Source organism: Sphingomonas oligoaromativorans (assembly GCF_011762195.1).
Taxonomy (GTDB): Bacteria; Pseudomonadota; Alphaproteobacteria; order Sphingomonadales; family Sphingomonadaceae; genus Solisphingomonas; species Solisphingomonas oligoaromativorans.
In genome coordinates this window covers 54,304-108,497 of the sequence record NZ_JAASQK010000007.1, presented here as the reverse complement: position 1 = coordinate 108,497, position 54,194 = coordinate 54,304, and the positions used below count along the sequence as shown (strand labels likewise).

Annotated in this window: 57 protein-coding genes, 2 tRNA genes and 1 riboswitch (1 of these 60 running past the window's edge); of the genes, 30 read left to right on the top strand and 29 right to left on the bottom strand. The window is 68.6% G+C overall.

The features are described 5' to 3' along the window. Positions 1-1,408, bottom strand: the 5' portion of a protein-coding gene (locus FHS98_RS14380) for an ABCB family ABC transporter ATP-binding protein/permease (RefSeq protein ID WP_167106434.1). Its footprint begins 419 nt before the window's first position; only the first 1,408 of its 1,827 coding nucleotides appear in the window; it begins with the start codon at positions 1,406-1,408; the stop codon falls past the left edge of the window. Positions 1,409-1,654: 246 nt separating this feature from the next. On the opposite strand from FHS98_RS14380, the gene FHS98_RS19000 reads away from it, so the two are divergent. Genes FHS98_RS19000 through FHS98_RS14355 form a run of 6 tightly spaced genes read left to right on the top strand, consistent with a single transcriptional unit; the run spans position 1,655 to position 5,701 of the window. Then, positions 1,655-1,789, top strand: coding sequence for a hypothetical protein (locus FHS98_RS19000; protein ID WP_279588274.1), 135 nt, complete (start codon positions 1,655-1,657; stop codon positions 1,787-1,789). A 23-nt stretch (positions 1,790-1,812) separates the two neighbouring features. Continuing rightward, positions 1,813-2,001 carry a PspC domain-containing protein gene (locus tag FHS98_RS14375; protein ID WP_167106431.1) on the top strand — a complete coding sequence of 63 codons (189 nt, stop codon included), beginning with the start codon at positions 1,813-1,815 and terminating at the stop codon, positions 1,999-2,001. A gap of 55 nt (positions 2,002-2,056) precedes the next feature. Further along, positions 2,057-2,488, top strand: a complete 432-nt coding sequence (locus FHS98_RS14370) for a cupin domain-containing protein (protein ID WP_167106428.1) — start codon at positions 2,057-2,059, stop codon at positions 2,486-2,488. Continuing rightward, complete coding sequence (locus FHS98_RS14365; RefSeq protein ID WP_167106425.1) at positions 2,485-2,853, top strand: ribose-phosphate pyrophosphokinase; 369 nt, start codon at positions 2,485-2,487, stop codon at positions 2,851-2,853. Before FHS98_RS14370 ends, FHS98_RS14365 begins: the two co-directional genes overlap by 4 nt. Positions 2,854-2,910: 57 nt before the next feature. Further along, positions 2,911-4,098: an SRPBCC family protein gene (locus FHS98_RS14360; RefSeq protein ID WP_167106422.1), complete on the top strand. Its 1,188-nt coding sequence runs from the start codon at positions 2,911-2,913 to the stop codon at positions 4,096-4,098. Continuing rightward, on the top strand, positions 4,091-5,701 hold the full coding sequence (locus tag FHS98_RS14355) for a phytoene desaturase family protein (protein WP_167106419.1): 1,611 nt from the start codon (positions 4,091-4,093) through the stop codon (positions 5,699-5,701). Before FHS98_RS14360 ends, FHS98_RS14355 begins: the two co-directional genes overlap by 8 nt. Before the next feature lie 7 nt (positions 5,702-5,708). On the opposite strand, the gene FHS98_RS14350 is transcribed toward FHS98_RS14355, so the two are convergent. After that, complete coding sequence (locus tag FHS98_RS14350) at positions 5,709-6,260, bottom strand: 2'-5' RNA ligase family protein (RefSeq protein ID WP_167106416.1); 552 nt, start codon at positions 6,258-6,260, stop codon at positions 5,709-5,711. Between the two features lie 103 nt (positions 6,261-6,363). Here FHS98_RS14350 and FHS98_RS14345 point away from each other — a divergent pair, with 103 nt between their 5' ends. From FHS98_RS14345 to ung, 3 genes are all read left to right on the top strand, one after another. Beyond that, complete coding sequence (locus FHS98_RS14345) at positions 6,364-6,582, top strand: hypothetical protein (protein ID WP_167106413.1); 219 nt, start codon at positions 6,364-6,366, stop codon at positions 6,580-6,582. 66 nt (positions 6,583-6,648) lie between these two features. After that, complete coding sequence (locus tag FHS98_RS14340; RefSeq protein ID WP_167106411.1) at positions 6,649-7,074, top strand: hypothetical protein; 426 nt, start codon at positions 6,649-6,651, stop codon at positions 7,072-7,074. Between the two features lie 67 nt (positions 7,075-7,141). After that, positions 7,142-7,849, top strand: coding sequence for a uracil-DNA glycosylase (ung, locus tag FHS98_RS14335; RefSeq protein WP_167106408.1), 708 nt, complete (start codon positions 7,142-7,144; stop codon positions 7,847-7,849). A gap of 22 nt (positions 7,850-7,871) precedes the next feature. Here the strand turns inward: ung and FHS98_RS14330 are convergent, their stop codons facing one another. The 3 genes from FHS98_RS14330 to FHS98_RS14320 all read right to left on the bottom strand — a co-directional run bounded on the left by FHS98_RS14330 (position 7,872) and on the right by FHS98_RS14320 (position 10,560). Next, positions 7,872-8,198 (bottom strand): hypothetical protein, encoded by a 327-nt coding sequence (locus tag FHS98_RS14330; protein WP_208402276.1) that lies wholly within the window; start codon positions 8,196-8,198, stop codon positions 7,872-7,874. 71 nt (positions 8,199-8,269) lie between these two features. Beyond that, positions 8,270-10,135 carry a phosphomethylpyrimidine synthase ThiC gene (gene thiC, locus FHS98_RS14325; RefSeq protein ID WP_167106402.1) on the bottom strand — a complete coding sequence of 622 codons (1,866 nt, stop codon included), beginning with the start codon at positions 10,133-10,135 and terminating at the stop codon, positions 8,270-8,272. Positions 10,136-10,149: 14 nt separating this feature from the next. Continuing rightward, positions 10,150-10,560, bottom strand: a complete 411-nt coding sequence (locus FHS98_RS14320) for a DUF2065 domain-containing protein (RefSeq protein ID WP_167106399.1) — start codon at positions 10,558-10,560, stop codon at positions 10,150-10,152. A gap of 27 nt (positions 10,561-10,587) precedes the next feature. Further along, a riboswitch (TPP riboswitch) is annotated at positions 10,588-10,699 on the bottom strand. Positions 10,700-10,836: 137 nt separating this feature from the next. On the opposite strand from FHS98_RS14320, the gene FHS98_RS14315 reads away from it, so the two are divergent. From FHS98_RS14315 to FHS98_RS14275, 9 genes are all read left to right on the top strand, one after another. Continuing rightward, positions 10,837-11,274, top strand: a complete 438-nt coding sequence (locus FHS98_RS14315; protein ID WP_167106800.1) for a hypothetical protein — start codon at positions 10,837-10,839, stop codon at positions 11,272-11,274. Between the two features lie 147 nt (positions 11,275-11,421). Then, positions 11,422-11,497, top strand: a tRNA-Lys gene (locus tag FHS98_RS14310). Positions 11,498-11,716: 219 nt separating this feature from the next. Continuing rightward, positions 11,717-13,201: a phytoene desaturase gene (locus FHS98_RS14305; RefSeq protein ID WP_167106797.1), complete on the top strand. Its 1,485-nt coding sequence runs from the start codon at positions 11,717-11,719 to the stop codon at positions 13,199-13,201. A 14-nt stretch (positions 13,202-13,215) separates the two neighbouring features. Beyond that, positions 13,216-13,797: an LOG family protein gene (locus FHS98_RS14300; protein ID WP_167106396.1), complete on the top strand. Its 582-nt coding sequence runs from the start codon at positions 13,216-13,218 to the stop codon at positions 13,795-13,797. Further along, the gene (locus FHS98_RS14295) at positions 13,794-14,333 is read left to right on the top strand and encodes a GNAT family N-acetyltransferase (protein WP_167106393.1); all 540 of its coding nucleotides are present in this window, start codon (positions 13,794-13,796) and stop codon (positions 14,331-14,333) included. Before FHS98_RS14300 ends, FHS98_RS14295 begins: the two co-directional genes overlap by 4 nt. 62 nt (positions 14,334-14,395) lie before the next feature. After that, positions 14,396-14,725, top strand: coding sequence for a hypothetical protein (locus FHS98_RS14290; protein ID WP_243848039.1), 330 nt, complete (start codon positions 14,396-14,398; stop codon positions 14,723-14,725). An 88-nt stretch (positions 14,726-14,813) separates the two neighbouring features. Continuing rightward, positions 14,814-16,013 carry an ADP-forming succinate--CoA ligase subunit beta gene (gene sucC, locus FHS98_RS14285; protein ID WP_167106388.1) on the top strand — a complete coding sequence of 400 codons (1,200 nt, stop codon included), beginning with the start codon at positions 14,814-14,816 and terminating at the stop codon, positions 16,011-16,013. Positions 16,014-16,059: 46 nt separating this feature from the next. Next, entirely contained in the window at positions 16,060-16,809 is a 750-nt protein-coding gene (locus FHS98_RS14280) for an electron transfer flavoprotein subunit beta/FixA family protein (protein ID WP_167106385.1), read from the top strand. After that, positions 16,806-17,735 carry an electron transfer flavoprotein subunit alpha/FixB family protein gene (locus FHS98_RS14275; protein ID WP_167106382.1) on the top strand — a complete coding sequence of 310 codons (930 nt, stop codon included), beginning with the start codon at positions 16,806-16,808 and terminating at the stop codon, positions 17,733-17,735. The genes FHS98_RS14280 and FHS98_RS14275 overlap by 4 nt, the downstream gene beginning before the upstream one ends. A 55-nt stretch (positions 17,736-17,790) precedes the next feature. Here the strand turns inward: FHS98_RS14275 and nhaA are convergent, their stop codons facing one another. From nhaA to hutI, 6 genes are all read right to left on the bottom strand, one after another. Then, positions 17,791-18,918, bottom strand: coding sequence for a Na+/H+ antiporter NhaA (gene nhaA, locus FHS98_RS14270; RefSeq protein WP_167106379.1), 1,128 nt, complete (start codon positions 18,916-18,918; stop codon positions 17,791-17,793). Positions 18,919-19,041: 123 nt separating this feature from the next. Further along, positions 19,042-19,842: a DUF72 domain-containing protein gene (locus tag FHS98_RS14265; RefSeq protein WP_167106376.1), complete on the bottom strand. Its 801-nt coding sequence runs from the start codon at positions 19,840-19,842 to the stop codon at positions 19,042-19,044. Positions 19,843-19,854: 12 nt separating this feature from the next. Beyond that, the gene (gene hutU / locus FHS98_RS14260; RefSeq protein WP_167106373.1) at positions 19,855-21,510 is read right to left on the bottom strand and encodes a urocanate hydratase; all 1,656 of its coding nucleotides are present in this window, start codon (positions 21,508-21,510) and stop codon (positions 19,855-19,857) included. Next, on the bottom strand, positions 21,507-22,304 hold the full coding sequence (gene hutG, locus FHS98_RS14255; RefSeq protein ID WP_167106370.1) for an N-formylglutamate deformylase: 798 nt from the start codon (positions 22,302-22,304) through the stop codon (positions 21,507-21,509). The genes hutU and hutG overlap by 4 nt, the downstream gene beginning before the upstream one ends. Next, the gene (hutH, locus tag FHS98_RS14250) at positions 22,301-23,821 is read right to left on the bottom strand and encodes a histidine ammonia-lyase (RefSeq protein ID WP_167106367.1); all 1,521 of its coding nucleotides are present in this window, start codon (positions 23,819-23,821) and stop codon (positions 22,301-22,303) included. Before hutH ends, hutG begins: the two co-directional genes overlap by 4 nt. After that, positions 23,812-25,023: an imidazolonepropionase gene (gene hutI, locus FHS98_RS14245; RefSeq protein WP_167106364.1), complete on the bottom strand. Its 1,212-nt coding sequence runs from the start codon at positions 25,021-25,023 to the stop codon at positions 23,812-23,814. Before hutI ends, hutH begins: the two co-directional genes overlap by 10 nt. Before the next feature lie 57 nt (positions 25,024-25,080). Here hutI and FHS98_RS14240 point away from each other — a divergent pair, with 57 nt between their 5' ends. Continuing rightward, the gene (locus tag FHS98_RS14240; protein WP_167106361.1) at positions 25,081-26,412 is read left to right on the top strand and encodes a formimidoylglutamate deiminase; all 1,332 of its coding nucleotides are present in this window, start codon (positions 25,081-25,083) and stop codon (positions 26,410-26,412) included. A 1-nt stretch (position 26,413) separates the two neighbouring features. Here the strand turns inward: FHS98_RS14240 and FHS98_RS14235 are convergent, their stop codons facing one another. From FHS98_RS14235 to infA, 9 genes are all read right to left on the bottom strand, one after another. Next, positions 26,414-27,151 (bottom strand): UTRA domain-containing protein, encoded by a 738-nt coding sequence (locus FHS98_RS14235; RefSeq protein WP_167106358.1) that lies wholly within the window; start codon positions 27,149-27,151, stop codon positions 26,414-26,416. Further along, a complete protein-coding gene (locus FHS98_RS14230; RefSeq protein WP_167106355.1) occupies positions 27,148-27,873 on the bottom strand; it encodes an AAA family ATPase in 726 nt (241 codons plus the stop codon). The genes FHS98_RS14235 and FHS98_RS14230 overlap by 4 nt, the downstream gene beginning before the upstream one ends. Before the next feature lie 35 nt (positions 27,874-27,908). Beyond that, complete coding sequence (locus FHS98_RS14225; protein WP_167106352.1) at positions 27,909-29,228, bottom strand: methyl-accepting chemotaxis protein; 1,320 nt, start codon at positions 29,226-29,228, stop codon at positions 27,909-27,911. 117 nt (positions 29,229-29,345) lie between these two features. Beyond that, positions 29,346-31,712, bottom strand: coding sequence for a TonB-dependent receptor (locus FHS98_RS14220; protein ID WP_167106337.1), 2,367 nt, complete (start codon positions 31,710-31,712; stop codon positions 29,346-29,348). Positions 31,713-31,868: 156 nt separating this feature from the next. Next, positions 31,869-31,944: transfer RNA gene (locus FHS98_RS14215), tRNA-Phe, on the bottom strand. A 54-nt stretch (positions 31,945-31,998) separates the two neighbouring features. After that, the gene (locus FHS98_RS14210) at positions 31,999-32,181 is read right to left on the bottom strand and encodes a DNA gyrase inhibitor YacG (protein WP_167106334.1); all 183 of its coding nucleotides are present in this window, start codon (positions 32,179-32,181) and stop codon (positions 31,999-32,001) included. Next, a complete protein-coding gene (locus tag FHS98_RS14205; protein ID WP_167106331.1) occupies positions 32,168-33,136 on the bottom strand; it encodes a ribonuclease in 969 nt (322 codons plus the stop codon). The genes FHS98_RS14210 and FHS98_RS14205 overlap by 14 nt, the downstream gene beginning before the upstream one ends. Then, complete coding sequence (locus tag FHS98_RS14200; protein WP_167106328.1) at positions 33,129-33,701, bottom strand: Maf family protein; 573 nt, start codon at positions 33,699-33,701, stop codon at positions 33,129-33,131. Before FHS98_RS14200 ends, FHS98_RS14205 begins: the two co-directional genes overlap by 8 nt. A gap of 40 nt (positions 33,702-33,741) precedes the next feature. Next, positions 33,742-33,960 (bottom strand): translation initiation factor IF-1, encoded by a 219-nt coding sequence (infA, locus tag FHS98_RS14195; RefSeq protein WP_003049127.1) that lies wholly within the window; start codon positions 33,958-33,960, stop codon positions 33,742-33,744. A gap of 160 nt (positions 33,961-34,120) precedes the next feature. Between infA and FHS98_RS14190 the strand changes: the two genes are divergently transcribed. The 6 genes from FHS98_RS14190 (at position 34,121) to FHS98_RS14165 (ending at position 39,657) form a co-directional block, all read left to right on the top strand. Continuing rightward, complete coding sequence (locus FHS98_RS14190) at positions 34,121-34,549, top strand: RrF2 family transcriptional regulator (protein WP_167106796.1); 429 nt, start codon at positions 34,121-34,123, stop codon at positions 34,547-34,549. Between the two features lie 102 nt (positions 34,550-34,651). Next, positions 34,652-35,674 carry a sulfate ABC transporter substrate-binding protein gene (locus FHS98_RS14185; RefSeq protein WP_167106325.1) on the top strand — a complete coding sequence of 341 codons (1,023 nt, stop codon included), beginning with the start codon at positions 34,652-34,654 and terminating at the stop codon, positions 35,672-35,674. A gap of 75 nt (positions 35,675-35,749) precedes the next feature. Continuing rightward, positions 35,750-37,225, top strand: coding sequence for a porin (locus FHS98_RS14180; protein ID WP_167106321.1), 1,476 nt, complete (start codon positions 35,750-35,752; stop codon positions 37,223-37,225). Next, positions 37,225-38,106, top strand: coding sequence for a sulfate ABC transporter permease subunit CysT (gene cysT, locus FHS98_RS14175; protein WP_167106318.1), 882 nt, complete (start codon positions 37,225-37,227; stop codon positions 38,104-38,106). The genes FHS98_RS14180 and cysT overlap by 1 nt, the downstream gene beginning before the upstream one ends. Then, on the top strand, positions 38,103-38,939 hold the full coding sequence (gene cysW / locus FHS98_RS14170) for a sulfate ABC transporter permease subunit CysW (protein WP_167106315.1): 837 nt from the start codon (positions 38,103-38,105) through the stop codon (positions 38,937-38,939). The genes cysT and cysW overlap by 4 nt, the downstream gene beginning before the upstream one ends. A gap of 1 nt (position 38,940) precedes the next feature. Further along, positions 38,941-39,657, top strand: coding sequence for a sulfate/molybdate ABC transporter ATP-binding protein (locus tag FHS98_RS14165; protein WP_167106312.1), 717 nt, complete (start codon positions 38,941-38,943; stop codon positions 39,655-39,657). A gap of 1 nt (position 39,658) precedes the next feature. Here FHS98_RS14165 and FHS98_RS14160 read toward each other — a convergent pair whose 3' ends face one another. After that, positions 39,659-41,698, bottom strand: coding sequence for a TonB-dependent receptor (locus tag FHS98_RS14160; RefSeq protein ID WP_167106309.1), 2,040 nt, complete (start codon positions 41,696-41,698; stop codon positions 39,659-39,661). 74 nt (positions 41,699-41,772) lie between these two features. Here FHS98_RS14160 and FHS98_RS14155 point away from each other — a divergent pair, with 74 nt between their 5' ends. Next, positions 41,773-42,363, top strand: coding sequence for a phosphatase PAP2 family protein (locus FHS98_RS14155; RefSeq protein WP_243848038.1), 591 nt, complete (start codon positions 41,773-41,775; stop codon positions 42,361-42,363). Here the strand turns inward: FHS98_RS14155 and maiA are convergent. The 7 genes from maiA to FHS98_RS14120 form a co-directional block, all read right to left on the bottom strand. Continuing rightward, positions 42,336-42,974 carry a maleylacetoacetate isomerase gene (gene maiA / locus FHS98_RS14150; protein WP_167106304.1) on the bottom strand — a complete coding sequence of 213 codons (639 nt, stop codon included), beginning with the start codon at positions 42,972-42,974 and terminating at the stop codon, positions 42,336-42,338. The two genes, FHS98_RS14155 and maiA, sit on opposite strands and share 28 nt — an antisense overlap. 27 nt (positions 42,975-43,001) lie before the next feature. Beyond that, positions 43,002-45,131: a sodium-translocating pyrophosphatase gene (locus FHS98_RS14145; RefSeq protein ID WP_167106302.1), complete on the bottom strand. Its 2,130-nt coding sequence runs from the start codon at positions 45,129-45,131 to the stop codon at positions 43,002-43,004. A 113-nt stretch (positions 45,132-45,244) separates the two neighbouring features. Continuing rightward, positions 45,245-46,174 (bottom strand): thiamine-phosphate kinase, encoded by a 930-nt coding sequence (thiL, locus tag FHS98_RS14140; protein ID WP_167106299.1) that lies wholly within the window; start codon positions 46,172-46,174, stop codon positions 45,245-45,247. A 107-nt stretch (positions 46,175-46,281) separates the two neighbouring features. Continuing rightward, entirely contained in the window at positions 46,282-46,737 is a 456-nt protein-coding gene (gene nusB / locus FHS98_RS14135; protein ID WP_167106295.1) for a transcription antitermination factor NusB, read from the bottom strand. A 6-nt stretch (positions 46,738-46,743) separates the two neighbouring features. Continuing rightward, positions 46,744-48,036, bottom strand: a complete 1,293-nt coding sequence (gene hisD / locus FHS98_RS14130) for a histidinol dehydrogenase (RefSeq protein WP_167106292.1) — start codon at positions 48,034-48,036, stop codon at positions 46,744-46,746. Continuing rightward, positions 48,026-48,694: an ATP phosphoribosyltransferase gene (hisG, locus tag FHS98_RS14125; protein ID WP_167106289.1), complete on the bottom strand. Its 669-nt coding sequence runs from the start codon at positions 48,692-48,694 to the stop codon at positions 48,026-48,028. The genes hisD and hisG overlap by 11 nt, the downstream gene beginning before the upstream one ends. A gap of 46 nt (positions 48,695-48,740) precedes the next feature. Beyond that, on the bottom strand, positions 48,741-49,028 hold the full coding sequence (locus tag FHS98_RS14120; RefSeq protein ID WP_167106286.1) for a BolA family protein: 288 nt from the start codon (positions 49,026-49,028) through the stop codon (positions 48,741-48,743). Between the two features lie 105 nt (positions 49,029-49,133). On the opposite strand from FHS98_RS14120, the gene FHS98_RS14115 reads away from it, so the two are divergent. From FHS98_RS14115 to cobT, 3 genes are read left to right on the top strand one after another with little or no spacing between them, the layout of a single operon-like run. Then, positions 49,134-49,682 (top strand): J domain-containing protein, encoded by a 549-nt coding sequence (locus FHS98_RS14115; protein WP_243848042.1) that lies wholly within the window; start codon positions 49,134-49,136, stop codon positions 49,680-49,682. Positions 49,683-49,706: 24 nt separating this feature from the next. Beyond that, positions 49,707-50,711 (top strand): cobaltochelatase subunit CobS, encoded by a 1,005-nt coding sequence (cobS, locus tag FHS98_RS14110; protein ID WP_167106283.1) that lies wholly within the window; start codon positions 49,707-49,709, stop codon positions 50,709-50,711. A gap of 9 nt (positions 50,712-50,720) precedes the next feature. Next, positions 50,721-52,559: a cobaltochelatase subunit CobT gene (gene cobT, locus FHS98_RS14105; protein WP_167106280.1), complete on the top strand. Its 1,839-nt coding sequence runs from the start codon at positions 50,721-50,723 to the stop codon at positions 52,557-52,559. A gap of 99 nt (positions 52,560-52,658) precedes the next feature. Here the strand turns inward: cobT and FHS98_RS14100 are convergent, their stop codons facing one another. Beyond that, positions 52,659-53,006 (bottom strand): glycine zipper 2TM domain-containing protein, encoded by a 348-nt coding sequence (locus FHS98_RS14100; RefSeq protein WP_243848037.1) that lies wholly within the window; start codon positions 53,004-53,006, stop codon positions 52,659-52,661. 208 nt (positions 53,007-53,214) lie between these two features. Between FHS98_RS14100 and FHS98_RS14095 the strand changes: the two genes are divergently transcribed. After that, a complete protein-coding gene (locus FHS98_RS14095; protein WP_167106274.1) occupies positions 53,215-54,180 on the top strand; it encodes an esterase-like activity of phytase family protein in 966 nt (321 codons plus the stop codon). Positions 54,181-54,194: the final 14 nt, after the last annotated feature.

Below are 54,194 nucleotides of genomic sequence, written 5' to 3'. Positions count from 1 at the left end.
CGGCCATGCGGATGTCGGCGTCGGTGGCGCCGGCGCGGCCATAGGCGATGTTGTAGCCGATCGTGTCGTTGAACAGCACCGTGTCCTGCGGGACGATGCCGATCGCGGCGCGCAGCGAGGCCTGCTCGACCTCGGCGATGTCCTGCCCGTCGATGGTGATGCGGCCGGAGCTGAGGTTGTAGAAGCGATACAGCAGCCGCGCGATCGTCGACTTGCCCGCGCCAGACGGCCCGACGATGGCGAGCGTGCTGCCCGCCGGCACGTCGATGTCGATGCCCTTGAGGATCGCGCGCTCGCCCTCATAGCCGAAATGCACGTCCTCGAAGCGGACGTGCCCGCGCCCGACCAGCAGCGGCGGCGCTTCGGCCATGTCGACCACCTCGGCCGGCGTATCGAGCAGCTCGAACATCGCCGCCATGTCGAGCAGCCCCTGCCGCACCGTGCGATAGACCATGCCGAGCAGGTCGAGCGGGCGGAAGAGCTGGGCGAGCAGCGTGCTCACCAGCACCGTGTCGCCGGGCGTGAACTGCCCGCGCGCCCAGCCGGTGACGACCAGCCCCATGCCGCCCGCCATCATCAGATTGGTGATGAGGCTCTGGCCGATGTTGAGCCAGGCCAGCGACGTCTCGTTCTTCACCGCGGCGTTGGCATAGGCGGTGACGGCGCGATCATAGCGCTCGGCCTCGCGCTCCTCGGCGTTGAAATATTTGACCGTCTCGAAGTTCAGCAGCGAATCGACGGCGTGCGCCACCGAGCGCGTGTCGAGATCGTTCATCTTCGCGCGCAATGCGTTGCGCCAGTCGGTCACGAGGCGGGTGAAGACGATGTACGCCACCACCATCACCAGCGTCGAGCCGACCAGCCAGAAGCCGAACCGCGACCAGAAGATCTGCACCACCAGAACCAGCTCGAGCACGGTCGGCGCGATGTTGAAGAGCAGGAAATAGAGCATCGTGTCGATGCTCTTGGTGCCGCGCTCGACCACCTTGGTGACGGCGCCCGTCCGCCGGCCGAGATGGAAGCGCAGCGACAATTGGTGGAGATGGCGGAACACGGCGGAGGCGAGCCGGCGCGTCGCATCCTGCCCCACGCGCTCGAACACGGCGTTGCGCAGATTGTCGAACAATGTGCTGCCGAAGCGCGCCGCCGCATAGCCGACCACCAGCGCCACGATCAGCGTCGCGACGGAGCGGTCGCCATGGGCCATCCGGTCGATCGCGCCCTGAAGCGCGAAGGGCGCGCCATAGACCTGCACGATCTTGGACAGCACGACGAACAGCAGCGCCACGACGATGCGCAGCCGCAGCATCGGCGCGTCGGCCGGCCAGAGATAGGGCAGGAAGCGGCCGAGCGAGGCGAAGCCGACATCGGCCTTCGCGTCCGCCCCGCTGGAATGATCGGGTGGCATAGGCGGCTAACATAGGTCCGTCGGCCGCTCCCGCCAATGCGACGCTGTGGATTTCGAAAGTGTCGGAAAAATTCCGCCAATACTTGGGAAAATGCGCTCAGCTCTCGGAATATTTCTGGTGTTGATCGGAAATTCGTCGTCGGAACGCCCCGGAATCCGGGCTTTCTGCAACTTGGCACGGCCCCTGCAATACTCCTGACGTCCCGCCAAACACGGCGAGGCAAGGATCACAGAGGGAGATTTGCCATGTTCTCGATCGACTTTTCCGCCCTGCGTCAGCAGCTCGCTTCGATGGTTGGCGCGGTGCTGTTCGCGTCCGTTCTGGTCGGTGCGGCCGTCCTGCCGGCGCAGCCTGCCGCCGCCGCCATCCTCGGCATCTGATCGACGCGGATACGGAGGCACCTATGTCCAACCGTTTCGTGATCGATCGCCGCCAGGGTTTGTGGCTCGGCGTGTGCCAGGGCGTTGCGGATTTCACCGGCCTGCCGGTCGCGCTGGTCCGCATCGCCCTGCTGGTTCTCACCGTGGTGAGCTTCGGCCTGCCGGGGGTCATCCTCTACTGCCTGATCGGCTGGCTGGCGGGGGAGCGCTGAGCGCCCCTTCCGCCCGCCCCTTGCCTGACGCGCTTCCGCCGACGATCTTCCGGCGATGCACAGCGCCCAGGCCATCATCGAACGACTGAACCTCCAGCCCCATCCCGAAGGCGGCTGGTATCGCGAAACCTGGCGTGCCGAGGCCGAGCCCGGCGCCCGCGCAGGGGCGACCGCCATCTATTTCCTGCTCGAAGCCGGCCAGCGATCGCACTGGCACCGGGTGGACGCGGCCGAACTCTGGCTGTGGCACGCCGGCGCGCCGCTCCGCCTGCTGACCGCGCCGTCGGAGTCCGGCCCGGTCACCGAACATCGCCTCGGGCCGGATATCGCGAGCGGCGAGGCGCCGCAGGGTCTGGTTCCGCCCCATCACTGGCAATCGACCGAGACGACCGGCGGCTGGGCGCTGGTGTCGTGCATCGTCGCGCCGGGCTTCGACTTCGCGGGCTTCACGCTCGCGCCCGCCGGCTGGGCGCCGGGCGCGCAATGACCGCCGCCGTCGATCCGATCGCCGACATCGCGCGGGTGCGCGCGCTGATGGTCGAGGCCGCGCGCGCCGGCGAGGCGATCAGCTATTCGGCATTGCTCGCCCAGCTCGGCCATCGCTTCACCCGCCCGAAGATGCGCGCCGTCTGCCGCACCCTCGGGGCCATCGACGAGGCGGGCGCGGCGGCCGGCGAGCCGGAGCTGGCCGTGCTGCTCGTCCGGGAATCGGATGGCCTTCCGGGGCAGGGCTGGTGGGGTGGCGGCCATGCCATGATGCTCGGCTATGACGGTCCGTGGGAAGGGCCGGCGGCGCGCGCCTTCGTGACCGTCCTCCAGCAGGAAGCCTTCGCCTATTGGCGCGATCGCTAGGCCCTTGCGTTGCACATCGCTTGCTGTACGATCGTGTAACAACGAGCGGAGGTCGGCGTGGCTGAGGCGAAACCGGCGGGACAGGCGTGGAGCGACCCGGACGCGGGCTGGAGCCTGCCGGCCTGGACCTATTCGGACCCCGAATTTTTCGACGCCGAGGTGGCGCGCGTCATCCGTCCGTCCTGGCAGATCGTCTGCCATGAGAGCGACGTGCCGGCGACCGGGGATTTCCACACGCTCGATTATGTCGGCGAGAGCGTCGTCGTCGTCCGCACGCGCGACGGCGGGATCAACGGCTTCACCAATGTCTGCCGCCATCGCGGCGCGCGGCTGCTCGACGGCCCCTCGGGCTGCGCCAAGAAGATCGTCTGCCCCTATCACGCCTGGACCTATGATCTCGACGGCCGCCTGACCGGCCTGCCGATGCGCGAAACCTATGCGCTCGATCCCTCGAAGCATGGCCTCGCGCCCGTGGAGGTCGAGATCTGGCGCGGCTTCATCTTCGTGCGGCTGGAGGGCGGCGGGCCGTCGGTGGCCGAGATGATGGCGCCCTATGAGGCGGAGGTCGCGCCCTATCGCTTCGAGGAACTCAGCGCCTTCGGCCGGGTGACGCTGCGCCCGCGGCCGGTGAACTGGAAGAATGTCGGCGACAATTATTCGGACGGCCTGCACATCGCCGTCGCCCATCCCGGCCTCAAGCGGCTGATGGGCAAGGGCTATGGCGTCGAGGCCAGCGAGTATGTCGACAAGATGTGGGGGCCGATCGTCGAGCGCCCCTCCGCCGACCTCTCCGAGCGGGCCTACCAGCATTTCCTGCCGCCGGTGCCGCATCTGCCGCCAGAACGGCAGCGGCTGTGGACCTATTTCAAGCTCTGGCCGAACATCGCCTTCGACATCTATCCCGACCAGATCGACTTCATGCAGTGGCTGCCCGTCTCGCCGACCGAGACGCTGATCCGCGAGATCGCCTATTGCCTCCCCGATGGCCGCCGCGAGATGAAGGCCGCGCGCTATCTCAACTGGCGGATCAACCGGCAGGTCAACGCCGAGGACACCACGCTGATCGCCCGCGTCCAGCAGGGCATGGCCTCGCAGAGCTTCACCGTCGGCCCCTTGAGCGAGCAGGAGGTCGCGCTGCGCAACTTCTGCCGCAAGATCCGCCATATCCTCCCCGAATCCAGACAGCACCGCGCGCCGCTGCCCGGCTGGAGCCGCCGTCCGCATGGAGTGTTCTTGAATGACTGAGCGTGTCGATGCGGTGATGATCGGCGGCGGCCATAATGGCCTCGTCTGCGCTTATTATCTGGCGCGCGCGGGCAAGCGGGTGCGCGTGCTCGAGCGGCGGCCCATCGTCGGCGGTGCGGCCGTCACCGAGGAATTCCACCCCGGCTTCCGCAATTCGGTGGCGAGCTACACGGTCAGCCTGCTCCAGCCCAAGGTCATCCGCGACATGAAGCTGGCCGAGCGCGGCCTGCGTATCGTCGAGCGGCCGATCTCCAACTTCCTGCCGCAGGACGACGGGCGCTACCTCAAGCTCGGCGGCGGTCTGGAGCGGACGCAGGCCGAGTTCCGCAAATTCTCGCACCATGATGCCGAGGTGCTGCCCGCTTATTACGAGGCGCTCGACGTGGTGGCCGACGTGCTGCGCGATCTCGCGCTACGCTCGCCGCCGAACATGGGCGAAGGGCTGGGCACCCTGCTCTCTGCCGCGCGACAGGGGCGACGGCTCGCGGGGCTCAACCTCGCCCAGCAGCGCGACGTGCTCGATCTCTTCACCAAGTCCGCCCGCACCTTCCTCGATAGCTGGTTCGAGAGCGAGGCGGTCAAGGCGGCGTTCGGCTTCGATGCGGTGGTGGGGAATTTCGCGTCGCCGGATACGCCGGGATCGGCCTATGTGCTGCTCCACCATGTCTTCGGCGAGGTGAACGGCAAGAAGGGCGCCTGGGGCCACGCCATCGGCGGCATGGGCGCGATCACGCAGGCGATGCGGCAGGCGTGCGAGGAGATCGGCGTCCAGATCAGCGTCGACGCGCCGGTGGAGCGCGTGCTGGTCGATGGCGGCCGCGCCGTCGGCGTGCGGCTGGAGGGCGGGCAGGAGGTGATGGGCCAGTCCATCGTCTCCAATGTCGGCCCGCGCCTGCTCTATGACCGGCTGATCGATCCGGCCGATCTTGCTCCCGAATTCCGTCGCCGGGTGAAGGGCTTCAAGGTCGGCTCGGGCACGTTCCGCATGAACGTGGCGCTCAGCGAGCTGCCGCGCTTCACCTGCCTGCCCGAGCCCGGCGAGCATCACCAGTCGGGCATCATCATCGCGCCGACGCTCGATTATATGGACCGCGCCTATACCGACGCGAAGCAGACCGGCATGTCGGAGGCGCCGATCGTCGAGATGCTGATCCCGTCCACGGTGGACGACAGCCTCGCCCCTCCCGGCCAGCATGTCGCCAGCCTGTTCTGCCAGCAGTTCGCGCCCGAGCTTCCCGATGGCCGGAGCTGGGACGACGCCCGTGAAGAGGCGGCGGACCTCATCATCGATACGGTCGAGCGCTGGGCGCCCGGGTTCAGGGCCTCGGTGATCGCGCGGCAGATCCATTCGCCGCTCGATCTGGAGCGCAAGTTCGGGTTGATCGGCGGCGACATCATGCATGGCAATATGAGCCTCGATCAGCTTTGGTCTGCGCGGCCGATCCTCGGTCATGGTGCCTATCGGGGGCCTCTGAAGGGTCTCTATATGTGCGGCGCCGGCACGCATCCGGGCGGCGGCGTCACCGGGGCTCCGGGCCATAATGCGGCGCGCGAGATTCTCGCCGACGGCGGCCTCTGGCGACGGATCACCCGCGCGGCCTGAGGCCCCGTCACGCCACCGCGCGGGGCTTCGCCGGCAGATGCCAGCGGCCCAGCTCCTCGTGCCATGTCCGCCCGTGCCAGCTCCTGACCAGCACCAGCTCGTCGACCAGCCAGCTTATCCCGTCGATCGGCCGCGCGCCGCGTGCGTCGCGCGCGCCGTAACCGAGCGTGACGTGCGGCACCGGCGCCGCCCCGCTGCCCGGTGCGGAGCCATAATGGCGCAGCATGTCGAGCACATGCGCCTGACATTCCAGCGCCCCGACCAGCGGCCGGCTCGCCTTGAGCAGGGTGCTGCGCGCGCTCACCACCACTTCGTCGAACACGACATGGAAGGCGAGCGGCGGCATCGTCGCCATGATCCAGCGGGTGAGCGCGATCGCATGATCCTCCGGCGCGTCGATTTCGCTGAGCCGCGCGATCGTGATGTGCCGCCGCGCCGCCGAGACGAGATTCAGCCCCGGCAGCGCCGGCTCGACATCGTTCGATATGTCCAGATGCGCGCCGACATCGTCCGGCAGGCGGGCGAAGAGATAGAGGCGGGATTCGACAGGCATGGCCATCGGCGGCTGTCCTTCCTGAATCGGTCGGCGCTTATGTTCCATGTTTGTTCTCATTTGTCAAGCGGACTTGGCAGCGCCGCCCGCCCGCGCGATAGGTGTGGGCATGAACCTGATCTCGATCCTGATCGGTCTCGTCGCGCTGCTCTGGGCGCTGGTCGCCTTCCTGCCGCTGTTCGGCTGGATGTACTGGCTCATCATCCCGATCGCTGTGCTGGGCCTGGGCTTCGGCGTGCTGTCGAGCCGCACCGGGGGGCGCAATCTCAACCTGCTGGTGATCCTCGTCGGGATCGTGCGCCTGTCGGTGGGCCACGGCATCTTCTGAAGCGCGGGCCGCTGCGCTAGGATCGGTGCGGGGCCGTCATGGCCCCGGCCAACGGGAGGGCGTCCGATGCGGGTGGCACAGATCCTGATCCTGAGCGCGGCATCGGCCGCGATCGCGGCGGCGGGGCCGCCGCGCGGGCCAAACTGGGTGCGCGTCGGCAGCCATGTCGACAGCGGCCCGGTGGAGGTCGACACGCGCTCGATCGTGCCATGGGGCGGGCTCATCCGCGGCTGGTGGCGGCTGACGCTGGCCGAGCCCCGGCCCGACGGCACAGTGGTGGAGCGGCATCTCGACGCGGTCGACTGCGCGCGCGGGCTCAGCACCACGCTCGAGCAGGTGACGCTGCGCCCCGACGGCAGCCTCGTCGCCGATGCCCGCGAGAGCCCGACCGCGGCGATCGCGCGGCTCGGCCCGGCGACCCCCGGCACCACCGGCGAGATGGCGGTGCGCGCGATCTGCCGCCTGCGCCCGCCGCCCAAACGCACCCGCTGAGCCCCCTCCCCGATTGACGGAGGCCGCGCGCTTGCGCACATCCGCGGGCCGGCACAGGAGGAGCGGCATGGGCGGAGAAGCGCAGGCGGTGAAGCTGCACGAAAGCTGGCGCGAGCCGCTCGGGCAGGAGTTCGCCAGCCCCTATATGGCGGCGCTGAAGCAGTTCCTCGTCGCCGAGAAGGCATCCGGCAAGCGCATCTTCCCCAAGGGCGGCGAATGGTTCCGCGCGCTGGACCTCACCCCGCTCGACCAGGTGCGCGTCGTGATCCTGGGGCAAGATCCCTATCATGGCGAGGGGCAGGCGCATGGCCTGTGCTTCTCGGTGCAGCCGGGCGTGCGGCCGCCGCCGAGCCTCGTCAACATCTACAAGGAGCTGGACAGCGATCTCGGCATCGCGCGGCCTTCGCACGGCTTTCTGGAGCATTGGGCGAAGCAGGGCGTGCTGCTGCTGAACTCGGTGCTGACGGTGGAGATGGGCCTCGCCGCCTCGCACCGCGATCGCGGCTGGGAGAAGTTCACCGATGCGGTGATCCGGCTGGTGGCGGCGAAGGAGGAACCGGTCGTGTTCCTGCTGTGGGGCAGCTACGCGCAGAAGAAGGCGGGGTTCATCCAGTCGGTCGAGCAGGGCGGGCGGCATCTGGTGCTGAAGGCGGCGCATCCGTCGCCGCTTTCGGCGCATAACGGCTTTCTCGGGTGCCGGCATTTCTCCAAGACGAATGCGTTTCTGGAGAGCCGGGGGCTGAAGCCGATCGATTGGGCTTTGCCGGGGGTGTGAAGGCGGAAGGCGCCGGCCGCGATTACCAGACGACGATCTGCTGATCGAAATGGCCGCCCGTCTTGCTGTTGGACGCCTTCATCTCGATCGTCGCCGGAATGAAGCTCTTGCCCTTGTAGATGGGGATGACGTTCATCTTGTCGACAGCACCTTGCTGGACCATGCGGATGAGACTCGCGACCGCCGAAGCTCGCGCCTGTGCGGCCTCGGGTGTCACATAAACGCGATTCGCCTCGACATCCTGTCCACCGAGCTCGGCCGGGAACAGCAGAATCGCCACGAGCTTGCCCTCGACCGCAAGCGCCTTTGCAGCATCGTGGCTCTGGACGGCCGAGAAATCGGGTTTCATCGCATGAACCGCTGGCGTCGCCGCGAGAAGCGCGGCGACAGCCGATCCGATCAACTGTCGCCGCATAAGCCTCACTCCGCCGCGGGCAGATAGATTTCCCCGCCCTTCTCGCGGAACGTCTCGCTCATCTGCTGCATCCCGGCTTCGGCTTCCGCCTCGCCCAAGGGCGTCGCGGCGAGGAAGGTGTCGGCGCTGGCGTTCTGCTTCGCCGCGAAGTCGCGCACTTCCTGCGTGATCTTCATCGAGCAGAATTTCGGGCCGCACATCGAGCAGAAATGCGCCGTCTTGGCGCCTTCCGCCGGCAGTGTCTGGTCGTGATATTCCTCGGCCGTGTCGGGATCGAGCGACAGGTTGAACTGGTCGCGCCAGCGGAATTCGAAGCGGGCGCGGGAGAGCGCATCGTCGCGCACCTTGGCGCCCGGATGGCCCTTGGCGAGATCGGCCGCGTGCGCCGCGAGCTTGTAGGTGACGACACCCACCTTCACGTCGTTGCGGTCGGGAAGCCCCAGATGCTCCTTGGGCGTGACGTAGCAGAGCATCGCGGTGCCGAACCAGCCGATCATCGCGGCGCCGATCGCCGAGGTGATGTGGTCGTAGCCCGGCGCGATGTCAGTGGTGAGCGGCCCGAGCGTGTAGAAGGGCGCCTCGCCGCACGCCTCGAGCTGCTTGTCCATATTCTGCTTGATCTTGTGCATCGGCACATGGCCGGGGCCTTCGATCATCACCTGCACGTCGTGCTTCCACGCGATCTGGGTGAGTTCGCCCAGCGTCGCCAGCTCGGCGAACTGCGCTTCGTCATTGGCGTCCGCGATCGAGCCCGGACGCAGGCCGTCGCCGAGCGAGAAGGCGACATCGTAGGCCTTCATGATCTCGCAGATTTCCTCGAAGCGCTCGTAGAGGAAGCTCTCCTTGTGGTGCGCGAGGCACCACTTCGCCATGATCGAGCCGCCGCGCGAGACGATGCCGGTGACGCGTTTGGCGGTCAGCGGGATGTAAGGCAGGCGGACGCCGGCGTGGATGGTGAAGTAATCGACGCCCTGCTCGGCCTGCTCGATCAGCGTGTCGCGGAATATCTCCCAGGTCAGATCCTCGGCGATGCCGCCGACCTTTTCCAGCGCCTGATAGATCGGCACGGTGCCGATCGGCACCGGCGAGTTGCGCATGATCCACTCGCGGGTGTCGTGGATGTTGCGGCCGGTGGAGAGGTCCATCACCGTGTCCGCGCCCCAGCGGATCGACCAGACCATCTTGTCGACCTCGTTGGCGACGTCCGACGCCACCGCCGAATTGCCGATGTTGGCGTTGATCTTCACGAGGAAGTTGCGGCCGATCGCCATCGGCTCGCTCTCGGGGTGGTTGATGTTGTTGGGGATGATCGCACGGCCGCGGGCGACTTCCTCACGGACGAACTCGGGCGTCACGAAATCGGGAATCTCGGCACCGAAATCCTGGCCGTCGCGGGCCAGCTTCTCCTTCAATGCGGCGCGGCCCATATTCTCGCGGATCGCGACATATTCCATCTCGGGCGTGATGATGCCCTTCTTGGCATAGTGCATCTGGCTGACGTTCATGCCGGGCTTCGCGCGCAGCACGCGGCCGCGCACCTGCGGGAAGGCGGGCACGCCGCCCGAGCGATCAGGGCCGAGCTGGCCATTGTCCTCGGGCTTCACCTCGCGCTGATCGACTTCCTCGACGTCGCCGCGGTTGCGAATCCAGTCGCGGCGGAGTTCGGGCAGGCCTGCCATGATGTCGATCCTGGCGTTGGGATCGGTATACGGCCCCGACGTGTCATAGACGCGCACCGCCGGCTCGTTGGCCGAAGGCTCCAGCTCGATCTCGCGCATCGCGACCTTCAAGTCGCCGACATAAATCTTCCGCGAGCCCCGGATCGGACCGGTCGTCACCTTGAGCTCGGTGCGGGCGGGGATGTCTGCCATGGGAAGAAGTCCTTTCAGGGAAGCGCGTCGGCGCGGCCTGTGAGGCCGGCGAGGAAGAGAAGCAAGCCCAGCACGATCGCCACCAGCGCCCAGAGGCGGGCGCTGGTGACGAAGGAGCGGGCGAAGCCGAGGAGAATCTGCGGCGCCGCGATCAACACCAGCCCTTCGATCGCGAGCAGGGCCGCGAGGACGGTGACGATCACGCTCAGCGGATCGGCGAGGACATGGTGCGGGATCAGGATCGCCGTCCCGATCGCGAAGGCGGCGACGCCGACCGCATAGACGAGGCCGGGCGAGCGATCGAAATCGTCGACGATCGCGCGCAGCTTCTGCGGCATGATGAGAAGACCGATGCCGGCCGCCAGCCAGTAGAGGCCGATCGCCTCCGCCAGTCGCAAGGTCAGCACGGTGAGCGTGTGGACCACGCCGTCTCCTCGTTCAAACGGAAGGGGAGTGCGTGGCCGCTCCCTCCCTCCGCCGGTGTCAACCGGATCAGGTTCGACGGGTCGCGGGCTTCAACGCCCGCCTCTCAGCCGCGTGTCAGCGGCCCCCCGGGGAAGCCCCTCTCATAGACCAACGCCGGCCCCCACGCAAAGGGGGCGTGCGTCCGGCCGGGCGGCATCGGAGACAAAGGGGCCGATCCGGCGTTGTTCGGATCGCCGCCGGCTTGATGCGGGCGAAACGAGGAGGGACGAATGGACATGAAACGTCCGATGGCGGGGCTGGTCGCGCTCTCGATGATGACTTCGATGGCCGGCTGTGTGGCGCCGCGCGATCATGGCCACGGCTATGACGACCGGCGCGGCTATAACGAACCCCCGCCCCCTCCGGCGGGGCCCGGCTATGATGGACGGGACGCGGCTGCGCCCCCGCCCGGCTATGATCCGGCACGCGACTATCGCGAGGAGCGGGGCGATGGACGCTCGCTCTCGCGCGACGACCGGGTCTATCGCGGCGATGACGGGCGCTATTACTGCAAGCGCTCCGATGGAACGACCGGCCTCGTCGTCGGCGCGGTGGCGGGCGCGGCGCTGGGCGCGATCCTTGGTGGCGGCGGATTGCTCGGCACGCTGCTCGGCGCGGGCGGTGGCGGGTTGCTCGGCCATTCGGTCGACAAGGGCGAGGTGCGCTGCCGCTGACCCTTCGCGGCGGGATTGGCCACGCCGCTTTTTGGCGCCTTCCCGAGAAAAATCGCGGCCGGATGAAAATTGGATGGAGACAAAGCCCGATTCGCTTGCTAGGGGGCCGCTCCCGACGGCGAACACCAAATCGCCGAACGACGGTGTGGACGCATAGCTCAGTTGGTAGAGCAGCTGACTCTTAATCAGCGGGTCCTTGGTTCGAGCCCAAGTGCGTCCACCATACCTTCCCCATGACTTCTCGCAGGAATGCGCGCACGGCCCCGGCCGGTTGCTGGCCCATCCGATCGCGTGTCCGAACGATTCTACCGACTGGACGAATCCCCGATCCGGCGCTTTTACGCGAGTCACTCGACAGCGCGGGACAAGGCCCGGATAGTGGCGGGCGGGCGGTGAAGGCGGCCATGGGGCGATGGTCGCCGGCGTAAGGGATGCGGTGCGGATGAAGACGGCGGCGGTGATCGGGGCGGGGTTCGGCGGGCTGGCGCTCGCCATCCGCCTGCAATCGGCGGGCATCGCGACCACCCTCGTCGAGGCGCGCGACAAGGCGGGCGGGCGCGCCTACGCCTGGGAGAAGGACGGCTTCACCTTCGACGCCGGGCCGACCGTCATCACCGATCCCGATTGCCTGGCCGAGCTCTGGCGCCTGTCCGGCCGCGAGATCGGCGAGGATGTCGAGCTGCTGCCCGTCTCGCCCTTCTACAGGCTGATGTGGCCCGACGGCACGAGCTTCGACTATTCCAACGACGATGCCGCGCTCACCCGCCAGATCGCGATGCTGAACCCCGAGGATGTGGCCGGCTATCGCCGTTTCCTCGATTATGCCGGCGAGGTTTACGAGCAGGGCTATCGCAAGCTCGGCACCACGGCCTTCCTCGATTTCAGGACGATGGTGAAGGCCGCCCCCCAGCTCGTGAAGAGTCAGGCGTGGCGCTCGGTCTATTCGATCGTGTCGTCCTTCGTGAAGGACGAGCATCTGCGGCAGGCGCTCAGCTTCCACACGCTGCTGATCGGCGGCAATCCGATGAGCGCGAGCGCGATTTATGCGCTGATCCACAAGCTGGAGCGCGAAAGCGGGATCTGGTTTCCGCGCGGCGGCACCCATGCGCTGGTGCGGGGCATGGTCGCCCATTTCGAGCGGCTGGGCGGCACGGTACGCCTCGGTGATCCGGTAGTGGCGATCGACACGCTCGGCGACCGGGTGACCGGCCTTGCCTGCCGGAGCGGATGGAGCGCGCCGTTCGATGCGGTCGCCTCCAACGCCGACGCGGTCCACAGCTATCGCGACCTGATCGGCCATTCGACCCGCGGCCAGCGCGCGGCGCGCGCGCTTCAGGACAAGCGATTCTCGCCTTCGATGTTCCTCGTCCATTTCGGGATCAGGGGCACCTTCCCCGGCATACCCCATCATTCGATCCTGTTCGGGCCGCGCTATCAGGGGCTGCTCGCCGACATTTTCGACCATGGCGTGCTGCCGCGCGACTTCGCGCTCTATCTCCACCACCCGACCGTCACCGACCCGGCGCTGGCGCCCGAGGGTTGTTCGACCTTCCATGCGCTCGCGCCCGTGCCGCATCTCGGCAAGCTGCCGATCGAGTGGGACGAGATCGGCCCGATCCTCGCCGATCGCATCCTCGATCATCTCGAGGCGCGGCTGATCCCCGGCCTGCGCGAGCGGCTGGTGACGCGCTTCCACTACACACCGCGCGATTTCGCGGGCGATTACAACGCGCATCTCGGCTCGGCCTTCAGCCTCGAGCCCGTGCTGACCCAATCCGCCTTCTTCCGCGTCCACAACCGTGACGACCGCATCCCCAATCTCTATTTCGTCGGCGCCGCCACCCATCCGGGTGCGGGAATCCCCGGCGTGGTCGGCTCCGCCAAGGCGACCGCCACGCTGATGCTCGACGATCTCCGCCGATCCTGAAGGACTGACACATCATGAAGCGCCTCGCCGTCTATTGCGGCTCCGCCACTCCCGCCGATCCCCGCTACATCGAATGCGCCCGCGCCGTCGGGCGCAGCTTTGCGGAGCGCGGCATCGGCCTCGTCTATGGCGGCGGGCGGCTCGGCCTGATGGGCGCCGTCGCCGATGCGACGCTGGAGGCCGGCGGCGAGGTGATCGGCGTGATCCCGACCGCGCTGGTCGACGCCGAGGTGGCGCACAAGGGCTGCACCGAGCTGCACGTCGTCGAGACGATGCACCAGAGGAAGCAGGCCTTCACCGACCTTTCCGACGGCTTCGTCACCATCCCCGGCGGCACCGGCACCATGGACGAGCTGTGGGAGGCGATGAGCTGGGCGCAGCTCGGCTATCACGCCAAGCCGGTCGGCCTGCTCAACGTCGCGGGCTATTATGACGGGCTGCTGGAGTTCTGGGCGAAGATGGGCGAGGTCGGCTTCGTGCGAGCCCAGCACCGGGGCCTGCTGATCGCGAGCGACGATCTCGACGACCTGCTCGCCCGCATGGCGGAGTATCAGCCGCACCGGACGATCTTCGCCATGAAGGCCAGGGATCTGTGACGCCCGGCCGGGCGGCCCTTCCCGTCCTGACGACCGGGCGGCTCCGGCTGCGCGGTCGCCTGCCCGAGGATGCCGAGGCGCTCTTCCCCGCGCTTTCCGATCCGGCGGTGATGACCTGGTGGTCGCGCGCGCCCTACACGACCGTGGAGGATGTGCGCGCCGACTTCGCGGTGGGCGCGGGCGATCCGTGGCGGAGCTGGGCGATCACCCGACCGGGAGAGGATCGCGCGCTCGGCTTCGTCGCCGCCGGCGAGAAGCGGCAGGGCGGCGTGTCGGAGATCGGCTATCTGCTCGTCCCCGAGGCGCAGGGGCAGGGCATCGCGCAGGAGGCGGTGAAAGGCGTGATCGGCCAGCTCTTCGCCGAGGGGCAGCGCCGCGTCTTCGCCGACACCGATCCCGACAATCGCGGCTCGGTCGCGCTGCTGGAGCGGCTGGGCTTCCGGCTGGAGGGGCGGCTGCGCGGCGAGTGGCACACGCATATCGGCATCCGGGATTCGCTGATCTACGGCCTGCTCGCCGAGGAATGGCACGGCTGAGGGCTCCGCTCGCGAATCGGGCGTTCAGCGAAGGCTCATCGCGATCCTTGTTGATCGCCCGGATGAAACGCTCCGCCTCCTTTTTTGCCGCCTCGCTCGCGCTCGCGGGCCTGCTCGCCGGCTGCTCGACCGTCTCGCCCGAAGCCAGGGTCCGCGACAAGCTGATCGCCGCCGGCGTCAAGCCGCACATGGCCGGCTGCATGGCCGACAAGCTGGTCCACAAGCTCGACACTTCGGAGCTGAAGGAACTCAACCGCGTCGCCAGGCTGCCGCGCGAGCATCCCGGTGCGCTGAGCTTCGACGAGCTGACCTACCGGCTTCATGCACTGAATAATCCGCATATCGTGTCGGTTGTGACGCGCGCAGGGCTGGGCTGCGCCATCGCAGGGTGATAGGGGGCCTCCCAAACGGCGCCGGGCACGGACTTTACGTTCGCGTCAATTGCCGTTAACGGAAACCTTGAGACAGGAGCCGCCTCCCATGAACATCCACGAATATCAGGCCAAGGAACTGCTCGCGAAGTTCGGCGTCGCCGTTCCTGCCGGTCACGCCGCGATGTCGGTGGACGAGGCGGTGGCCGCCGCCGGCAAGCTGCCTGGGCCGCTCTATGTCGTGAAGGCGCAGATTCACGCGGGCGGCCGCGGCAAGGGCAAGTTCAAGGAACTGCCGGCCGACGCCAAGGGCGGCGTGCGCCTCACCAAGTCGCTCGACGACGTGCGCGCGGCGGCGACCGAGATGCTCGGCAACACGCTCGTGACGGTGCAGACCGGCGAGCATGGCAAGCAGGTGAACCGCCTCTACGTCACCGACGGCGCCGACATCGCCAAGGAATATTATCTCTCGATGCTGGTCGATCGCGCGACCGGCCGTATCGCCATGGTCGTCTCGACCGAGGGCGGCATGGACATCGAGGCGGTCGCCCATGACACGCCCGAGAAGATCGAGACGATCACGATCGATCCGGCCGAAGGCTTCATGCCGCACCATGGCCGCGCCGTGGCCTTCGCGCTCAAGCTCTCGGGCGATCTCGCCAAGCAGGCGCAGAAGCTCGCGCAGCAGCTCTACACCGCCTTCCTCGCCACCGACATGTCGATGCTGGAAGTGAACCCGCTGGTCGAGACCGTGGACGGCAAGCTGCTCGTCCTCGACGCCAAGGTGTCGTTCGATTCGAACGCGCTGTTCCGCCACAAGGACATCCTCGAGCTCCGCGACGAGACCGAGGAAGATCCGGCCGAGGTCGAGGCGTCCAAGCATGACCTCGCCTACATCAAACTCGACGGCGACATCGGCTGCATGGTGAACGGCGCCGGCCTCGCCATGGCGACGATGGACATCATCAAGCTCAACGGCGCGTTCCCGGCCAACTTCCTCGACGTCGGCGGCGGCGCCTCGAAGGAGAAGGTGACCGAGGCGTTCAAGATCATCCTGAGCGATCCGGCCGTGAAGGGCATCCTCGTCAACATCTTCGGCGGCATCATGCGCTGCGACATCATCGCGGAAGGCATCATCGCGGCCGCCAAGGAAGTGAACCTGTCGGTGCCGCTGGTCGTGCGCCTCGAAGGCACGAACGTCGAGCAGGGCAAGGCCATCCTCGGCAATTCGGGCCTGCCGATCGTGGCGGCCGACGATCTGGGCGATGCCGCCCGCAAGATCGTCGCCGAGGTCAAGCAGGCGGCCTGAGGCAAGAAACGTCCGGGCCGCCCATCAGAATACCAAGGAGAGAAACATGAAGGTTCTCGTCCCCGTGAAGCGGGTGATCGATTACAACGTGAAGCCGCGGGTGAAGATGGACGGCACGGGCGTTGATCTTGCCAACGTCAAGATGTCGATGAACCCGTTCGACGAGATCGCGGTCGAGGAAGCCATCCGCCTCAAGGAAAAGGGCGTGGCGACCGAGGTGGTGGTCGTGTCGATCGGGCCGGCCAAGGCGCAGGAAACCTGCCGCACCGCGCTCGCCATGGGCGCGGATCGCGCGATCCTGATCCAGACCGACGAGACGGTCGAGCCGCTCGGCGTGGCCAAGCTCCTGAAGGCGGTCGCCGACGAGGAGCAGCCGGGTCTGGTGATCCTCGGCAAGCAGGCGATCGACGACGACAGCAACCAGACCGGCCAGATGCTGGCGGCGCTGATGGGCCGTCCGCAGGGCACCTTCGCGTCCAAGGTCGAGGTGTCGGGCGATACCGTCACCGTGACCCGCGAAGTCGATGGCGGTCTGGAGACCGTGGCGCTCACCATTCCAGCGATCATCACCACCGATCTTCGCCTGAACGAGCCGCGCTATGCGTCGCTGCCCAACATCATGAAGGCCAAGTCCAAGCCGCTCGCGGCGAAGACCCCGGCCGACTATGGCGTGGACATCGCGCCGCGTCTGGAGACGCTCACCGTCGCCGAGCCGCCGAAGCGCTCGGCCGGCATCAAGGTGGCCGATGTCGATGAACTGGTTGCGAAGCTCAAGGCTCTGGGAGTGGCGGCATGAAGACGCTGGTTTGGGTCGAGCATGAAGGCGGTGCCCTGAAGGACGCCACCCTCTCCGCCGTCACCGCGGCGGCGAAGCTGGGCGAGGTGCATCTGCTCGTGGCCGGCGAAGGCGTCGGCGGCGTGGCGGAAGCGGCGGCGAAGATCGCCGGCGTCGGCAAGGTGCATGTCGCGGACAATGCGGCCTATGCCCATGCGCTGCCGGAGGCGGTGGCGCCGCTGATCGTCGAGCTGATGGGCCACCACGACGCGTTCGTCGCGCCGGCCACCTCTACGGCCAAGAATATCGCGCCGCGCGTGGCCGCCCTGCTCGACGTGATGCAGGTCAGCGACATCCTCTCGGTCGAGGGCGACAAGACCTTCACCCGCCCGATCTATGCCGGCAACGCGATCGCGACGGTCAAGTCGAACGACGCCAAGCTCGTCATCACCGTCCGCGGCACGGCCTTCGAGAAGGCGGCCAAGGATGGCGGTTCGGGCGCGATCGAGGCGGTGTCGGCCGCGACTTCGGGCGAAGGCTCCAAGTTCGTCGGTGCAGAAATCAGCAAGTCGGAGCGCCCGGAGCTGACCTCGGCCAAGGTGATCGTCTCGGGTGGCCGTGCGCTCGCCAGCAGCGAGAATTTCCACTCGGTGATCGAGCCGCTCGCCGACAAGCTCGGCGCCGCCGTCGGCGCGTCGCGCGCGGCGGTCGACGCGGGCTATGTGCCCAACGACTATCAGGTCGGCCAGACCGGCAAGATCGTGGCGCCTGAAGTCTATGTCGCGGTCGGCATCTCGGGTGCGATCCAGCACCTCGCCGGCATGAAGGACTCGAAGACGATCATCGCCATCAACAAGGATGAGGACGCCCCCATCTTCCAGGTGGCGGATATCGGCCTCGTCGGCGATCTGTTCACGATCGTGCCGGAGCTGACCTCCAAGCTCTGATCCGTTCGGCGGATTGAAGGATAAGGGCGGGGCTGCGGCTCCGCCCTTTTTCGTTTCAGCGCCGGGCGAAGCGCAGGACAGCGAAGCCCAGCAGGGCCGAGGCGCAGGAGCCGGCCAGCACGCCGATCTTCACCTCCTCGATCAGCACCGGATCGCGGAAGGCGAGCCCGCCGATGAACAGGCTCATCGTGAAGCCGATCCCCGCGAGCAGCGCCACGCCATAGAGCTGCATCCAGCCCGCGCCCTCGGGCCTGTCGGCGAGTTTGAGCGCCACCGCGCCCCGCATCGCCCCGAACACGCCGATCTGCTTGCCGAGAAAGAGCCCCAGCGCCACGCCCAGCGGCAGCGGCGCCCAGAGCGGCGCATCCCCGAAGCGCACGCCGGCATTGGCGAACCCGAAGACGGGCAGGATCGCGTAGCTCACCCAGGGCGAGAGGGCGTGCTCCAGCCGGTCGAGCGGGGCATGGCCGTCGTCGCCGAGCGGCACGAACAGGGCGGCGAGCACGCCTGCCACCGTCGCATGGACACCCGATTGCAGCACCGCCGCCCAGAGCAGCAGCGCCAGCAGCAGATAGGGCCAGAGCGCCTTCACGCCCCGCCGGTTGAGCAGGAAGAGCAGCCCCAGCAGCACGGCCGCGGCGACCAGCGCCCAAAGCTTCAACCCGCTCGTGTAAGCGAGCGCGATGATCGCCACCGCGCCGATATCGTCGACGATCGCGACGGTGGTCAGGAACAGCTTGAGCGAGGCCGGCGCGCGGCTCCCCAGCAGCGCCAGCACGCCGATCGCGAAGGCGATGTCGGTGGCGGACGGGATCGCCCACCCCCGGATGAGCGCCGGATCGCCCCCCGTCACCGCGAGATAGACCAGCGCCGGCGCCACCATCCCCGCCACCGCCGCGATCACCGGCAGCCGCCGCGCGGCGGGCGTCGACAAGTCGCCTGCCACGACTTCGCGCTTCACCTCCAGCCCGACGAACAGGAAGAAGACGGCCATCAGCCCGTCATTGATCCAGTGGAGCAGCCCCATCGGCCCCAGCTTCCCATGGATCAGATGTTCATAGGCCGCCCCCCAGGGGGAGTTGGCGACGATCAGCGCGGCGGCGGCCGCCGCCATCAGCACCACGCCCGGCCCGGCCTCGCCCGAGAGATGGTCGCGCACCGCGAGGAAGGATTTGCGGATCATGCCCCGTTTGTGGCGAGTTGGCGTCCTGTGCGCCAGCCCTCTCCCTCGTCATCCCGGACTTGATCCGGACTCCAGACCCCGTGCGCTGCCCTGGATCCTGACTTTCGTCAGGACGACGAACGGTCAGCTCGCCAGCTTCGCGATCGTCGCCATCGCGGCATGGGGCGCGCGGACCTTCGCGCCGCTGATGTAGAAGAGATAGACGTCGCGGGGCGTCTTCGGTGCCGGATCGCCGGGCGCGGCGAGCGGGAAGGTATCGCCCGTCCCGCCTCTGGCCCATTCCTTCGCTACATCCACCCAGCGATCGATCTCGTGGGTCGGATAGCCCGTCGCCTCCTCCTCGCGGGTCCGCATCAGGCGGGCATAGGAGGCGGGGCCGCTGGCGTCGCCGATCTGCGGATAGTCGTCCGAATGGGTGTGGACGATCGAGACGCCATGCTGGCGGCACAGCGCGACGAACTCGGGGCACTGGAAGCTTTCGTGCCGTACATCGACGACATGGGTGAGCTTCACCCCGTCCCGCTCGGGCGGGAGCAGCGCGAGGAAGGCGCCGAAATCTTCGGGATCGAACTTCTTGGTCGCCATGAACTGCCACAGGATCGGCCCGAGCTTGTCGCCCAGCTCGACGATGCCCTGCGCGAGGAATTTCTCGACCGAGGCCTCGCCCTCGGCCAGCACCTTGCGATTGGTGCAGAAGCGCGAGGCCTTCAGCGCGAAGACGAAATCATCGGGCACCGCCTTGGCCCAGGCGGCGAAGGTCGCGGGCTTCTGGCTGCCATAATAGGTGCCGTTCACTTCGATCGCGGTCAGCTTCGAGGCGGCATAATCCAGCTCGCGCGCGTGCGGCCATTTCTCGGGAAAGAACGTCCCGCGCCATGGCTCGAAGGTCCAGCCGCCGATGCCGACCCGGATCGTCCCCGTCATGCCGCCCGCTCCCTAGAAGATCGACGGCAGGTCTAGCCCCTTCTCCTTGGCGCAGTCGATGGCGATGTCGTAACCCGCGTCGGCATGGCGCATCACGCCTGTCGCGGGGTCGTTCCACAGCACGCGCTCCAGCCGGGCGGCGGCGTCCGCCGTGCCGTCGGCGACGATCACCATGCCGCTATGCTGCGAATAGCCCATGCCGACGCCGCCGCCATGGTGCAGCGACACCCATGTGGCTCCGCTCGCGGTGTTGAGCAGCGCGTTGAGCAGCGGCCAGTCGGAGACGGCATCGCTGCCGTCCTTCATCGCTTCCGTCTCGCGGTTGGGGCTGGCGACCGAGCCCGAATCGAGATGATCGCGGCCGATCACGACGGGGGCTTTCAGCTCGCCCTTGGCCACCATCTCGTTGAAGGCGAGGCCGAGCCGGTGCCGGTCCCCCAGCCCCACCCAGCAGATGCGTGCGGGCAGGCCCTGGAAGTGGATGTGCTCGCGGGCCATGTCGAGCCAGCGGTGGAGATGCCTGTTGTCGGGCAACAGCTCCTTCACCTTGGCGTCGGTCTTGTAGATGTCCTCGGGATCGCCCGAGAGCGCGGCCCAGCGGAACGGGCCGACGCCCCGGCAGAACAGCGGGCGGATATAAGCGGGCACGAAGCCGGGGAAATCGAAGGCATTCGCGACGCCCTCGTCCTTGGCGACCTGCCGGATGTTGTTGCCATAATCGACGGTGGGCACGCCGGCGTGGTGGAAATCCAGCATCGCGCGGACATGGACCGCCATCGACGCCTTGGCAGCGCACGCCACCGAGGCGGGATCGCTCTCCCGCGCCGCTGCCCATTGGTCGAGCGTCCAGCCCTGCGGGAGATAGCCGTTCAGCGGATCATGCGCGGAGGTCTGGTCGGTGACGAGATCGGGGCGGACGCCGCGCCGCACCAGCTCGGGATAGACGTCCGCCGCATTGCCGAGCAGGCCGACCGAGACCGGCGTCTTCGAGCTGGTGACGATCTCCAGCGCCTCGTCGAGGCTGTCGGTCATGCGATCGACATAGCCGGTCTTGAGGCGCATCTCGATCCGGCTCGGCTGGCACTCGACCGCGAGGCAGGAGGCCCCCGCCATCGTCGCCGCGAGCGGTTGCGCACCGCCCATGCCGCCGAGGCCTGCCGTCAATATCCAGCGGCCCGAGAGATCGCCGCCATAATGCTGGCGCCCGGCCTCCACGAAGGTCTCGTAGGTGCCCTGCACGATGCCCTGGCTGCCGATGTAGATCCACGAGCCGGCGGTCATCTGGCCGTACATCATGAGGCCTGCGCGATCGAGTTCGTGGAAATGCTCCCAGTTCGCCCATTTGGGCACGAGGTTCGAATTGGCGAGCAGCACGCGGGGCGCATTCTCGTGCGTGCGGAACACGCCGACCGGCTTGCCCGACTGGACGAGCAGCGTCTCGTCGCCTTCGAGGCGCTTCAGCACCTCGACGATGCGATCGAAGCTCTCCCAGTCGCGCGCCGCCCGGCCGATGCCGCCATAGACGACCAGCTCCTGCGGATTCTCCGCCACCCGCGCGTCGAGATTGTTCATCAGCATCCGCAACGGGGCTTCGGTCAGCCAGCTTTTCGCGCTGAGTTCGGTGCCGGTCGGGGCTTCGATATGGCGGGCATTGTCGATGCGGGTCATGCGGTGCCTTTCGCGAAGGTCAGGGCGGCGGCGAGGATGGTCTGGAGTTGCGCGCGCAAGGGTGCGGCGAAATCGGGATCATAGGCGGGCGGCCAGTTGGAGGCGTTGGGCGCGCCCTCGGGCTCGCGCAGATAGGCGCGCATCGCCGTCTCCATCTGGATGGCGTGGACGCCCTTGTCCGGGCGGCCGTAATGGCGCGTCGTCCAGCCGCCCCGGAAGCGGCCGTTGAGGACATGGCTGCGCCCCGCGCAGGCGGCGACCACGGCGTCGCTTAAGCGCGGATCGCAGGTCGTGCCATTGTTGGTGCCGACATTGAGCTCGGGCAGCTCGCCCTCGAACAGGCGCGGCACATGGCTGCGGATCGAGTGGCAGTCATAGAGCACGACGCGAGGATGGATCGCGCGCAGCCGCTCGATCTCGGCCTTCAGCGCGGCATGATAGGGCGAGTGGAAATTGCAGCGGTTGGATTCGATGTCCGGCCCCTTGCCCTCTTCGTAGAGCGGATCGTCATCGAAGGTCTCGGTCGGGCACAGCCCGGTCGTCGCCTGCCCCGGATAGAGCGAGGCGCCCGAGGGATCGCGGTTGCAGTCCACGACACTGCGCGAAATGTCGGTCCAGATCAGGGTGGCGTCGGCGAGGCCCGTGTAGAGCGGCCGGATATGCCAGTCCGCATCGCGGATCGCCCACCAGCGCGAGCGGAAGCCGTCGAGCAGGTCGGCCGGAATCTCCGTGCCCCCATGCGGGAAGGCGAGGATCAGCGGGCTGTCGCTCTGCTCGACGTGCAGCCATGTCATGGCGTCACTCCCGGCAAGGTGCCGACCGCCTCCAGCAGCGCGGGCGAGCGGATCAGCGCGGTCGCGGCCTCCATGTCGGGGGCCATGTGGCGATCATGGTCGAGCGTCGGCACCTGCGCGCGCAGCAGCTTGCGGACCGCCTCGACCGGAGCAGAGGAGGCCAGCGGCGCGTGGAAGTCACACCCCTGTGCGCCCGCCAGAAGCTCGATCCCGAGGATCGCATCGACATTCGTCGCCATCTCGGACAGCCGTCGTGCGCCGTGCGCGGCCATCGAGACATGATCCTCCTGGTTCGCCGAAGTCGGGATCGAATCGACGCTCGCCGGCATCGCGCGCTGCTTGTTCTCGGAAACGAGCGCGGCGGCGGTCACCTGCGGGATCATGAAGCCCGAGTTGAGGCCCGGCTTGGGGGTCAGGAAGGCAGGCAGGCCGGAGAGCGCCGGATCGACCAACATGGCGATGCGGCGTTCGGAAAGGCTGCCGATCTCGCACAGCGCCATCGCGATCATGTCGGCGGCGAAGGCGACGGGTTCGGCGTGGAAATTGCCGCCCGACAGCGCCTCGTCGGTCTCCGGGAAGATCAGCGGATTGTCCGAGACGCCGTTCGCTTCGGTGACGAGCGTGTCGGCGGCCTTGCGCAGCAGATCGAGGATCGCCCCCATCACCTGAGGCTGGCAGCGCAGGCAGTAGGGGTCTTGCACGCGGATGTCGTCGATCCGGTGCGAAGCGCGGATCGGGGAGTCCTCCATCATCCGGCGGAGCGCATCGGCGGTCTCGATCTGGCCCTTATGGCCGCGCAGCGCGTGGATGCGATGATCGAAGGGGGCGTCGGAGCCCTTGGCGGCCTCGGTCGAGAGGATGCCGGTGACGAGCGCGGCGCGATAGAGGCGCTCGGCCTCGAACAGCCCGGCGAGCGCATAGGCGGTCGAGAATTGCGTTCCGTTGAGGAGGGCCAAGCCTTCCTTCGGCCCCAGCTCCAACGGCTTGAGGCCTGCATCGGCCAGCGCCTTCTCGGCGGGGACGCGGTGGCCATTCACGAACATCTCGCCAACGCCGATCATCGCGGCGGTCATGTGCGAGAGAGGGGCCAAGTCGCCGGACGCGCCCACCGAGCCCTGTGCCGGCACCACCGGGGTCAGCCCCTTGGCCAACATCGCTTCGAGCAGATCGACCGTCTCGACCTTCACGCCCGAAGCCCCGCGCGCGAGGCTGGCGAGCTTCAGCGCCATCATCAGCCGCGCGACCGGCACCGGCATCGGCGCGCCGACGCCGGCGGCGTGGGAGAGCACGATATTGCGCTGGAGCGTCGCCAGATCCGCATCCGGGATGCGCACGGTGGCGAGCTTTCCGAAGCCGGTGTTGATGCCATAGACCGGCTCGCCCTTGGCGAGGATGCGCTCGATCGCGGCGACGCTCTCGGCGATCGCGGGGCGGCAGGCGGGATCGAGGGTGGGCGCAGCACCCTGATAGATGGCGCGCCAGTCCGCAGCGGGGACGGCGCCGGGAGTCAGCAGCATAGGCCGTCCTTCACGCGGGAAAACAGGGGGGTGAAGCCGATGCGGTAGACCAGCTCGGCGGGTTCGGAGATGTTCCAGACGGCGAGGTCGCAGGCCTTGCCTGCTTCCAGCGTGCCGATCTCGTGCGCGAGGCCCAGCGCGCGGGCCGCATGGACGGTGACGCCGCGCAGCGCCTCGGTGACGGTCAGGCGGAACAGGGTCGCGCCCATGTTGAGCATCAGCAGCAGCGAAGTCGTCGGTGAGGTGCCGGGGTTGCAGTCGGTCGCGAGCGCGATGGGGACGCCTGCCGCGCGGAAGAGATCGACCGGCGGGCGCTTCGTCTCGCGCATGAAGTAGAAAGCGCCGGGCAGCAGCACCGCGACCGTCCCCGCCGCCGCCATCGCCCGCGCATCCGCCTCGTCGGCATATTCGAGATGATCGGCCGAGAGCGCACCATGGTGCGCGGCGAGGCTGGAGCCGTGGAGCGCGGAGAGTTGCTCGGCATGGAGCTTGACCGGAAGCCCGGCGGCGCGCGCGGCGTGGAGCACGCGGTCGGTCTGCACAGGCGAGAAGCCGATGCCTTCGCAGAAGGCGTCCACCGCGTCCGCCAGCCCGACGGCGGCCGGGATCATGGCGTCACGGACCAGATCGACATAGTCGTCGGCGCGGCCGGCATATTCGGGCGGCAGCGCATGCGCGCCGAGCAAGGTGGTGGCGATGCGGACATGCCGCTCCTCCCCCAGCGCACGGGCGGCGCGGAGCATCTTCAGTTCGTCCTCGACCGTCAGGCCATAGCCCGATTTCACTTCGACGGTGGTGACGCCCTCGGCCAGCAGCGCGTCGAGGCGGGGCAGCGCGGTCGCGACCAGTTCTGCCTCGCTGGCGGCGCGGGTGGCGCGCATGGTCGAGACGATGCCGCCGCCGGCCCGCGCGATCTCCTCATAGGTCGCGCCTTCGAGCCGCATCGCCCATTCGTTCGCGCGGGTGCCGGCGTGGACGAGATGGGTATGGCAGTCGATCAGCCCCGGCGTGATCCAGCGGCCGTCGCAGTCGATCTCCATGTCGGCGTCGAACGCGGGCGCGCCGTCCGCCGGGCCGGCATAAAGGATACGCCCGTCCTTCGCGGCGACGAGGCCGTCCTCGACGATGCCCAGCCCCTCGCCCGCCATGGTGGCGAGACGGGTGTTGCTCCACAGCGTATCACAGGCGGTCGTGTCGGCCATTTGTCTATACAAAAGCATGGACCCGACCTACTGTCCAGCATCGGCATGAGAGGGACTATGACGCTCTGGTTCGAGACGGCGCTTCTGCCGGGCGGTTGGGCGCGGCGGGTGCGGGTGACGCTGGCGGGTGGGCGCATCGCGGGCGTGGAGTCGGGCGTCGCGGCGGAGCCGGGCGATGAGCGCCATGCGGTGGGCCTGCCCGGCCTCCCCGATCTGCACAGCCATGCCTTCCAGCGCGCCATGGCGGGGCTGGCCGAGCGACCGGGCGGCGTCGGCCGGGACGACTTCTGGAGCTGGCGCGAGACGATGTACGGCCTCGTCGGCCGCCTGACGCCCGAGGATGTCGCGGTGATCGCCGCGCAGGCCTTCATGGAGATGCTGGAGACCGGCTTCACCCGCGTCGGAGAGTTCCACTATCTCCACCATGATCGCGATGGCCGTCCTTATGCCGAGCCCGCGCGGATGGCGGCGGCGGTGGCGGCGGCTGCGGCGGAAACGGGGATCGCACTCACCCTGTTGCCGGTCTTCTATGCCCATTCGGGCTTCGGCGGCGCGGCGCCTCACGAAGGGCAACGGCGCTTCATCAACGATCTCGACAGCTTCGCCCGGCTGCGGGATGGCTGTGCCGAGGCGCTGAGGCCGCTCGACGGCGCGGTGCTGGGTATTGCCCCCCATTCGCTGCGCGCGGCGACGCCGGAGGAGTTGTCCGCCCTCCTCGCGATGGCGGCGGAGGGGCCGGTCCATATCCACATCGCCGAGCAGGTGCCCGAGGTGGAGGCGTGCCTCGCGTGGAGCGGAGAGCGGCCCGTCGAATGGTTGCTGGGTCATGTTCCGGTCGATGAACGCTGGTGCCTCGTCCACGCTACCCATGTCGAATCGGCCGAGATGGCGGGAATCGAAGCGAGCGGCGCGGTGGTCGGCCTCTGCCCGATCACCGAGGCGAATCTGGGTGATGGACTCTTCCCGGCGGCCGGGTTCGGCGGGCGATTCGGCATCGGCTCCGATTCCAACGTGCGGATCGACGCGGCGGAGGAACTGCGGCTGCTCGAATATGGCCAGCGGCTCGTCCGCCGGCAGCGCAATGTGCTGGCGCGCGACGGTGCCTCGACCGGACGGACGCTGTTCGACCGCGCGCTCGCCGGTGGCGCGCAGGCGCTCGGGGCGGAGGTTCCGGCGCTGACGGAGGGCGCGCCGGCCGATATCGTGGCGCTGGCCGACGATGGCGAGGGCGCGTCCGGCGATGCCCTGCTCGATCGCTGGATCTTCGCGCAAGGCCGCATCGATTCGGTGTGGCGTGCCGGCCGACAGGTCGTCTGCGAGGGACGCCATGTCGCGCGCGACCTCATCGCCCGCCGCTATCGCGAGACGCTGCGCCGCCTCGCTGGCTGATTCACCAACTCGGGCGGAAGCGGCCTTCGAGGCTGTGATCCCCGCCCGGATACCAGAAGCGGCCGAGCGTCACCGGCACCGCGCGGTTCCATGTCCGCCGCTCGACCACGAGGCAGGCTTCGCCCGGCGGCAGGCCGAGATGCCCCGCCACCATCGCGTCGGCGCCGCGCGCAGTGACGCTGTGGCGGGCCTCGGTCCACGGCACGTTGGCGAGCAGCCATTGGCCGGGGCTCACTTTCTCGAGCGGCTGGCGGGCGATGCGCGGTGCCGCCTCGACATTGACCAGCCGCTCCTCGAGCTGAAAGGGCCGCCCGTCGGCGAGGTGCAGCGCCAGCAGGCGGAGTACCGGCGTCTCGTCGGCAACGCCCAGTTCGCCATGGCCCGGCGCCCCCGCCGGCAGCGTGGTGGCGTCGATCAGCCGGTAGCCATAATGGCCGCCGGCGCGATGGACGGCGTCGGCGGCGTCCCAGATCTCGAACACCGGTCGTTCGGTCGCGCGCGGGGTGACGAGGGTGCCGAGCTTGGGCCGCCGTTCGACCAGCCCCTCCGAGGCGAGGCTGCGGATCGCCTTGTGGACGGTCATGCGCGAGGTGGCGTAATGCTCGGTCAGCCGTTGCTCGGGCGGCACCTGCGTGCCCGCGGGCCATCGCCCGTCGAGGATGGCGAGGGCGAGCGCGCGGCGGATCTGGAGCCACAGCGGCCCCTCCCCGTCGAGCGCAGGAATGGCGCCGGCGTTCAAGCGTTGAGCCGCTTTTCGATCGCGAGCCAGAGCTGGTTGACGGCGGCGGTGACCGGAGATCGCGGCGCATAAGCGCCGATCGCGGCATGACGGTCCGCCATCTGCTCGGCGGCGCTGGCCATCGGGATCACCGGCCAGTCGGGCGCGCCCTCGATCGCGGTGCGGTGGGCGGTGCGCCGTCGGTCGGCCATGCTGAACACGGGCAGCACCGGGGTCGAGCCCTTATGCTCGCGGCCGAGATGCTCGCGCACCTCGTCATAGGCCCGGCGCGAGAGGGTGGAAGGGATCATCGGCGTGACGATCAGGCTGGCGGCGCGGATCACCTGATCGCTGGTGGTGCCGAGGCCCGGCGGGCAATCGAGGATGATCCGGTCGTAACGGCGGGCCAGATCGTCCATCAGCTTGCGCAGCCGCTTCTTCTTGTCGAGTTCGGCGAACAGCGTGTCGAGGCTACGGATCGAACGGTCCGCGCCGAGCAGGTCGAGGCCCGGCGTCGCGGTGGGGATGATTGCCTTGTCCGGGTCCAGCTCGCGCTCGATCACCTCGCGGGCTTCCGCCCTGGGGGGCTTGGTGGCGAGGATGAAGGTGGCGGCGCCCTGCGCGTCGAGATCCCAGAGCAGCGTGCGCCGCTTCGAACCGGCCGCCGCCGCCCAGGCCAGATTGACCGCCAGGGTCGTCTTCCCCACGCCGCCCTTGGCGCTGTAAACCGCTATCGTCGCCACGCCGTCCCTCCCTCGTCCATCGGCATAGCGCCAAGTCAGGCGCGACGCATCTCTTCTACGAAAGCCGCGACGCGCCGGGTGAGGCGGTTCGCGGCCTCCGAGAGGCCGGTCGCGCTGTGCTGCATCTCGATCGATCCGACGGCGGCATCCTGCGTGCTGCGGCTGATCTGGCCGATATTGTCGCGGATCTCGGCGCTGGCCGTGGCGGCCTGCCCCGCCCCTTCCGCGATGCCGAGCGTCGCCGCCTGCTGCGCCGCGACCGTCTCCTCCACCGACTGGGCGATGGCGTCGACCGTGGCGATTACCGACTCGATGCCGACATGGCCGACCGCGACCTCGCCGATCGCGGCATGGACCTCCGCGACGTGGCTCGCGACCTTCTCGGCGGCGACGCGGGTCTGGCTGGCGAGGCTGCGCACCTCGCTCGCCACGACCGCGAAGCCCCGGCCCGCCTCGCCGGCGCGGGCCGCCTCGATGGTGGCGTTGATGGCGAGCAGCCCGGTCTTGGAGACGAGGCTGCGGATGAGCGTCAGCACCGTCTCGATCGAGCGGGCGGTCTCGACCAGTTCGGTGGCGCGGGCGGTGCCGGCGGCGACCTGCCCCACCGCCTCGCGGGCGGCGGCCTTGGCGCGCTCGGTGTCGAGGTGGAGACGGTCGAGCGCGGTGGCGAGCGAGCGGCTGCGGTCCGCCACCATCGCCATGCTGTCGCCGGTCTGGACCGCCGCGCTGGCGACGGCGGAGGCGCGCGTGCCGATCGCCTGCGCGCGGTCTGCGGTATCGTGGGCGCGGGTGTCGATCGAAAGGGCGAGGCCGCTCAGCGTGTCGACGAGGCCGGCGACCTCGTTCTCGAACTGGGTGCTGGCGCGGTCCACCCGGTCGAGCCGGTCGGCGCGGTGGCGCATCCGGTCCAGCTCATGGCCGGCGGCGGCGCGGACCAGCGCCTGGTTGAAGATGACGCCATGGAGCCGCCCCTCGCGGGTCAGGATCATGCCCTCGCGCCCGCCGGCGGCGGCGTAGATCTCCAGCAGATCAGGCAGGCTGGTGGCGATGTCGGCCATCGGGCAGGCGCGCACCCGGTCCTTCAGCGAGCCGCCAAACGCCGGATTGCTGAGCAGCGCATGGCCATAAGGGTTGAACAGGATACGGCGGACCTCCTTTTCGAAGATCGCGCCGATCGGATGCCCGTTCTCGTCGATCACGGGCAGCAGGCGGATGTCGGGATGCGTCTGGAACATCTCGATCGCGCTCGCGATGGATGCGCGGATGGAGACGGCGAGCGCGTCGCTGCCGGGCTCGCACAGGGCGGCCGCGGGAAAGGCGTCGGCGATCGGCGTGGAAAGCAGGGCGGTGGCCATGGCGTCGCTCTAGGCCCGCACGGTAAACGCAGCCTTAGGATTTGATGACGGCTACGTTACAATCCGGCGGATTTCCGATGGGAGGGCGCGGCCTCGATGGCCGCGCCCTCCGACCGATCAGAAGCCCTTCTTGAGCGTGACGAACCACTGGCGCGGCGCGCCGGCCAGCAGGGTCTGGCTGTCGCCGCTGGCGGTGAAGCCGTTGGAGCCGATGGTCGAGATATATTTCTTGTCGGTGAGGTTGGTGACGCTCGCCTCGATGGCGAAGCCCTTGAGGAAGCCCTCGTCGCGGAAGGTGTAGCCGATCGAGGCATCCACCAGCACGCGGCTCGGCACCGATTCGTCGTTGAGATAGGTGAAGTAGCGCTTGGTCATATAGTCGGCGCCGATGCGGCCCATGAACCGGCCGTCGTCATAGACGACCTCGCCCTTGAGCATGTGCTTGGGCGTGTCGACCACCGTCTTGCCATCGGTCGCCACCAGCACCTTGCCGGACGCATCGAGCACGTCGTCGGCATATTGGCTGTGGGTGTAGGAATAGCTGGCGAACAACGACACCGGCTTGAGGATGCGATAGTTGGCGGTCAGCTCGGCGCCATAGGTGTGGACCGAGCCGACATTGTTGAGCGTCGCCGGATTGCCCTGGATGCCGGCACCGTTGGAGAAGCTCAGCAGGCGGTTGGTGAAGTCGACATAATAGCCCACCGCCGAGGCCTGGAACGGCCCGGAGCGATAGCGGACGCCGCCTTCATAGGTCTTGGAGCGCTCGGGCTTCAGCGTGCCCTTGATCCCGTCGAAGCCGGCCTGCGTGGTCGAGAACGGCCCGGTCGTCGCCGACGAGACGAAGGCGCGCATATTCTCGGTATAGTCGGCGAACAGCTCGGCCGAGGGCGTCAGGTGGTAGACGATGCCCGCCTGCGGCTGGAACCAGTCCTTCGCGTCGATGCGGCCGCCGGCGAGCGTCTGCACTGTGCCGGGCTGCATATTGGCGCTGTTGATGACGTGCGTGCCCTTCCAGCCGCCGTTCAGCGCGAGCTTGTCGTCGAAGAGCTTGATCGTGTCCTCGACATGATATTGCACCGTCTCGGTGTCGTACTTGCCCGCCCAGTCGGTCTGGAAGGGATTGTCCTGGAACTGGAGCGTCGGCCGGTTCGGCTCGCTCGTGTCGGTCATGCCGTAATAGCGGCGCGCCTGCGTGAAGCTGTTGCTCTCGTACCAGCCGCCCACTTCGAGCGTGTTGATGCCCTTCTCCCAGCGCGCGTCGCTGATGACGCCGCCGCGATGGATGACATATTCGGTGGTGCGGAAGGAGAGCGGCCCCGGATTGGTAATCGCCGCGCCGTCCTGATCCGGCGCGCCGAGCGGCGTGGGCGTATAGGGCGTGATCCACGAGCCCTGGCCCTTGTTGTCGTGATAATAGCCGGTGGTCTTGAGGCTGATATCCGGGGTCAGGTGCGCGTCGAAGGTGACGCCGCCGAGATAATCCCGGCGCAGGCCGCCGGCATCATAATAGCCGTCGTCCACCGTGCCGACGCCGGCCGGGAAGGTGGTGCCGGCCCCCGCCCATGGAAGCGGCGCACCGGCCGCCGCGGCCGCCTGATTCTGGAAGATCTTCCCGAGCTGCACTGCGAGCGCATATTGCCCGGTGAGATTGTCGTCGCGCAGGCCACGGCGCCTGATGATGTCGAGGCTCAAGTCCTGATAGTCGGTCTCACGGCGATCCGAGAAGTTCAGGAAGCCGGTGATGCTGCCGAGGTCGCCGAGATCCTTGACGATCTTGGCGTTGGCCTGATGCTGGCGCTGCGGGCCGTCGCCCTTCCATTTGGTGGTGTGGAGGAAGGCATAGCTCACAGTGCCCTTGAGTCCGCCGCCCAGATCGCCCGAATCGAGGCGGACATAGGCGCGCTCGGTATCGTCGGCGCCATAGGTGCCGGAGGCCTTGATCCCGGCGGTCTCGGCCGGCGCCTGCGAGGTGAACTGGATGGTGCCGCCGAGATTGCTGGTCGACGCCGTGCCGAGCGCGCCCGCGCCCTGCGCCACCTCGGTGCGGCCGACATTCTCGGAGATGATCGCGCGGCTGATGTGGAGGCCGTTGACATTGCCATAGGTCATGTCGCCGAGCGGCACGTCGTCGAGCGTGAAGCCGAGCTGGTTCTGGTTGAAGCCGCGCAGCGAGATGCGGACCGCCCACTCATAGGCGCCGAACGGGTCGGAGGCCTGGAAATTGACGCCCGGCAGCTTCTCGATCGCCTTCAAGGGACTGGAGCCTGGCGTCATCCGCGCGATGTCGATGTCGGTGACGCTCTGCACCTGACGGCTGCGGCCGAAGCCGAGGACGACGATGTCCTGCGCGTTATCGCTCGCGGGTGCGGCATCGGTGGTGGCGGCAGTATCGGCGCTCGACGCGGCGACGTCCGCCAGCAGCGGCGCGGGAATCAGCGCCGCAAAGGCAACACTGGCAAACAGATAGGAAAGGCGATCCATGGTAGCTTCCCAAGCCCGATAGACTGCGGGGTGCATGGCCGTGCTGCATTGCAGCGTAGTGACGGTTCGGTGTCGGTTCGAGATGGGCGGGGAAACGAGCACAAACGCCACACTCCGCCATGATCGGCAGGGCGCGTTTCCATCGATGTCAGGATGTGGTGCCCGGGGACGGAATCGAACCGCCGACACCGTGATTTTCAGTCACGTGCTCTACCAACTGAGCTACCCGGGCCTTCGCTCTCGCGTCAGGCGAGGCGCGCCTATAGGCAGAGCATGGCGGCCCTGTCTAGTCCTCTTCGTCAGCAAATTCCGCCGGGCGGCCCGGCACCCGATATCCCTCGCCCAGCCATTGCAGCAGATCGCGGTCGCGGCAGCCCTGGCTACAGAAAGGCGCATGGGGATCGATGCTCGGCTTGCGGCAGATCGGGCAGCGGTCCGCGCGGCGGACGGGGGCTTCAGGGTTCGACATGGCCTGCCGATATGGCGAGCCCCGGATCGGCCCGCAAGCCGACCGTGCCGCCGGTCGCGCGCGCCAGCGCCTCGATCCAGTCGGGCCGGGCCTCCAGCCGCGCGATCACGGCGGGCGTGGCGACCAGCTTGCGGGCGCCATGTCCCCGCGCGCCGATCCGCAGCAACCGGAGCGCGGCCGTCAGCGCCGGGTCGGAGCGCGCCAGTTCGGGGATCGAGGCGCGCGGGCGCGGGCGGATGATCTGCATGAAGCCGAAGCCGTTGACCGCCGTGCGCTCGAACGGCGGCGGCAGCGTCTCGTCGATGACGGCGGCGGCGGCGGCGCGCTCGGCCTTGGAGCCGAGCGTCGGCAGGTCGAGCCCGATCGAGCCGCCGATGACCAGCCGGCGGATCGCCTCCGCCGCCGCGCGCGCGCCGGCCAGCGCGAGATCGGCGGCGGGCAGCGTGCCGTCGATGTCGAACAGCGCCATGGCGGGCGTTGGCGAGAGGCGCAGCGCGCCGCCGGGGAAATCGATCTCGCCGGTCTCGGCCTGCTCGATCAGCTCGGACCAGCCGGCCTGCTCCAGCCGGTCGGGCTCGTGGGGCGAAAGGCGTCGGATGGGCGCGCCCCCCAGCCGTTCGGCGAGCGTCGGGGCGAAACGCTCGGCGGTGGCGTCGCTGGCGCGGGCGCGGGGGGGCTTGAGGCGGCCGGGCTCGGGGATCGCCTCGCGGACGATCTCGACCAGCAGCGAGCGCCCCTGCGACAGCCCGCGCGGCACGGCATCGAGGATGGCGTCTCCCCGCGCGGTGGAGAGCCATGCGCCCGCGCCGACGCGCTCGCCGAGCTTCGCCGTGACGATCGCCCCGCCGCGCAGCCGGTTATCGAGGCGATCAATCGCCGCTTCGAGGATGATATCGTCTTCGACGAGGGCGGCGCGATGTTCGCCGATCCCCTCGTCGAGGAGCCATTCAGCCAAGTTGGAGCCCCGCCGCGACCAGCAGCGCGCGCGTTTCGAAGAGGGGCAGGCCCATCACGCCCGAATGGCTGCCGGCGAGGCTGCGCACGAAGCTCTCGGCAAAGCCCTGGATGGCATAGCCGCCGGCCTTCCCGTGCCACTCGCCGCCCTCGATATAGGCCTCGATCTCATGCGGGGAGAGGCGCTTGAAGGCGAGCACGCTGGTCGATTCGCGATGGCGCGCACGGCCGTCCGCGTCGATCAGCGTCACCGCCGAATGGACGCGATGCCGCCGCCCTGAGAGCAGCGCGAGGCACTGGCGCGCGGTCTGCTCGTCCTCTGCCTTGGGCAGGATGCGCCGCCCGCAGGCGACCACCGTGTCGCAGCCGATCACCATGGCGTGCGGATGACGCGCGGCCACCGCCGCCGCCTTCTCCGCCGCCAGCCGCCGCGCGTGCGGCAACGGAAGCTCGCGCGGGCGCGGGCTCTCGTCGAGTTCGGCGGGATCGATCGCGTCGGGCGTCACGCCCAGCCGGGCGAGAAGGTCGAGCCGACGCGGGCTCGCGGAAGCCAGAACAAGGCGCATGACGGACCCCGGTGCTGAGGCGACCGCCGGCCGCCCGGCCTTACTTGAAACGATAGGTGATGCGACCCTTGGTCAGGTCATAGGGCGTGAGTTCGACGAGTACTTCGTCGCCGACGAGCACGCGGATGCGGTTCTTGCGCATCTTGCCGGCCGTGTGGCCGAGAATCTCGTGATCGTTTTCGAGGCGCACGCGGAACATGGCGTTGGGCAGAAGCTCCACCACCTGGCCGCGCATCTCGAGAAGTTCTTCTTTCGCCATTAATCCTCTGAATTCTTTCGCGCGCAAAAATGTCTGCGCGCCATAGCGGTTGCGGCCGCCAAAGGGAAGCGTCGCGCCCAGGGAGCGGTTCATCGATCGCACGACTGTGGCAATCGCGCGATTGCCGAGCGCTTCGCTGGGGAATATGGCAGTTCCTACCATGCTCGCCCAGAAGACACGCTATGCGCTGCGCGCCCTCCTCTATCTCGCCGAAGCGGAAACCGGCCGCGCCGTCCAGGTCGGCGATATCGCCACCACCCAGCATGTCCCGCGCAAATATCTGGAGCTGATCCTGCTCGATCTCAAGAAGGGCGGCTTCGTCACCAGCCGGCGCGGACCCGGCGGCGGCTACACGCTCGCGCGGCCCGCGAGCGAGATCAACTTCGCCGAGGTGATCCGGCTGATGGACGGGCCGATCGCGCTGGTGCCCTGCGCCAGCCTCAATTTCTACGAACGTTGCGGCGACTGCCGGGACGAGGCGACCTGCGCGATCCGTCGCGTGATGGCGAAGGTGCGCGAGGATGCCGCGCGGACGCTGGCGGGCACGTCTCTGGCCGATGCCGCCGCCTTCGAGACGCTGGCGGCCTGATCGGGGCGTCGAAAGCAGCGCTTAAGGATACTGATAGATTTTCCCTATTCTCCACTAGGCAAGTAGGGAATAGCGTCTTCTCTCCACCAGGGAGGGATCATCATGCGCCGTTTCGTTCTGGCCGGGCTCGCCGCTTCACTGATGCTGGGGCCGATCGCGCTCGATGCGGCCAAGGCCGCGCCGGCGCCGGCCGAGCTGCTCAACGTATCCTATGATCCGACGCGCGAACTCTATCGCAGCATCGATGACGCTTTCGCGGCGCAGTGGAAGGCGAAGACCGGCCAGCAGGTGACCATCCGCCAGAGCCATGGCGGATCGGGCGCGCAGGCCCGCTCGGTGATCGAGGGCGCCCCCGCCGACGTGGTGACGCTGGCGCTCGGATACGACATCGATTCGATCGCGGACAAGGCGAAGCTGCTGCCGACCAACTGGCAGAAGCGCCTGCCGCACAACAGCACGCCCTATTTCTCGACGATCGTCTTCCTCGTCCGCAAGGGCAACCCCAAGGGCATCCACGACTGGGGCGATCTCATCAAGCCGGGCGTGCAGGTCATCACGCCCAACCCCAAGACCTCGGGCGGGGCGCGCTGGAACTATCTGGCGGCGTGGGGCTATGCGAAGAAGACCTACGGCACGGACGACAAGGTCCGCGACTATATGGTCAAGCTCTTCAGGAATGTGCCGGTGCTCGATTCCGGCGCGCGTGGTGCCACGACCACCTTCGTCCAGCGCGGACAGGGCGACGTTCTGCTGGCCTGGGAGAATGAGGCGTTCCTCGCCGTGAACGAGCTGGGCAAGGGCAAGTTCGACATCGTGGTGCCGTCGGTCTCGATCAAGGCGGAACCGCCGGTCGCGCTGGTCGACGCCAATGTCGACCGCAAGGGCACGCGCAAGGTGGCCGAAGCCTATCTCCAATATCTCTACACGCGCCCCGCGCAGGAGATCATCGCGAAGAACTATTACCGGCCGATCGATCCGGTGGTGGCGGCGAAGACGGCGGCCCGGTTCCCGCGCCTCCAGCTCTTCACCATCGACCGGAACTTCGGCGGCTGGGCTCGCGCGCAGGCGGCGCACTTCGCCGATGGCGGGTCATTCGACCAGGTCTTCGCGGCCGCCAAGCGTTGATCCGTCTATAAAGATGGGGTGGCGGGCGTTGCCGGACGGACGGCGCGCCCGCTCTCTACCACAAGGGGTTTATCCATGCGCATCGCATTTCTCGGCGGCGTTTCGCTTGCCGCGCTTGCCTGCTCGCCGGCGCTGGCCGCGAAGCCGGTGTCCAACGCCGCCATCCTGGAGCGCCTGAACGCGCTGGAGGCGAAGGTCGACCAGCTTCAGACGGAGAATGCCGATCTGCGCCACCAGCTCGACGATCAGAAGGCGACCGTCGCCACCATCCCGGCGCAGGTGACGACCGCCGTCGCGCAGGCCGCGCCGCCGCCCGCCCCGGCCCCCGTCTCCGCACCCGCTCCGGCGGCCAAGCCGCAGGGACAGACGGCGTGGACGATCGTGCCGCAGTTCAGCTCGCCGGACGGCAATTTCACCTTCAAGCCGCGCGGCATCCTCGATGTCGACTATGCCGCGTTCAACGAGCGTCGCGGCGGCTACGACTTCAACAACGGCACGCAAATCCGCCGTGGCCGCTTCGGCTTCGACGGCACCGCCTTCAAACAGTTCGCCTGGCGCATCGAGGGCGAGTGGGTGGGCGGCACCGCCAGCCTGCTCGACGCCTATGTCGCCTATACCGGCACCAGGCATCTCACCGTCACGCTCGGCCAGCTCAAGGTGCCGGCGGGGCTCGAGGCGAACACGTCGGATTCGTTCAACACCTTCCTCGAGCGCGGCATGGCCAACACCGCCTTCGGCCAGGTGGGCGGCGAGCGCCGCGTCGGCCTGACGGTCGCCTATGCGAACAAGCTCGTCACGGCGACCGGCGGCCTCTACGGCGCCAATGAGTCGATCTCGCGCAACGCCACCACGCCCGACGAGGTGTGGGGCTATAACGGCCGCGTGACGATCGAGCCGATCAACACGCACGGCCGCGTGCTGCATCTCGGCGCGTCGGGCTATCATGTGAAGGATCTGGCGGGGAACAGCGTCACGCTCGCCGATCGCCCGAACGTGCGCGTCGACAATGGCAGCCTGGAATCGGCGGCGATCCCCGGCAGTGTCGTCAACGGCGTGCCGGCCGGCGTGAAGAGCGCCACCTATTATGATCTGGAAGGGGCCGGGGTGTTCGGCCCGTTCTCGGTGCAGGGTGAGTATAACCACATGCACCTCGATCGCTTCGCGGCGGCGCCGTCGCTCAATTTCGATGGCTATTACGTCTACGGCACCTTCTTCCTCACCGGCGAATCGCGTAGCTTCGTCAATGGCGTGGTCGATCGCCAGCGGCCGATCCGGCCGTTCGATCCGTCGAAGGGCAATTGGGGCGCGTGGGAGCTGGCGGTCCGCTATGACAAGATCAATCTCACCGACCATGATCTCTCGCCGCTCAACCATGATGGCCAGGCCTGGACGGGCGCCGTGAACTGGTATCTCAACGGCAATCTGAAGCTGATGTTCAACTATATCCGCTTCAAGGGCACCAACTCCACGCTGGTGGCGGCACCGGTGTCGATCAACGGCACCACCGCCAAGGGCGACGCCTTCGCCACGCGGCTGCATCTGGATTTCTGATGAACGCGACGCCGGCTCTTCCCGGCCCGTCCGCGGCGGGCCGGCTTCGCAAGACAGGCAAGAGGACGGCGATGCCCGGCCTCCACCTGACGCTCGGCATGACGCTGCTGTGGCTGGGCCTGCTCGTGCTGCTGCCGATGGCGGCGGTGATCGCGCGCTCGCTGGGGCTCGGGCCGAGGCATTTCGCGGAGGTCGCCTTTTCGGCCCGCGCGCTTGCCGCCTATCGGCTGAGCTTCGGCGCGGCGCTGCTGGCGGCGGCGATCAACGCGGTGTTCGGCTTCGGCATCGCCTGGGTGCTCACCCGCTACCAGTTTCCGGGCAAGAGGCTGGCGAGCGCGCTGGTCGACCTGCCCTTCGCGCTGCCGACGGCGGTGGCGGGCATCGCGCTCACCGCGATCTACGCCAACACCGGCATCATCGGCCGCCCGCTCGCCGCGATCGGCATCCACATCGCCTACAAGCCGGCGGGCGTGGTGCTGGCGTTGATCTTCATCGGCCTGCCCTTCGTGGTCAGGACGGTCGAGCCGGTGCTGGCCGACCTTCCGAAGGACATCGAGGAAGCCGCCGCGACGCTGGGCGCGAGCCGGCTCGCCATCTTCGCGCGCGTGCTGCTGCCCGAAGTGGCGCCGGCGCTGCTCACCGGCTTCGCGCTCGCCTTCGCGCGCGGCGTGGGGGAATATGGCTCGGTGATTTTCATCGCGGGCAACATGCCCTTCGTCTCCGAGATCGCGCCGCTGCTGATCGTGACCCAGCTCGAACAGTTCGATTATGAGGGCGCGACCGCGATCGCGGCGGTGATGCTCGCCATCTCCTTCGCGATGCTGGCGGTCATCAACTTCATCCAGGCGCGCGAGCGGCACTGGCGGGACGGCGGACGATGAGGGCGGCGACCACCGAGCCGCGCGCCGTCCGCGCGCTGCTGATCCTCATCGCGATCGGCTGGCTGGCGCTCGTCATCCTGCTGCCGCTGTTCGCGGTGTTCGTGCAGGCGTTCGAGAAGGGGACCGGCGCCTTCGTCGATGCGATCCTCCAGCCCGACGCGCTGGCCTCGATCCGGCTGACGCTGCTGACGGCGGCGATCGTGGTACCGTTCAACTGCGTGTTCGGCATCGCGGCGGCGTGGGCCGTCGCCAAGCATGATTTCCGCGGGCGCAACCTGCTCGTCAGCCTGATCGACCTGCCCTTCTCGGTGTCGCCGGTGGTGGCGGGGCTGATGTTCGTGCTGCTGTTCGGCGCGAACGGCTGGTTCGGCCCGTGGCTGATGGCGCATGGCATCCGCATCATGTTCGCGGTGCCGGCGATCGTGATCGCCACCGCCTTCGTCACCTTCCCCTATGTGGCGCGCGAGCTGATCCCGCTGATGATCGCGCAGGGCCGCGCCGAGGAGGAGGCGGCGCTGACGCTCGGCGCCAACGGTTTCCAGACATTCTGGCATGTGACGCTGCCCAACATCCGCTGGGGCCTGCTCTATGGCGTGCTGCTCACCAACGCGCGCGCGATGGGCGAGTTCGGCGCGGTGTCGGTGGTGTCGGGGCATATCAGGGGGCTCACCAACACCATGCCGCTGCATGTCGAGGTGCTCTACAACGAGTATAATTTCGTCGGCGCCTTCGCGGTCGCCTCGCTGCTCGCCTGCCTTGCGCTGGTGACGCTGGGGGCGAAGACTCTGCTCGAATGGCGCCACCGCGATGCGCTCGCCGCGACGGGACATTAGAATGACCATTACCATCGACACGCTCGTCAAGACGTTCGGGACGAGTTCGGCGCTGAACGGCGTCAGCCTCGACATCGCCGACGGCGCGTTCGTCGCACTGCTCGGCCCCTCGGGTTCGGGAAAGACGACGCTGCTGCGCATCATCGCGGGGCTGGAGGCGGCCGATTCGGGCCATGTCCTGTTCGGCGGCGAGGATGTGACCGATCGCGCCGTGCAGGATCGCGGCATCGGCTTCGTCTTCCAGCATTATGCGCTGTTCCGCCACATGACGGTCGCGCAGAACATCGCCTTCGGCCTCACGGTGATGAAGCGCCGCCAGCGGCCGGGGAAGGCGGATATCGCCGCCCGCGTCGAGGAACTGCTCGGGCTGGTGCAGTTGCCCGGATTGGGCGAGCGCTTCCCCTCGCAGCTATCCGGCGGCCAGCGACAGCGCGTGGCGCTGGCCCGCGCGCTGGCTCGCGAGCCCAAGATCCTGCTGCTCGACGAGCCGTTCGGCGCGCTCGACACCAAGGTCCGCCGCGAACTGCGGGTCGCGTTGCGCGCGATTCACGATCGCGTCGGCCTCACCTCGATCTTCGTGACCCATGATCGCGAGGAGGCCTTCGCGCTCGCCGACAAGGTGGCGATCCTGTCGAACGGCCGGATCGAGCAATATGGCCCGCCCTCCGAGATCGAGCGGGCGCCGGCCAGCGAGTTCGTGCGCGACTTCGTGATCTGAATCAGGCGCCGGACCGGCTCTCGCCATAGCGGAAGCCGATCCACAGCGTGCGCGGCGTCGCGCGCTCGACGATGTCGTCCCCCGAGATGCCGGCCTCGACGCGCGTGTTGGAGAGATTCTCCGCCCGCGCCTCGATCGCGAGGCCATGGCCGATCGGCACCAGCGCGGTGGCATCGAGCGTCACCGCGCCCTTCAGCGTCTCGGTGTTGAGATCGTCCTCATATTGCGGGCCGATATAGCGCAGCGTCGCCGAGAGATGCGCGATGCGGGGGCTCCAGCCGAGCGTCGCCGAGGCGGAGTGCCTGGCCGTCTGCGCCGGGCGGAGGCCATCGAGCGGGAGCGCCTGCCCCCTCGCCCGCACATGCGCGTCGGTATAGGCGTAGGAGGCGGACAGGCTCCAGAGCCCGAGCACGAGCCGGGCGTCCAGCTCCGCCCCCTTCGAGCTGATCGCGTGGAGATTCTCCCGGATCAGCGTGCGCGCGCCGGTCGGGGCGATCGCGGTGGTGACGTTGCCGATCGCATCCTCCAGCCGGTTGGCGAACAGGGTCGCGCCGACATGGAGATTGGGGAGCGGCTGATAGTCGATGCCGGCGTCCACGCCCTTCAGCCGCTCGGGGGCGAGCAGCGGATTGGCCTGCGTCGTGTCGCTGCCGACGCGATAGCTGCGATAGAGTTCGTTGAGCGTCGGCAGGCGCCAGCCGAGATAGCCCGCCCCGCGCAGCGTGATGGCGCCGTCTCCCGGCTTCCACGCGACACCGCCCCGCCCGGTCGGCCGCCAGCCCGCGCGATTCGGATAGGCGGTGTCGGTGAGCACCGCGCCGCTCGCCAGCGCGTGCTGATGGAGGAAGCCGTCCATGATCCGCCAGCGATCGATGCGGCCGCCGGCGGTGAGCGTCAGCCCGTCGAGCGGCTCGGCGCTGGCCTCCGCGAAGCCGCCGACGGTGAGCGACTTGCCGCCCGCCGCGCGGCCGTTGACCGGCGATCCGGCGACGAACTGGTACAGCTCGTCCGTCTCGCCGGTGACGTAGCGCGTGTCGCCGCCGAGGCGGAGCTGGATCGTCTCGCCCACCGGGGGGCGGATCTCGAAGCGGCCGCCGAGCCCGGTCGAGGGCACCGAATATTGGTCGAGCGTTTCGGTCGCGACGGTGCGCGATGCGTTCACCGAGGCGAAGCCCGCCGAGAAGTCGCGCGCCTGCACATAGGCGGTCGCCTCATAGCCCCAGCGGCCATGGCCGATCAGGCGCAGGCTCGCATCCTCGCCCTCGGTGCGGTTGGGCTGGAAGGGGGTGCCGCGGCTGCGATGATCGGTGAAGACGAGGCCGGAGGCCTGCAACTCGCTGTCCGCGCCGACCGGGATCACCGCGCGGCCGGCGATGCTCGCCTGTTCATAGTCGGCCGGCTCGTCGACCGGGCCGCGATCCGCCTTCACGATCGGCACGAAGCCGTCGCCGCGCGCGTAGCTCGCCGAGAGGAAGCCGGTGCCGCCGCCCATCTGCCCGGAAACGCCGGCGTGAGCATCGGCCGACGCGCGGCTGCCATAAGCGAGATCGGCCCAGACGGGCGCGAGCTGCTGCGGTGTCGCGCTGGAAAGCTCGATCGTGCCGGCGAGCGCACCGGGGCCGGCCGTGCCCGATCCGCCGCCGCGCGTCACGCGGACGAGGCCGATCCGCTCGGGATCGATCGCCGAGAAGCTCTCCCATCCGCCGAACGGATCGATGAAAGGCACGCCGTCCAGCGTGATGAGCGCGCGCGACGAGGCGTTGCCGCCGAGCCCCCGGAGCGTCGCGCCCTGGCTGGTCGGCTGCGCCGAGCGCGAATCGGAGCGGCGGAACTGCGCGAAGCCGGCGACGTCGCGCAGCACATCCTCCAGCCGCCCGCTGGCGACGGCCTGGAGCCGGTCATGATCGATCGTCGCGACGTCATAGGCGGCGTCGCCCGGCGTCTGCGGCAGGCTGGCGCCGGTGACGAGGATATCCTGCGGCAGCGACTGGGCGAAAGCGGGCGCGGCCAGCGCCACGGCGGAGAGAAGACAGAGACGCATCCGCAGCGTGATGGCACAGCAGGCCCGGAGCGCAAATAGTTGGACTGACAAGTATGTCATGCCAATCAGGGGCCATGGACTCCCGCCGCTTTCGCTCGATGTCGATCCTTGCCGGCGCGCTGCTGTTGATCGCCGCGCTGTTGCTTTGGGGCGCGGGGATCGATGTCGGGCTGCACCGTGACTGGAGGCTCGACGCGGAGGGGCCATGGGTGCAGCCGGCGCGCTGGCTCAGCCTGTTCGGTGGGCTGAAGGGGATGGGGCCGATCGGGCTCGCCGCTGCCTTATGGCTGCTCTGGCGGCATCGCGGACGGGACGCGCTGTGGCTGGTGCTGAGCGTCGGCAGCGGGCGGCTGATGGTCGAGGGCATCAAGCTCCTCATCCGGCGTTCGCGCCCGCCGATGGCGGATCATCTCGATGCGGTGTCGTCCTGGAGCTTCCCCAGCTCGCACAGCGCGGGGACGATGATGACCTGCCTCGCGCTCGCTCTGCTGGCGGGAGGGCGCTGGCTGGCCGTCGGCGTGGCGCTGGTCGTAGCGGGGCTGGTCGGCTGGAGCCGGGTGGCGCTCGGCGTCCACTGGCCGAGCGACGTGCTGGCGGGTTGGGGCTTCGGGCTGCTCTGGATCGGGCTCTGGATGCGTCAGGGCGGGCCGATGCGATCCGGGTGAGCGGCGGCGAAGGCCTCGATGTCCGCGCAGCGCGCATCGATTGCCACCAGCTTGGGATAGGCGTCCAGCGGCACGGCGAAGCGCCGCGCGTTGTAGATCTGCGGCACGAGGCAGAGATCGGGCAGCCCCGGCGTCTCCCCCGCGAGGAAAGGCGTGGTGCCAGCCAGCGCCTCCAGAGCGGTGAAGCCCTCGGTCATCCAGTGGGTCAGCCAGCGCTGCCGCTCGTCGGCATCGGCGTGCAGCTCCTGCTCCAGCCAGCGCATCATCCGCAGATTGTTGATGGGCGCGATGTCGCACGCGACGACGAGCGCCTTGGCCAGCGCGGCGCTGCGTGCCAGCGGATCGGCCGGAAGCAGCGCGGGCTCGGGGAAGCGCCGGTCGAGATAGTCGATGATCGCGACGCTCTGGATCAGCCTCTGCCCGTCGATCTCCAGCGTCGGCAGCATCCCCTGCGGATCGATCGCGCGATAGGCCTCGCTCTTGTGCTCGGAAGTGAGCAGGTTCACGGGCACCGCCTCATAGGCGAGGCCCTTGAGGTTGAGCGCGATCCGCACGCGATAGGCCGCGGACGAGCGCCAATAGTCGTGAAGGCGGATAGTCGGTTGGGTCATGCGGCTATCCGCCCTCCGGGATGTCGATCAGCCGACGGCGTGTCCGGCCAGCGCCGCCAGTAGCAGAAGGGCGACGATGTTGGTGATCTTAATCATCGGGTTCACGGCCGGCCCGGCGGTGTCCTTGTAGGGATCGCCGACCGTGTCTCCGGTGACGGCGGCCTTGTGGGCCTCCGATCCCTTGCCGCCGTAATTGCCGTCCTCGATGAACTTCTTGGCGTTGTCCCACGCGCCGCCGCCCGACGTCATCGAGAGCGCCACGAACAGGCCCGAGACGATCACGCCGAGCAACAGCGCGCCGAGCGAGGCGAAGCCGTTCTCCGGCCCCGCCACGAAGCGGATCACGAAGAAGACGAGGATCGGCGCCAGCACCGGCAGCAGGCTGGGGACGATCATCTCCTTGATCGCCGCGCGGGTGACGAGATCGACGGTGCGGGCATAGTTGGGCCGCGCCGTGCCCTCCATGATGCCGGGATTGTCGCGGAACTGCGCGCGCACCTCCTCGACCACCGCGCCCGCCGCGCGGCCGACCGCCGTCATCCCCATCGCGCCGAACAGATAAGGCAGCAGCGCGCCCAGCAGCAGGCCGACGATGACATAGGGGTTGGACAGCGAGAAATCGACGTGGAGATCGGGGAAGAAGGTCGAGAGGTCGGTGGTGTAGGCGCCGAACAGCACGAGCGCGGCAAGCCCCGCCGATCCGATCGCATAGCCCTTGGTGACGGCCTTGGTGGTGTTGCCCACCGCATCGAGCGCGTCGGTGCGGGTGCGGACGTCATGCTCCAGCCCCGCCATCTCGGCGATGCCGCCGGCATTGTCGGTGACGGGACCATAGGCGTCGAGCGCCACCACCATGCCGGCCAGCGCCAGCATCGCGGTCGCGGCGAAGGCGATGCCGATCACGCCCGCGATCTGGAAGGTCGCGATCACCGCGACGACGATCACCAGCGTCGGCAGCGCGGTCGCCTCGAGGCTGACGGCGAGGCCTTGGATCACGTTGGTGCCGTGGCCGGTCTGCGAGGCGAAGGCGATCGACTTCACCGGGCGATAGTTGGTGCCGGTATAATATTCGGTGATCCACACCAGCAGCCCGGTGACGGCGAGCCCGATCAGCGTACACCAGAACAGGCTCATGCCGGTGATCGCCTGCGCGCCGGCCGGGCCGGTGCGCGCGAACAGCGTGTGGTGGAGATCGCCCAGCGCATATTGGGCGGAGAAGTAGATGGCCGGGATCGCCAGCACCACCGACGTCCAGAAACCCTTGTAGAGCGCCCCCATGATCGAGCCGGAGCCCAGCCGCACCAGATAGGTGCCGATGATCGAGGTGATGATGCACACCCCGCCGATCAGCAGCGGCAGCGCCATCAAGCGCAGCGTCGCTTGCGGATCGCCGCTGCCGACGAGCAGGGCGATCGACACCATGGTGACGCCGAGGGTGACGACATAGGTTTCGAACAGGTCGGCCGCCATGCCGGCGCAGTCGCCGACATTGTCGCCGACATTGTCCGCGATCACGGCGGGGTTGCGGGGGTCGTCCTCGGGGATGCCGGCCTCGACCTTGCCGACGAGATCCGCGCCGACGTCGGCCGCCTTGGTGAAGATGCCGCCGCCCAGACGCGCGAAGATCGAGATCAGCGAGGCACCGAAGCTGAGCGCCACCAGCGCGTCGACCACGGTGCGGTCACGCGGGTCGCCCGGCACATGGCCGCCGGGGCCGACGAGATACCAGAAGAACACCGAGATCGCGAGCAGCCCGAGCCCCGCCACCAGCAGGCCGGTGACCGCACCCGAGCGGAAGGCGGCGGTGAGGCCGCCCTGGAGGCTGTGGCGCGCGGCCTCGGCGGTACGGACATTGGCGCGCACCGAGATGTTCATGCCGATGAAGCCGGTCAGCCCCGACAGGATCGCGCCGAGCAGGAAACCGACGGCGGAGACAGGCCCGAGGAAATAGAAGACGATGATCGCCACGACGACGCCGACGATCGCGATCGTGCGGTACTGGCGGGCCAGATAGGCGCGGGCGCCTTCCTGAATGGCGCCGGCGATTTCGACCATGCGCGGGTTGCCGGCGGGAAGGGCCAGCAATTGCCGGCTGGTTATCAGGCCGTACAGCACGGCCAGCACGCCGCAGACTATGGCCCCGTAGACGACGATCATAGGCAGTTCCTCCTCGAAGGCCCTGGTTGGATCGCCGCTGCCCACGTTTGCCGGGGTCGGCCGGCGCGAAGGCCTTGGGCCAAGTTAGAACGGCAAGTGAGGGACTTGGCAAGTCACGCCATCGATCCGCCCGGCGCGTGGACATAGCCGAGCCGGCCGGGAAGCGGCACCGGATCGGCGCGGTCGTGGAGGGTTATCCCCGTTCCGGGGGCGAAACATCCGATGCGGCGGGCATCGAGCCGCAGCTCCACGATCGCTCCGCGTTCGGTGGGGGCGGCCGCGAGGATCAGGGCATAATCGTCGCCGGCGGTGACGGCGGCGAGGCGCGCGGCGCGATCCTCGCCCGCGAAGGCGGTGAGCGCGGGCGAGCGCGGCACGGTCGCGAGGTTGATGACCACCGACAGGCCGGAGGCGGTGGCGATGCGGCTGGCGTCGATCAGCAGCCCGTCGGACACGTCGGCCATGGCGTGCGCGTGGGGGGCGAGCGCCCTCCCCTCGGCGAGCAGCGGCCGCGGGCGGCGATAGGCGGCGAGCAGTTCGGCCGGCCCCTCCGCCCCCCGCGCGATGGCGAGCCCGGCGCCGGCCTCGCCGATCCGGCCGACGAGCCAGAGATCGTCGCCTTCCTTCGCGCCTCGCCGATCGGGCGCATAGGCCGAGCGGCCGAGCGCGGTGAGCCCGATCATGCGCGGTGCGCCTTCCGGGGCGGACACGGTGTCGCCGCCGAGCAGCGGCACGTCGAAATGGCGGAGCGCCATGGCGAGGCCGTCGACAAAGGCGGCATCCCAATCCGCCGCGCCCAGCGGGTAGCCGAGCAGCACGCCCTCCGGCACGGCGCCCTTGGCGGCGAGATCGGAGAGATTCACCGCCAGCAGCTTCCACGCCACGTCGGCGGGCGGATCGGTGGGAAGATAATGGACGCCCTCGACGATCATGTCGTGGGTCAGCACGAGGTTGCCCAGCACCGCCGCATCGTCGGCGAGGCCCCGCGCGGCGGGGTGGGTGGCGATGGCGCGAAGGCGCTCTATGAAGTCGTGCTCGGCCATGGCGACCCATTTCTAGACAGAAAAGGGGCCGCCCGGCGAGAGGATGCCTTTATAAGCCTCTCGCCGTCATGCCGGATCAAGTCCGGGTGACGATTGGTGCGTTACCGCTACGCGCGCACCGTCTTGGCGATCGCGTCGAGCAGGCCGTTGACGAAGCCCTTCTCGCGCTTGTCGTAGAAGGCGGCCGCCACGTCGACATATTCGGAGATGGCCGTCGCCACCGACACATCGGGGCGGGCGAGCAGCTCATAGGCCCCGGCGCGCAGGATCTGGCGCATCGGCTTGTCGAGGCGGTCCATCGTCCAGCCGGCGGCGAGGCGGGCGGCGATCAGCGCGTCCAGCTCCTCGCGGCGAGCATCGACGCCCTTCACCACATCGTCGAAGAAGCTCACCTCGGCGTCGGCATATTCGACATCGTCGATGGTGGCGCCGAGGCGGTGCTGGTGGAACTCGGTGAGGAGCAGGACGAGCGGCGTGCCCTCCATCTCCTGCTGGTAGAGCGCCTGGACGGCGGCGAGCCGTGCCGCCGAGCGGGCGCGGGAGCGTGCGGGTTTCTGGGTCATGATCTCTTACTGTTGCAGCCGCAGCGCGACCGAGCGGCCGTGCGCGGGGAGCCCCTCCGCCTCCGCCAGCGCGACGGCGGCAGGGCCGATGCGCTGGATCGAGGAGGCGTCGCAGGCGAGGAAGCTGGTGCGCTTCATGAAATCGAGCACCGACAGGCCCGACGCGAAGCGCGCGCGCCGGCCGGTGGGAAGCACATGGTTCGGCCCGCCGACATAATCGCCGACGGCTTCGGGCGTATGCCGGCCGAGGAAGACGGAGCCGGCATGGCGGACTTTGGCGAACAGGGGCTCGGGATCTTCGACGGCCAGTTCCAGATGCTCGGGCGCGAGCCGGTCGCAGAGCGGGATGGCTTGGCGCAGATCGGGCACGAGGATGATCGCGCCATTGTCCGCCCAGCTCTGCGTCGCGACCGTGCCGGTGGCGAGCGTTTCGAGCTGGCGGGCGACCGCTTCGGCCACCTTGTCGGCGAAGGCCGCATCATCGGTGAACAGGATCGACTGGCTGGTGGGATCATGCTCGGCCTGGCTGAGCAGGTCGGCGGCGATCCATTCGGGGTCGTTCCGGCCGTCCGCGACGACGACGATCTCGGAGGGGCCTGCCACCATGTCGATGCCGACGCGCCCATAAAGCTGGCGCTTGGCTTCGGCCACCCAGGCGTTGCCGGGGCCGACGATCACGTCCACCGGCGCGACCCGCTCGGTGCCATAAGCCAGCGCGCCGACCGCCTGTGCGCCGCCGATGCGGAACATCTCGTCGACGCCCGCGATCTCGGCCGCCGCGAGGACGAGCGGGTTGAGCACGCCCTTCGGCGTCGGCACCACCATCGCGAGCCGCCCGACGCCCGCCACCTTGGCGGGGATCGCGTTCATCAGCACCGAGGAGGGGTAGGCCGCGCGACCACCGGGCACATAGAGGCCCGCCGAATCGACCGCGCTCCAGCGCGCGCCGATGCGGACGCCGGCGGCATCGGTGTGATCGCGATCCTCGGGGCGCTGGGCCGCGTGATAGACGCGGATGCGTTCCGCCGCGAGCTCGATCGCTTCACGGAGCTTGGGCTCCAGCCCGTCGAGCGCGGCGCGGCGGGTGGCCTTGTCGATCTCCCAGCCGCTCGTCGCGAGGTCATGGCCGTCGAACTTCAGCGTCCGTTCGGCCACCGCCGCATCGCCGCGCGCGCGGACATCGGCCAGAATCTCGGAGACGGCGGCGGAGACATCCGCATCCGCCTCGCGCCGGGCGTCGACCAGCGCGGCGAAATCGGCCTCGAAGCCCGCATCGGCGGCGTTCAGCCTAAGCGGCATCGCGCATCTCCTGCGCGGCGGCGCGGAAGCCCGCGACCAGCGGCCCGAGCGTGTCCGCGCGCGTCTTGAAGGCGGCGCGGTTGACGATCAGGCGGGCGGAGACCTCGGCGATCGTTTCGACCTCGACGAGGCCGTTCTCGACCAGCGTGCGGCCCGAGGAGACGAGATCGACGATCCGGCTGGCGAGGCCCAGCACGGGGGCGATCTCCATCGCGCCGTTGAGTTTCACGCACTCGGCCTGCACGCCGCGCGCCTCGAAATGGCGCCGCGTGATCGAGGGATATTTGGTCGCGACGCGGACATGGCTCCATTCGCGCGGATCGTCGCCCTCGGCCATGCCCCTGGGCTCGGCGACCGAGATGCGGCAATGGCCGATGCCGAGATCGACCGGGGCATACAGCTCCGAATAATCGAACTCCATCAGCACATCGGAGCCGACGATGCCGAGCTGCGCCGCGCCATGCGCGACGAAGGTGGCGACATCGAAGGCGCGGACGCGGATCAGCTCGATGTCGGCGCGATCGGTCTTGAAGCGCAGCGCGCGCGAATCCGGGTCGCTGAACGCCGGTTCGGGGCGAATACCGGCGCGCGCCAGCATGGGCAGCGCCTCCGTCAGAATGCGCCCCTTCGGCACGGCGAGGATCACGGGCTCAGGCATGGCGCGTCCGATAGCGGGAGAGCGCCTTTCCGGCAAGGAAGAGCGGTCAGGCCTCGCCGGGCGCGCGCGCCTTGATGGCCAGCGCATGGACGCGCTCGACCAGCAGCTCGGCGAGCGCCTGATTCACCAGCCGCTGGCGGGCGACGCGATTCAGGCCCTCGAAGGCGGGCGCGACGATCTCGACGGTGAAATGGCTCTCGCCGCGCGAATCATGGCCGGCGTGCCCCCGATGCTTCTCGCTGTCGTCGATCACGGCGAGCCGTGTCGGCGACAGGGCGGCGGTGAGGCGGCGGGCGATTTCGGCGGCGACGGGGCCAGTGGAAGCTGTGGTCATCCGCCCTATATAGCGGGCTTTGCCGAAAGACGGGGCGTGAAGTTGGCGGACGAAGACGGCCGGAGAAGAAGCCCGCGTTTCCACGGGCGCGTCGAGAGCGGGCGGATGTGCGAGGAGCTGGGCTGCGACCTGCCGGGCGAGTTCCGCGCGCCCGCCGGAGACCGCACGCGTGGCGACGGGCCGCCGGTCTATCGCTGGTTCTGCCTCGATCATGTCCGCGCCTTCAACGCCCGCTACAATTTCTTCGCGGGCATGGACGCCGCCGAGATCGAGGCGGCGCAGCGCCCCTATGCGGGCTGGGAGCGCGAGACTCGCGCCTTCAGCCATGTCGGTGCCGACCTGCCACCCCGCTGGTCCGACTTCGGCGATCCGCTCGACGCGATCGGCGCGCGATTCCGCAAGCGCATGGACGAAGCCCGCGCCGAGCAGCAGGCCCGCGCCGACGGCCGCCCCCTCGGCCGCGAGGATCGCCGGTCGCTCAAGGTGCTCGGCCTCGGCATCGATGCGGACCGCCGGGCGGTGCGCGCGCGCTATGCCGAGCTGGTCCGCCAGTACCACCCCGACCGCAATGGCGGCGACCGATCCCATGAGAAGGCTTTGCAGGACGTGATCGCGGCCTATACGCAGCTCAAGTCCGCACCCGCATTCGCCTGAGTCCGTAAAGAAGGTTCGACACGCATGGCCGACATCCCCAACGTCCAGCCCGACGCGCGCAGCGACACGCTGCTCGCCGCCCCCGACAAGATGGTGAAGGTACGCGACCTGTTCGGGCTCGATTCGGACATGGAGGTGCCCGCCTTCTCCGAAGCGGACGAGCGCGTGCCCGATCTCGATCCGGCCTATGTGTTCGATCCGGAGACGACCACCGCCATCCTCGCCGGCTTCGCGCACAACCGCCGTGTGATGGTGCAGGGCTATCACGGCACCGGCAAGTCGTCCCACATCGAGCAGGTGGCGGCGCGGCTCAACTGGCCGTGCATCCGCATCAATCTCGACGCGCATGTCAGCCGGATCGACCTGATCGGCCGCGACGCGATCGTGCTGCGTGACGGCAAGCAGGTGACCGAGTTCCGCGAGGGCCTGCTGCCGTGGGCGCTCCAGACTCCCACCGCTCTGGTGTTCGACGAATATGACGCCGGCCGCCCGGACGTGATGTTCGTGATCCAGCGCGTGCTGGAGGCCGAGGGCAAGCTGACCCTGCTCGATCAGAACCGCGTGATCCGCGCGAACCCGTGGTTCCGCCTGTTCGCGACCGCCAACACTGTGGGTCTGGGCGACACGTCGGGCCTGTATCACGGCACCCAGCAGATCAATCAGGGCCAGATGGACCGCTGGAACATCGTGGTCACGCTCAACTATCTGCCGGCGGCCACCGAGGCGCGGATCGTGCTCGCCAAGTCGGGCGAATATGACAAGCCCGAGGGCAAGGATGTCGTCGATCGCATGGTGAAGGTCGCCGATCTCACCCGGCAGGGCTTCATGGCGGGCGACATCTCCACCGTGATGAGCCCGCGCACCGTGATCTCCTGGGCGCAGAACGCGCTGATCTTCGGCGATGTCGGCACCGCCTTCCGCATGAGTTTCCTCAACCGCTGCGACGAGGCCGAGCGCTCGCTGATCGCCGAATATTATCAGCGCGTGTTCGGCAAGGATCTGCCCGAGAGCGTGGTGAGGAAAGCCTGAGGAGGCCCGATGGCCGAGCAGAATCCTCTCGAAACCTTCCGTCTCGCGCTCGCCGGCGCGACGCGGGCGATCGCGCACGAGCCCGAGGTGGAACTCGGCTATTCGGCCGACACGCCGGTGCAGAGCGGCAAGACGGTCAAGGTGCCGATGCCGGGCCGCACCCTCCCCGCCGATCAGGTGGCCGAGGCGCGCGGCGCGGCCGACGCCTTCGCGCTGCGCCTCCGCCACCATGACGCGCTGCTCCACAACCGGGCGGCGCCGGGTGACCCGATCGCGCGCGCGGTGTTCGACGCGGTCGAGCAGGCGCGCGTCGAGGCGCTGGGCTCGCGCGGCATGGACGGCATCGCCGCCAACCTCACCACCGCGTTGGAAGCCCGGATGCGTGCCGACCCCATCGTCCGCGCCCGCACCCGCGAGGAGGTGCCGCTGTCGACCGCCATCGGCCTGATGGTGCGCGAGCGGCTGACCGGCCAGCCCGTGCCCGAGCGTGCGAAGAGCGGGCTGGAGCTGGTCCGCGAATGGGTCGAGGAGAAGGCCGGTGCCGATCTCGACGCGCTGGGCCTCGCGCTCGACGATCAGTCCGCCTTCGCCCAGCTCGCCACAAAGCTGCTCCACGACCTCCAGCTCGTCGAGGCCGAGCTTCCCCCCGAATGGGAGCCCGAGGAGGGCGACGAGGAAGAGGAAGGGCAGGACGACGAGCAGCAGGGCGAGACCGACGAGGATCGCGAAGGCGATGGCGCCGGCCCGCAGGACAAGATGGACGTCCGCTCGGAAGCCGATCAGGGCGAGGCCGACGAGCAGGACGAAGGCGAGACCGAGCGCGACTCGATGGCCGAGGAGGAAGGCGGCCTCGGCGACGATGGCGAGGAAGGCGCTGCCCCTGCCCGTCCCAACCGGCCGCTCTCCGATCTTTCGCCGCAGTTCGATTATCAGGCCTACACCACCCGCTTTGACGAGGTGGTGGATGCCGCGAGCCTCTGCGACGAAGAGGAGCTGACGCGGCTCAGGGCCTATCTCGACCAGCAGCTCACCCATTTGCAGGGCGCCGTCACCAAGCTCGCCAACCGGCTGCAACGGCGCCTGATGGCGCAGCAGAGCCGCTCGTGGGATTTCGATCAGGAAGAAGGCATCCTCGACGCCGCGCGGCTCGCCCGCGTGATCGTCAACCCGATGCTGTCGCTCTCCTACAAGATCGAGCGCGACACCGAGTTCCGCGACACGGTGGTGACGCTGCTGATCGACAATTCGGGCTCGATGCGCGGGCGGCCGATCTCGATCGCGGCGATCAGCGCCGACATCCTCGCCCGCACGCTGGAGCGCTGTGGGGTCAAGACCGAGATCCTGGGCTTCACCACCCGCGCCTGGAAGGGCGGGCAGAGCCGCGAGGCGTGGCTCGCCGCCGGGCGCCCGCCGATGCCGGGCCGGCTCAACGACCTCAGGCACATCGTCTACAAGCAGGCGGACGATCCCTGGCGGCGGGCGCGCAAGAATCTCGGGCTGATGATGCGCGAGGGGCTGCTCAAGGAGAATATCGACGGCGAGGCGCTGCTCTGGGCGCATCACCGGCTGATCGCGCGGCCCGAGGAGCGGCGCATCCTGATGGTGATCTCCGATGGCGCGCCGGTCGACGATTCGACGCTGAGCGTCAACTCGGGCTCCTATCTGGAGAAGCATCTGCGCCAGGTGATCCACTGGATCGAGACGCGCTCGCCCGTGCAGCTCGTGGCGATCGGCATCGGCCATGACGTCACGCGCTATTACAGCCGCGCGGTGACGATCATGGACGCAGAGCAACTGGGGGGTACAATGGTCGGCCAGCTCGCCGATCTGTTCGACGAAGCGACCTAGCGGGGCGTGGAGGCCGGGCGCTAGCCCACCCGGTCTCCGTCCTCGATATGCAACGCGAGGCGTTCCGATGCGGCGTCTTCTACCAGCCGAACATGAACCTCAGCAGTCTCGCCCGATGGCGTTGCCCGCCAGAGCGCCCACGCCGCCGCCGATGATGGTTCCGGCCGTCCTGTCTCCATAACCGGCCACCGCATTGCCGAGCAGGCCGCCGGCGATCGCGCCGATGATCGTGCCGGTGGTGCCGTCGCGGCAGCGATGGCGATCCGGCCGGCCGCGTCCGTCACGGCGGCCCGGCCCGTCGCGATAGCCGCGCCCGTCGCGATAGCGGGGGCCGTCGTCATGATAGTCACGCTCGCTCCAGCCGCCCCGGTCATGCCGATCGCCATGATATTGCGCGTTGGCGGCAAAGGGGGCCGCCGTCATCGAGAGCGCGGCCAGCGCACTCATGATTTTCAGCGAAAGCGCCCGACGCGCCATGGCGACCCTCCTCAACTCGACAAACCCCCGACCGCGAATCGGCCTGAAAAGGCCCGGCGGTCATCCGATGAGCATCTTTTCACACGATCCGGGTGACAAGCGCCTGAACATAGACGTTAGCCGTCGTTCAGGATCAAGCCGGCTTCCCCGCGCCCGCGCCGCCGTTAGAAGGACAAGGATGCATCGCCTCGCCTTCCTCGCCGCGCTGGTCGCGCTCGCTCCCGTCCCGCTCGCTTTCCGCTCGGTGCCAGCGGGGCTGACGGCGACGCCTGTCGCACTCGACACGGCCGATCCGGGGCAGCGGATGGCGGGGAAGCTGCGCTATCTCGGCGGCTGGGTGCTGAAGGGCAGCGACCGTCGATTCGGCGGCGTCTCGTCGATGACGCTCCAGGACGGCCATTTCGTGATGCTGAGCGACGGCGGCGTGGTGACGCGCTTCCGCTTCGACGGGCGCACCGGCGCGATCGGCGACTATGCGATGAGCGAACTCCCCGACGGCCCCGGCGACGGCGCGCGCAAGGTGGACCGGGACAGCGAATCCTCCACCTACGATCCGGTCTCGGGCCATGTCTGGGCGGGGTTCGAGACGCGCAACCAGATCTGGCGCTACACGAGGGGCTTCACGGCGGCCGACGGCCATGCCGCGCCGCCGATGATGCACACATGGCCGCACAACGAGGGCGCCGAGGCGATGGTGCGGCTGAGCGACGGCCGCTTCCTCGTCTTCGCCGAGACGCGCAAGCGCAAGGATGGCAGCCATCTGGTGCTGCTCTTCCCCGGCGATCCGGTCGAGGGCGCGCAGCCGGTGCCGTTCGGCTATCGCGGGCCGGGGCCGGGCTTCGCGCCCACCGACGCCGCCGAACTGCCCGACGGGCGCGTGGCGGTGCTCCATCGCCGGTTCAGCGTGACGCATGGCTTCTCGGCGGCGATCACCATCCTCGATCCGAAAGGTATCGCGAAGGACAGCGTGGTGACGGGCAAGCCGGTCGCCTTCCTCCGCCCGCCGCTCACCGTCGACAATATGGAGGCGCTGGCGATCGATTCGCAGGGCGGAAGGACGGTGCTGTGGATCGCGTCGGACGACAATTATTTCGTCGCCGAGCGCACGCTGCTGATGGCGTTCGAGCTCCCCGCCGGCGTTTGACCGGATCGCGGAAT

What these genes read in the sequence shown, in the direction of transcription:
- FHS98_RS19000 (WP_279588274.1), top strand. Translation starts at nt 1,655, where the DNA reads ATGTTCTCGATCGACTTTTCCGCCCTGCGTCAGCAGCTCGCTTCGATG.
- FHS98_RS14375 (WP_167106431.1), top strand. Translation starts at nt 1,813, where the DNA reads ATGTCCAACCGTTTCGTGATCGATCGCCGCCAGGGTTTGTGGCTCGGC.
- FHS98_RS14370 (WP_167106428.1), top strand. Translation starts at nt 2,057, where the DNA reads ATGCACAGCGCCCAGGCCATCATCGAACGACTGAACCTCCAGCCCCAT.
- FHS98_RS14365 (WP_167106425.1), top strand. Translation starts at nt 2,485, where the DNA reads ATGACCGCCGCCGTCGATCCGATCGCCGACATCGCGCGGGTGCGCGCG.
- FHS98_RS14355 (WP_167106419.1), top strand. Translation starts at nt 4,091, where the DNA reads ATGACTGAGCGTGTCGATGCGGTGATGATCGGCGGCGGCCATAATGGC.
- FHS98_RS14350 (WP_167106416.1), bottom strand. Translation starts at nt 6,260, where the DNA reads ATGGCCATGCCTGTCGAATCCCGCCTCTATCTCTTCGCCCGCCTGCCG.
- FHS98_RS14345 (WP_167106413.1), top strand. Translation starts at nt 6,364, where the DNA reads ATGAACCTGATCTCGATCCTGATCGGTCTCGTCGCGCTGCTCTGGGCG.
- FHS98_RS14340 (WP_167106411.1), top strand. Translation starts at nt 6,649, where the DNA reads ATGCGGGTGGCACAGATCCTGATCCTGAGCGCGGCATCGGCCGCGATC.
- ung (WP_167106408.1), top strand. Translation starts at nt 7,142, where the DNA reads ATGGGCGGAGAAGCGCAGGCGGTGAAGCTGCACGAAAGCTGGCGCGAG.
- FHS98_RS14330 (WP_208402276.1), bottom strand. Translation starts at nt 8,198, where the DNA reads ATGAAACCCGATTTCTCGGCCGTCCAGAGCCACGATGCTGCAAAGGCG.
- thiC (WP_167106402.1), bottom strand. Translation starts at nt 10,135, where the DNA reads ATGGCAGACATCCCCGCCCGCACCGAGCTCAAGGTGACGACCGGTCCG.
- FHS98_RS14315 (WP_167106800.1), top strand. Translation starts at nt 10,837, where the DNA reads ATGAAACGTCCGATGGCGGGGCTGGTCGCGCTCTCGATGATGACTTCG.
- FHS98_RS14305 (WP_167106797.1), top strand. Translation starts at nt 11,717, where the DNA reads ATGAAGACGGCGGCGGTGATCGGGGCGGGGTTCGGCGGGCTGGCGCTC.
- FHS98_RS14300 (WP_167106396.1), top strand. Translation starts at nt 13,216, where the DNA reads ATGAAGCGCCTCGCCGTCTATTGCGGCTCCGCCACTCCCGCCGATCCC.
- FHS98_RS14290 (WP_243848039.1), top strand. Translation starts at nt 14,396, where the DNA reads ATGAAACGCTCCGCCTCCTTTTTTGCCGCCTCGCTCGCGCTCGCGGGC.
- sucC (WP_167106388.1), top strand. Translation starts at nt 14,814, where the DNA reads ATGAACATCCACGAATATCAGGCCAAGGAACTGCTCGCGAAGTTCGGC.
- FHS98_RS14280 (WP_167106385.1), top strand. Translation starts at nt 16,060, where the DNA reads ATGAAGGTTCTCGTCCCCGTGAAGCGGGTGATCGATTACAACGTGAAG.
- FHS98_RS14275 (WP_167106382.1), top strand. Translation starts at nt 16,806, where the DNA reads ATGAAGACGCTGGTTTGGGTCGAGCATGAAGGCGGTGCCCTGAAGGAC.
- nhaA (WP_167106379.1), bottom strand. Translation starts at nt 18,918, where the DNA reads ATGATCCGCAAATCCTTCCTCGCGGTGCGCGACCATCTCTCGGGCGAG.
- FHS98_RS14265 (WP_167106376.1), bottom strand. Translation starts at nt 19,842, where the DNA reads ATGACGGGGACGATCCGGGTCGGCATCGGCGGCTGGACCTTCGAGCCA.
- hutU (WP_167106373.1), bottom strand. Translation starts at nt 21,510, where the DNA reads ATGACCCGCATCGACAATGCCCGCCATATCGAAGCCCCGACCGGCACC.
- hutG (WP_167106370.1), bottom strand. Translation starts at nt 22,304, where the DNA reads ATGACATGGCTGCACGTCGAGCAGAGCGACAGCCCGCTGATCCTCGCC.
- hutH (WP_167106367.1), bottom strand. Translation starts at nt 23,821, where the DNA reads ATGCTGCTGACTCCCGGCGCCGTCCCCGCTGCGGACTGGCGCGCCATC.
- hutI (WP_167106364.1), bottom strand. Translation starts at nt 25,023, where the DNA reads ATGGCCGACACGACCGCCTGTGATACGCTGTGGAGCAACACCCGTCTC.
- FHS98_RS14240 (WP_167106361.1), top strand. Translation starts at nt 25,081, where the DNA reads ATGACGCTCTGGTTCGAGACGGCGCTTCTGCCGGGCGGTTGGGCGCGG.
- FHS98_RS14225 (WP_167106352.1), bottom strand. Translation starts at nt 29,228, where the DNA reads ATGGCCACCGCCCTGCTTTCCACGCCGATCGCCGACGCCTTTCCCGCG.
- FHS98_RS14220 (WP_167106337.1), bottom strand. Translation starts at nt 31,712, where the DNA reads ATGGATCGCCTTTCCTATCTGTTTGCCAGTGTTGCCTTTGCGGCGCTG.
- FHS98_RS14210 (WP_167106334.1), bottom strand. Translation starts at nt 32,181, where the DNA reads ATGTCGAACCCTGAAGCCCCCGTCCGCCGCGCGGACCGCTGCCCGATC.
- FHS98_RS14200 (WP_167106328.1), bottom strand. Translation starts at nt 33,701, where the DNA reads ATGCGCCTTGTTCTGGCTTCCGCGAGCCCGCGTCGGCTCGACCTTCTC.
- infA (WP_003049127.1), bottom strand. Translation starts at nt 33,960, where the DNA reads ATGGCGAAAGAAGAACTTCTCGAGATGCGCGGCCAGGTGGTGGAGCTT.
- FHS98_RS14190 (WP_167106796.1), top strand. Translation starts at nt 34,121, where the DNA reads ATGCTCGCCCAGAAGACACGCTATGCGCTGCGCGCCCTCCTCTATCTC.
- FHS98_RS14185 (WP_167106325.1), top strand. Translation starts at nt 34,652, where the DNA reads ATGCGCCGTTTCGTTCTGGCCGGGCTCGCCGCTTCACTGATGCTGGGG.
- FHS98_RS14180 (WP_167106321.1), top strand. Translation starts at nt 35,750, where the DNA reads ATGCGCATCGCATTTCTCGGCGGCGTTTCGCTTGCCGCGCTTGCCTGC.
- cysT (WP_167106318.1), top strand. Translation starts at nt 37,225, where the DNA reads ATGAACGCGACGCCGGCTCTTCCCGGCCCGTCCGCGGCGGGCCGGCTT.
- cysW (WP_167106315.1), top strand. Translation starts at nt 38,103, where the DNA reads ATGAGGGCGGCGACCACCGAGCCGCGCGCCGTCCGCGCGCTGCTGATC.
- FHS98_RS14165 (WP_167106312.1), top strand. Translation starts at nt 38,941, where the DNA reads ATGACCATTACCATCGACACGCTCGTCAAGACGTTCGGGACGAGTTCG.
- FHS98_RS14160 (WP_167106309.1), bottom strand. Translation starts at nt 41,698, where the DNA reads ATGCGTCTCTGTCTTCTCTCCGCCGTGGCGCTGGCCGCGCCCGCTTTC.
- FHS98_RS14155 (WP_243848038.1), top strand. Translation starts at nt 41,773, where the DNA reads ATGGACTCCCGCCGCTTTCGCTCGATGTCGATCCTTGCCGGCGCGCTG.
- maiA (WP_167106304.1), bottom strand. Translation starts at nt 42,974, where the DNA reads ATGACCCAACCGACTATCCGCCTTCACGACTATTGGCGCTCGTCCGCG.
- FHS98_RS14145 (WP_167106302.1), bottom strand. Translation starts at nt 45,131, where the DNA reads ATGATCGTCGTCTACGGGGCCATAGTCTGCGGCGTGCTGGCCGTGCTG.
- thiL (WP_167106299.1), bottom strand. Translation starts at nt 46,174, where the DNA reads ATGGCCGAGCACGACTTCATAGAGCGCCTTCGCGCCATCGCCACCCAC.
- nusB (WP_167106295.1), bottom strand. Translation starts at nt 46,737, where the DNA reads ATGACCCAGAAACCCGCACGCTCCCGCGCCCGCTCGGCGGCACGGCTC.
- hisD (WP_167106292.1), bottom strand. Translation starts at nt 48,036, where the DNA reads ATGCCGCTTAGGCTGAACGCCGCCGATGCGGGCTTCGAGGCCGATTTC.
- hisG (WP_167106289.1), bottom strand. Translation starts at nt 48,694, where the DNA reads ATGCCTGAGCCCGTGATCCTCGCCGTGCCGAAGGGGCGCATTCTGACG.
- FHS98_RS14120 (WP_167106286.1), bottom strand. Translation starts at nt 49,028, where the DNA reads ATGACCACAGCTTCCACTGGCCCCGTCGCCGCCGAAATCGCCCGCCGC.
- FHS98_RS14115 (WP_243848042.1), top strand. Translation starts at nt 49,134, where the DNA reads ATGTGCGAGGAGCTGGGCTGCGACCTGCCGGGCGAGTTCCGCGCGCCC.
- cobS (WP_167106283.1), top strand. Translation starts at nt 49,707, where the DNA reads ATGGCCGACATCCCCAACGTCCAGCCCGACGCGCGCAGCGACACGCTG.
- cobT (WP_167106280.1), top strand. Translation starts at nt 50,721, where the DNA reads ATGGCCGAGCAGAATCCTCTCGAAACCTTCCGTCTCGCGCTCGCCGGC.
- FHS98_RS14100 (WP_243848037.1), bottom strand. Translation starts at nt 53,006, where the DNA reads ATGAGTGCGCTGGCCGCGCTCTCGATGACGGCGGCCCCCTTTGCCGCC.
- FHS98_RS14095 (WP_167106274.1), top strand. Translation starts at nt 53,215, where the DNA reads ATGCATCGCCTCGCCTTCCTCGCCGCGCTGGTCGCGCTCGCTCCCGTC.